This is a genomic window from Hyphomonas sp. (assembly GCF_022844445.1).
Classification (GTDB): Bacteria; Pseudomonadota; Alphaproteobacteria; order Caulobacterales; family Hyphomonadaceae; genus Hyphomonas.
In genome coordinates, this window is record NZ_JALHLS010000013.1 from 56,173 (window position 1) to 101,065 (window position 44,893).

The window sequence follows — 44,893 nt, forward strand, 5'->3', positions numbered from 1 at the left end:
TGCCGGATTTTCAGTCAGTACCCGGACTCTCACGCGCGTTGCGCGGCCTTGATCGTCGACGGCGGTCACCTGGTAGAAACCGGGTTGACGGGGCTGCCAGATGGGCGAGCCGGCATCGTCAAGCTCCGTAGGCGTCCCATCGACAAACCAGCTCAGTGCGCCTTGTCCCCGCCCGGCGAGGACGAAGGGACGGCCTGGCTGACCATTGACGGGGCCGGCCCAGAGTTCAGCGCCTTCAGGCGGAAAGAGAATTTCCGGCGGGCGGTTCGCGGACAGGTTGCGCTGTGCGCCGCGCGCTTTCTTCAACGGCTCGGTGGTCAGACGGGCGCGGGATTCTCCGTCATCACGCAAGTGGTGGGACACGCGGTCGGCCATCTCGAAGAGGACGGGCAGCGCGATGTCGCGGCCGGTGACGCCGGTGCGCGGGGCGCCGTCGGCCCGGCCGATCCAGACGATGAGCACATGCTCGCCGGACACGGCCGCTGCCCAGGCGTCGCGGAAGCCGTAGGAGGTGCCGGTCTTGAAAGCGACCTGCGGCGCATCACGCGTGAGGCGGCCCGGCATGCGGCCGGCAGGCGCGGGCGAACCCTGCAGGATACGGATGATTTCGGCGGCGCTTTCCGGGCTCATCAGGCGGCGGCCCGGATCCTCATAGCTCGCGCGTTCTTCCTCGACGCGCCAGACGAGCGGCTTGGCCACGCCGCCATCGCCGAGCGCGGCGTAGAGGACGGCGAGTTCGCGCGCGGTGAGACCAGCGCCGCCAAGCGCAAGGGCGAGGCCGGCGCTGTGACCCGCATCGCCGCTATAGCGCGGACGAGCGCCGGCCATGGCAAGCTGGGCGGAGAAGCGCTCTGCGCCAACGCGGTCCAGCATGAGCACGGCCGGGATGTTCAGCGAATGCTGAAGCGCGTCGGAGATGCGCACATCGCCGCGAAACATGCGGTCGAAGTTTTCCGGCCTGTAGCCAGCGAACTGGCGCGGCAGGTCCTCGACGCGCGTGTCGGCCGAGGCGATGCCGTCATCGAAGGCAAGCGCATAGATGAAGGGTTTCAGGGTGGAGCCGGGCGAGCGAGCGCGGTTGGTGAGGTCGATCCATCCGCCGGCACGCCCGCGCGAGGCAGAGCCGACGAGGGCGCGCACGGCGCGCGTCGGGATATGGACCACGAGGGCAGAGAGCTGGACGTCCGTGCCTTCCGCCTCGGCGCGGGTCAGCGCGATACGTTCCAGTTCGGCCTGCAGTCCCGCGTCCAGCGTCGAGCGGACATCCTCGCGCGGGCCATTGGCGAGGGCGGCGTCGGCGCCGTGCCAGGCCCGGTCCGGGAAGTCGAGACGTCTCGGAGGAACGGGCAACGCCGCGACTTCCTCGGCTTCGCCTGCCGGGAAGACGCCGTAGCCCGCGAGCTTCAGCGCAACCCAGTCGCGCGCTTTCTTCGCCTGCCCGGGGCGCCGGTCCGGGCGGCGCACTTCGGGAGACTGAGGCAGCGCGATCAGAAGCGCGATTTCGTCCGAGGACAGACGGTCCGCCTCATGGCCGAAATAACTCCAGCTGGCCGCGCGCACGCCTTCAAGGTTGCCGCCATAGGGCGTGAGCGTCAGGTAGAGTTCGAGGATCTCGTCCTTGGTGAAGCGGCGTTCCAGCTGGTTGGCGCGCCAGATTTCCACCAACTTGGAGCCGATATTGCGCGGGCGGGGCTCCAGCATGCGGGCAGTCTGCATGGTGATGGTGGAGCCACCGGAGACGACGCGGCCCGCCGCGGCGCTGTCGACGGCGGCGCGGACGATGCCGACCCAGTCGGTGCCGTGGTGCGCGCGGAAGCGCTTGTCCTCGACGCGGATGAGCGCCTCGATGAAGGCGGGGTCTATGTCGTCCAGCCTGACCGCAAAGCGCCAGCGGCCATCCGGAGCGGCGAAGGCCCGGAGCGGCTTTCCGTGCCGGTCAGTGACCAGCACGGAATTGATGTGCGCCCGGCTGAGCGGCGGCGGGAACAGGAGGTCAAGCGCGAGGACCGACGCCACGAGGACGACGAGCCCGGCGAGGAGACGCTTCGGCCAGGTGATGCCTTTCAGCCTGGCCCTTAACGCGGCCCCGTACACGTTGCCTTCTCCCTACTTGCCGCCGGCTGCGCCCTGGGCGGCGAGGATCGTCACGCGGCCCGGCGCCGAGCGTCCGAAGACTTCCGGACGGTACATGTCCTCGGCCACGACACCCGGCATCGCAAACGATCCCGGCGTGACGGCGCGCACGACATAGGCAAGCGTGACGGGCTGATCAAAGACGTTGATGGCCGCGACGTAGCGATCATCCTGCGCCTGCGAGGACTGGGCCTGCGCGATTTCACCGAGGAAATCGAAGGCCCCTGCCCGCACACGGTCCTGTCCGGTCGACCAGTCATACTCGACGACGCGGGCATCGGCCGGACGCAGCACGGTCTCGATCTCGAAGCCGGCCGGCAACAGGTCTGCCACGATCACGGGGTTGAGGCGGCGCTCCTCCGTGTTGACCGTGAGGGCGACGACGAACTTGTCGCCCTGGCGGACCTGGTCGAGTTTCACCGGCGAGCCCTGCAGCGTGTAGAACTGCTTGGACGCGGTGAGCTTCGACGACACGGCCGGCGGCGGCGCGGAGGGTGCACCGGTGACGAGCACGGTGCGGAAGACCGGCGCCTTGGTGTTCAGCTTGAAGCTGACGCCGTTGGCGGCCTGCGCTTCGGTCAGCATGTACTGGCGCTGATTGTCATTGCCGTTGCCGAGACCGGTGACGCCGACCTGCATGGCTGCCTGGCCCTTTGTGAGGGCGTTGACGGCCTGCAGCATGTAGGACTTCTCCTGCGTGGTCAGGCTGGAGGCATCCGGCACGTCCTTGCCAAGCTTGGTGGCAAGGCGCTCGACGACTTGCGGAAGCTCGGCTTCCGCGGCGAGGGCGAGCATGGCGGCAAGGTCGCGCAGCGGCGTCTGATAATAGTCGCCGTCATTGCGATAGCCGAGCTTGCTTTCTGCTGACTTGAAGGCCGAGGCGGCACGCGCCCGGTCGCCGAGATAGGCAAGGCCTGCCCCGATATGCGCGCGGGCGAGCGGACTGGCGATGTTCTCCAGTTCGCGGTCATGCAGGTAGCGCAGGCGGGAGATGTCCGCCTGTCCTGCCTTGGCCAGCACATAGAGTGCGTAGGCCGAAGAGCGGTACATCATCTGTTGCTGGGTATCAGTGGAATACTGTCCCTCATAGACTTCCGTGTCGTAGCCATAGACCCGCCAGGCATCGCCCGAGGTGATGGTACGCAGCGCACCATAGGCCCGCGTGAGTGCCTCGTCGGGCACCGAATAGCCGGCCTGCTTTGCGCGGTAGATGAAGTCGGTCGCGTAGGCGCCGAGCCAGGGCGTGGCATAGCCATCGCCTTCACGCCACAGGCCGAAGGCACCATCCGCACCCTGACGGTTGAGGACAGTGTTGACGGCGACCTGCACCTTGTCACGCGCATTCTCGCGCGCGCCCTTGGCGCCCATCGCCACCAGCTCTTCGGAATAGAGGAGCGGGACGGCACGGCTGGTAATCTGCTCGGTGCAGCCATACGGGTAGCGGTCGAGCGAAGCATACAGCGTCGCAGGGTCGAGCGGGATCGGTGAGAAGCCAACGGCCACGTCGGCCGAGCCCGGCACATAGCCTTTCAACAGGTCTCGGCTGACCGAGAAAGTCTCTCCCGGCCGCATCAGCTGCGACGTAGAGCGGGCTTCCGGCAGATAGGGTGAGCGGGTCTGGATCTCGTAGCTACGGACCACGGAGTATTTTTCCGGCCCGGTAACTTCAAGACGCAGTGGCGAGATGCCTTCACCTTTCGCCGCGATACGCACCGGCAGGTCCACACGCTGGCTTTTGGCAAGCGTGCGGGCAAGCTGGGTTTGAGGCACGCTCACCTGCTGGCCGCCCGTGACCTTGGCGATGAACTGGCCGGCGGCGAGTTCGACGTTGTCCACAGACGCCGTGATGACAGCTTCGTCGCCAGGGGCAAGGAAGCGCGGCATGACGAGATCCGAAGGCGCCCTGTCGCGCACCTTCATCTTTTTGTCCGCCTTGCCGAGGCCGGTTTTCGACCAGGCGACCGCCATCAGACGCAGCTCGCCGTTGAACTCCGGCAGGGCGAGCGGGATTTTCGCACGGCCATTCTTCACTTCGACGAGGCCCGAGAAGATGACGACCGACTTGGTCGGCACGACGGTCAGGCCCTCGCCGCCGAGCTGGTCACCGCCGACGCGCACTTCGGACGGCAGGCCCATGTTCGGATCGAGCAGGCGGCCATAATCGTCATGCAGTTCGACACCGAGCGCCTTGCGCCCGAAATAGTGGGCCACAGGATCTGGTGACTTGAACTTCGTCAGTTGAAGGATGCCTTCATCGACAGCAGCGAGCGTCAGGTAGACGGGCTCTTTCGGGCCGCCTTCAATGCGCACGTCGACGGTCTGATCCGTCTTGGGACGGGCGACATCCGGCGCGGTGAGCGTCACGTTGAACGTGCGGGACGCCATGTCGACCGGGACGTGGGCGACACCCACGGCGCGGCGCGGCTTGGCATTCAGGAGCGGATCGCGGCCCGAATAGACCGTGACCATGACATAGGCGCCCTCGCCCCACTCGGCCGTAACCGGCAGGGTGATCCGGGTGCCTTTGGCAAAGACCGGAATGTTCTGGACACTGAGCACCTTGTCGGTGGCGACAACCACCTGAGCCTGGCCGTCATAGGGCGGCACGATCGTCAGCTCGGCGTTCTGGCCCGCCTTGGGCGACTTCTCAGCCGCAACAACCTTCACGCGGTCCGGCGCTTCGGTGCCGTCTTCGCTGGTCCAGCCGCCCCAGCCGACATAGAAGCTGGTACTGGCGCCGGCGCTCGCAGACGCGCCCTGCCCCTCGATCACGAGTTCATGGCTGCCCCACTCGAGGCCGGGCGCCTTGATTTCGCCGACACCACCGGCAGGCGTATTGAGCACGCCTTCGTTGACCTTGGTGACCGTGCGCGAGCGGCGCCAGGTCCACTGTTCGCCGTCGCGGTACCAGTCATAGTGATAGTCGATGGCGAGGACTTTCCAGTTGAGGCGCTGGGCCACGGCCTTGCCGTCGGCATTCACTGCCACGACCTGGAACTTCGCTTCGCCGCCTTCTTCAACGCTCGACTCGAAGGACGGCTTGACGCCGACATAGAGCGCTTCGGGGCGGTAAGGGACGCGAATGCTCTCGGCCACGGCGCGGCCGCCGGGCTCCAGCACACTGACAACCGTATTGAGTCGCAGAGGCAGGCCGGAATTCGACCCGGCCGTGCCGGGCGACAGGCGGATCAGCGCCTTGCCCGATCCATCCGTGGTCGTATCGTCGAACTCAAGGATCTGCTCCTCGAAAGTCTGGTCGTGGCGGCCATAGATGAAGCCTTCGAAGGCCTTGAAGGGGGCCGGGTCGGCTTCGAGTCGGGCTTCAGCTTTCACCGTCAAGCCTGCACCCGGCGCGCCATAGAGAAAGCGTGCATCGATCTGGACATCCCGCACGCCGCCGGCTTTCAGCGGACGGGTCTCGTCGGCCTTGACGTCGACTGCGATGCGTTGGGGCACAAAATCCTCGACCGCGAAGCGCACGTCGCCGGCAGGCGAGTCGATGCCGTCGATCTCGATGCTGGCACGCCACTCACCACGCGACGCGCCGCGCGGCAGGTCGAAGCGCGACAGCACTGCGCCAGACTTCGGATCGGTAAAGCGGACCTTCGAGGCGATGAGGCCGTTGGGGCGGTAGATGACGAGGTTGCCATTGCGGCCAGTGACCTGGCGGCCGGCGCGGTCGCGCAGCATGGCGGTCAGTTCAACGCTTTCGCCCGGGCGATAGATGCCGCGGTCGGTGTAGACGTAGGCGTCCACCGGGCCGGGTGTCGTGCGCCCGCCGACTTCCTGTTCGGAGAGGTCGACCGGTGCGCGCGCAAGGTCGAGCGCGGCAAGTTCGCCATTGGCGGCGGTGGCCAGCACAAGGCGCGGCGCCATGTTGCCCTGCCCGTTCATCAGCGGCGCATCAAAGGTGACGCGGCCCTGATCGTTAGGCTTGGCTTCGGCGAGGACAGCGTTGTTTGCCGCCAGCAGTTGCACCGTCGCGTTGCGGACGATCTTGCCATCCTTCAGCGAGCGCAACGTGACATCGAGACCGTTCTCGCCGCGATAGGCGGTGAGCGCGAGATCGGTGAGCAGGATCCAGCGGCCGGACGAGGCCGCGGGGCCTTCGTTGTCGCCAAGCTCGGCGGCATCCGTGATGCTGACGAAATAGGCGCCCGGTTTCATCGGGCCGACGACATCCTGCAGCGGAAAGACCGAAATCACCGGAGCGTTGGGCGTGTTGGCGATATCGATGGTGCCGGTGAAAAGTTCCTCGCCGACATCTTCCGGCGAATCCGGACCCCACATCCAGGACCATTCGCCCTGACGGGTGGTGGTGCCGGCATTGATGTTCTTGAAGACGAGTGCGCGGTCATTGATGCGGCTGACCGTGACGCGGACCTGGTCGACGTTGACGGTTTCGATCGGGAGGCCGTCGGCATTCTCGCGCGGGAGGATCACGCCGGTACCTTTGAAGCCCACGAAAGGCGGACGGTCGGCAAAGTCGATCGGAACGGTTTCGGCCCGCTTCAGCGTACGGCCATCGGCGGCGGGAAGACCGGCGAGGATGGTGGCGGTGCGGGTGGTGCCGAAGGAAAGGCCGCCAACGCAAAGCTCGCGGCCCTCGACGGACAGCGCGGCGCGGAAGGCCGGGCGGAATTCGACGTAGGGCGAATAATCCGTTTTCGGATCAAGCGGGGCGGAGAAAACGAAGCAGGCGAGTGGTTGCTCGGTGTCGGTGTCGATACGATAGCGGAAATAGGAGAACTCGGTTTCGGCCGCTTCGCGGGCCCGCTGGCGCGCTTCCTCACGCTTGCGCGCGGCCGCCTCATCAGCGGGCGAGCGCTCGACAAGGACCGATGCGTCGCTGTCCTGACCCGGATCACGCGCCGTCTGTGAACCGCCACACGCTGCGAGTACGAGCATTGCGGCGGAAACGAGCGCACCAAGAGCCCCCCAACGGCCCTGGACCATGACTGACATTGACGAAACTCCTCCCGAGTATTTCTTCAACCCTTACACACGAACCGGGCGGCGCCATAGGGGCGCGAATCCGGCGGAAGCAAGAATTATCAAGGGGAAGGCGCGCTTTCGGCGGCCAGAATCGCCGCGAGGCCTTCCCGGTAGGTCGGGTAGCGCGGGCGCCAGCCGAGCGCCGCCTTGGCGCGGGCATTCGCAACACGCTTGCATTCGGCATAGAAGCTGGCCGCCATCGGGCTGAGGCGCGCTTCGGCGAAAGGAATGTCCGGTGGCACGGGCACACCGATCAGCTGGGCGGCATGGGCCGTAACATCCTGCGGCGGCGCGGCAAGATCATCGCAAAGATGGAAGACACCGGCCGCGTCCGGACGCTTGAGCAGCGCGAGCAGGCCGCCTGCAATGTCATCGACATGAATGCGGGAGAAGACCTGGCCGGGCTTGATGATGCGCTGGGCGGCGCCGTCTCGCAGCCGGTCGAACGGGGACCGGCCTGGTCCGTAGATGCCCGGCAGGCGCACAAGGCGGGCGCAGCCACCCGTGGCGGCGAGCCACTGGCGTTCGGCGAGGACCCTGGCCTCGGCGCGCGGCGAGGCGGGCGCCACGGCGCTCCACTCGAACGCCCAGCCGCCGTTCAGGTCGCCGTAGACGCCGGTCGTGGAAAGATAGGTGACGGAGTGTGCGGCATGCGCGGCTGCGCCGGCGGCCAGTGCGGCGGGGCAGCCGTCCCGGCCCGGCGGGAGGGTGACCAGCCAGTGCGCGCCCGGCGGCGCGGCAACCGGCCCCTCTCCGGTCCAGACCTGCGCGGCGATGCCTTCGGCCCTCAGCTCCGCCGCCTTGGCCGCCGTACGCACGGTTCCGGCGACTTGCCAGCCGGACGGGCGCAGCTGCGCGGCAAGCTGCAGGGCACTATAGCCAAGCCCGAAAACAAACAGCAGAGATTGCGAGGAAGTCATTTGCCAATGCCGGAGCGCCGTTGCCTAAAGCGCCTGCATAGACGGATCGGAGCCTGCTGCCCATGTCGCTGATTGCCCTTGCCGCCGGAACGGTCCTGATGATGCAGACCGCCGGTGCAGAACTGGCCAAGGCCGAGGAGGCCCGTCTGGAAGCCTGTGTCGAGAAGATCGAGAGCGATCCGGAAAACGCCTACGAAGACGGCCTCGCCTGGTCCTTCGAAGGCAATCGCCCCGGCGCCCGGCAGTGCACCGCGCTGGCCCTGATCGCGCTCGGAAATCTCGAGACCGGTGCCCAGCGGCTGCAGGCCCTTGCCACCGCGCCCGATGGTGGCAGCCTTGAACAGCGCGCGCTCTACCTCTCGCAGGCTGGGCACGCCTGGTTGCAGGCCGGCGCGCCGGAAGCGGCGATCGTGTCCTTCTCCGACGGACTGAAGTTCGCCCCGGGCACGACCGACCTGCTACTGGACCGGGCAACCGCCTACATCATCACCGAGAAATGGGACGAGGCTCTGTCGGACCTTGACTTCGCCCTTGCCAATGCACCCGGCAATCCGACCGGTCATCAGCTGCGTGCCGAAGTTCACCTGAACAAGCGTGCCTATGACCTGGCAATGCGCGACGTGAACGACGCGATGGCGGCCGACCCCAAGAACATCGACACCCTGCTGGTGCGCGGACGCGTCCGCGAAGCGATCCGCATCGCAGAAGAAGACGGCATTCCGCAGTAGCGCCCCTCAGGCGCCGTAGCGGGTTTCCAGCATCGACCAGACTGCGCGCAGGCTGCACGGCGCGCCGCCCTCAGGCCGGCCATATTTTGCCTTGCGCCAGGCCCAGATGTCGAAATGAGCCCAGCTCTTGGCGTCCACGAACTGTTTCAGGAACACCGCCGCCGTGATCGAGCCGCCGAAGCTGCCGCCGGAATTGACGAGGTCGGCGACCGGGCTCTTGAGGTCTGCGAGGTAAGGGTCCCAGAGCGGCATGCGCCAGACCGGGTCGCCGGTTCGCGCCGAGGCAGCGAGAATGTCTGCGGCGAGCTGGTCGTCATCAGTATAGAGCGGCGCGAGATCTGCGCCGAGGGCGACGCGGGCGGCGCCGGTGAGCGTCGCGAAATCAAGGATCAGGTCCGGATTGCCTTCGCAGGCGCGCGCGAGGGCGTCACCCAGAACGAGGCGGCCTTCGGCATCGGTATTGTCGATCTCGACGGTCAGTCCCTTGCGGCTGGATAGAATGTCTCCGGGGCGGAAGGAGCTGCCGGAAATCGCGTTCTCGGCGGCAGACACGTAGAGCATCAAGTGAACTGGCAGGTCAGCGCCCATGATCAGCTCGGCGAGCGCGATGGCATGTGCGGCGCCGCCCATGTCTTTCTTCATGATGCGCATGCCGTCGCCGGCTTTGATGTTGAGGCCGCCGGAATCGAAGGTGATGCCCTTGCCGACGAGGGCGATTTTCGGATGGCTGGACTTGCCCCATTCGAGTTCGAGGAAGCGCGGCGCAACCGCGGCGGCGCGGCCGACGGCGTGCACCATCGGATAGCCTGCGGGCAGCAGGGCTTCGCCGACAGTCGCGCGCAGCTCGGCGCCGAAGCGGTTCGCCAAAGCCGCCATCTCGGTCTGCAGGCCTTCCGGCGTCATGTCGGCGGCGGGCGTGTTGACCATGTCGCGCAGGTGGGCGGCGGCATCGGCTTGGCGGGACAGGCGCTCGCCTTCCTTGCCGCCGGGCACCTTGAGGCGGGGCGGCTTCGTACGCGTGGTCCTGTAGCGTTCGAAACGGTACGCTCCGTCCGCCCAGGCGGCGGCGATGTGTTCGAACGGCTGGCCGCCATCGTCCGCGATCTCGTAGTCGCCTTCCGGCATGCGCGCCGACAGGGCGGCGACGGCCAGAGCGTCCTTGCCGCCGCCGAGGCCGAACAACACGGACTGGATACTTCCGTCATCACCGGGCACCAGCACCACCTGCCCCGCGCCGCCGGTAAAGTCCTGCGCGCTTGCTATGGCCCGCGCCGAAGGGAACGGATCGTCCTGCAACGCCTTGAAGCCGGCTGACGTGAACAGGTGGACGCGGGCCGCGTGTTTCGGCTTGGCGATGAAGCTCTTGTGCATGGGGTATCCTGAAAGAAGTGCCGGTTAAGGACGGGCGCGGCGGCGTTAACCGAACCTTGACCCCGCCCGTCCATTATCCCGGTTCATGCTGCCGATACATACACGGAGCCCGATGATGTCCAGTGCCAAAACGTCTCTGGCTTTGATAGCCTTTGCTCTTGCCGCCGGCGCCTGCGCCTCGACGCCCAAGGCCGACAAGGAAGCCGAACTGGCCATGCAGGCGGCGATGCGCCCCGCCTCGCCCGAGGAACGCGCCGCCGCCAACCGTGCCGATCCGCTGACGCGTGCCAACTTCTGGGCAAAGGAAAGCAACAAGAACGCCGAAGACCTGGAAGTGGCACTGGAATTTGCAAGGGCGCTGCGCGAGATCGGCAGCCACGACCGCGCCATCGATGTGCTGTCACGCACCCTGATCGTACACCCTGACAATCCGGACCTGCTGATGCTTCTGGGCCGAATCCAGATGGCGATTGGAGACGTGCCCACGGCCGGACGCGTATTCCAGCGCGCAACAGAAGTGGCGCCGGAACGCTCGGAAACCTGGGCGGCCCTTGGCACCACCTATGACCGCCAGGGCCAGCACCGGCTTGCCCAGACGTCCTACCTGAAAGCCCTGGAACTGGAGCCGCTGCGCACCACGACGCTGACCAATTACGGCCTGTCGCTGGTTCTTACGGGCGACCTTGCGGGCGCCGAAGCAAAACTGCGTCTGGCCGCCGCCAATCCTGATTCCGGGGCCCGGGTGACGGAAAATCTGGCCCTGGTGCTTGGCCTGCAGGGCAAGTTCGAGGACATGAAGCTGGTCAGCGCAGCTGCGGCGCCGGACCAGGTGGTCGACCAGAACGTGGCGCTCCTGCGCGGCCTGATCAAACCTCCGCGCAGCTGGGACGCGCTGAGTGAAACGGCAAAGCCCGTGCGTGTCGCTGATGCCGAGACGCCCGTGGCTGCGCCCACGGCACCGGTCACTGAGGACGCGCCAAAGCGCACCTTGCGCCAGCGCAACTAGGCAAACCTATTCTGTGTCGAACCGGATGCCCTGCGCGAGCGGGAGGGCGCTGGAATAATTGATCGTGTTAGTGGCGCGGCGCATGTAGCCCTTCCACGCATCCGATCCGGACTCGCGCCCGCCACCGGTTTCCTTTTCGCCGCCGAATGCGCCACCGATCTCGGCGCCCGAAGTGCCGATGTTCACATTGGCGATACCGCAATCTGAACCGGAGGCTGCCACGAACCGCTCGGCCTCACGCAGGTCAGTGGTGAAGATCGACGAGGAAAGGCCTGCCGAGACGGCATTGTTGAGTGTGATGGCTTCACCAAGCTCGGTGTACCGCATCACATAGAGGATCGGCGCAAAGGTTTCCCGCAAGACGGGGCCGGACTGCTCGGGCATAACCACGAGCGCCGGGCGGCGGTACGTGCCGCCACCGAGATCGACCGGCTCGCCGCCCGTGATTTCGCCTCCGGCGGCGGCCGCTTCTGCGAGGGCGGCGGTCATCGCCTCGCCCGCTGCCGCATCGATGAGCGGGCCGACAAGGACGCCCGATGTCAAAGGATTGCCAACCTTGGCAGACGCCCAGGCGGCGCGCAGACGCGGGATCAGCTGGTCGGCGATCGACGCGTGAACGAACAGGCGGCGCATCGTGGTGCAGCGCTGACCGGCCGTGCCGAGCGCCGAGAAGGCAATGGCGCGCACGGCGAGGTCAATATCCGCAGACGGACAGACGATGGCGGCATTGTTCCCCCCGAGTTCGAGGATGGTCTTGCCGAAACGGGCGGCGACAACCGGCGCGACGGCGCGGCCCATGCGCGTGGAGCCGGTGGCCGAGACCACCGCAACGCGCGGGTCTGCCGCAAGCACCGCGCCGATGTCCGGCCCGCCGATGAGGCACGCGGCGAGCCCGTCCGGCGCGTCACCGAAAGCGCGCGCGGCCTGCTCGAACACTTTCATCACAGCCAGCGCGGTGAGCGGGGTTTTCTCCGAAGGCTTCCAGATCACCGGGTTGCCGCAGACAAGCGCCAGCGCCGCGTTCCAGGCCCAGACGGCAACCGGAAAATTGAACGCGGTGATGACCGCCGTCACACCGGCCGGATGCCAGGTTTCCATCATCCGGTGGCCGGGGCGTTCGGAGGCGATCGTGAGACCGTGCAGCTGGCGCGAAAGACCGACGGCAAAATCGCAGATGTCGATCATCTCCTGCACTTCGCCCATCGCCTCGGCCGGGATCTTGCCGGCTTCCAGCGTGACGAGCGTGGCGAGGTCATCCTTCGCGCTGCGCAGCTCTTCGCCGAGCAACCGGACGAGTTCGCCGCGGCGCGGCGCGGGGACATCGCGCCAGACGGCGAAGGCGCGCGCGGCTGCAGCAATCGCAGCGTGGGCGGCGTCCGGGCCGTCGACGGGGAGATGGGTGAGCGTTTCGCCGGTCAGAGGCGTGCGGCAGGCGAGACCGCGCGGAGCGGCTCCCGCCTTGAGGCCGAAACGGGTAAGCGTGGACATGGCAAGTGGCAACAGGTTCATGCGCCGGGTCTAGCGGGGCCCGGCGCGCGGGGAAAGCCCCGCGCGCGGGTTCACGCGTAGTCGCGCTCGACCTGGAGTTCGGTGACCTGAGGGGCCGCTTCGTTCTTGCCCTGCATCTTGTTGTATTTGATGTAGGCCGGGCCGAGCACGACGAGGAACAATACCGGCAGGAAGAACAGGATCATCGGCACAGTCAGCTGGGCCGGGAGCGCGGCTGCCTTTTTCTCGGCGTCCGACATCCGCATCTCACGGTTTTCCTTGGCCATCAGGCGCAAGGCGTCGCCCAGCGGCGTGCCGTAACGCTCAGCCTGGCCGAGGGCCATACAGACGGCTTTCACACCTTCATGGCCTGTGCGGATGGCAAGGTTCTCATAAGCCTGGCGGCGGTCCGGGAGATAGGACAGCTCAGCGACCGTGATGCCGAACTCCTCTGCCAGCTCCGGCGACGCCACGCCGATTTCCTGGCTGACCTTGTTGAAGCCCATTTCGATCGACATGCCGGCCTCGACGCAGATCAGCAGCATGTCGAGCGAGTCCGGAAACGCGCGCATCAGGGATTTCTGCCGCTTCTGGGCGATGTTCGAGATGTAGAGGTTCGGCGCATAGAAGCCGGCTGCTGCGCCAAAGGCGAGTGAGCCATACTTCAGGAACGTGCTGAAGCCGTGGTCGTTCACATAGAAGATGTAGAGGTAGGCAATCAGAGCGCCCACGAAAGGCAAGATCATCCGCGCAAAATAGAAAGCCGAGATCGGGCCCGGTCCGCGAAGGCCGGCCTGGTTCATCAGCTTGACAACGTTCGGATCCTCGAGCGCCTTGGCCAGGTTCAGCTTGGACGAGATGGTGCCGACGACCGAGTCATCCTTGCGGCGCAGGCCTTTTTTCTCGAGCGCGGCGCGGCTCTGCTTGCGCAGGCGTTCGCGCTGGGTGGCGACGGACTTGAGGCGCGTCTCCAGCTTGTTGCCCTGGAGGTAGGGCAACGCAAAGGTCAGGAATGTCCCGAATACGGCGGCGGCGACAAGATAGGCCGCCAGCGTGTCGGGCCTCGTGAAAGAGAGGAGTATTTCGTACATCGCGTCCTGCCCTTACATGTCGAAGTTGATCATGTTGCGCATGACGGTAATGCCGAGGCCCATCATGGCCGTCGCCATGGCGAGGATAACGTGGCCGGTTTCCGTAAGGAACAGTTCCATGATGTAGTCTGGCGTCGTCATGAACACCATGACGCCGACGGCGAAGGGCAACGAGCCGATAATGAAGGCAGAGGCCTTGGCTTCCGAGGACAGCGCCTTGACCTTTTCGCGCATCATCTTGCGTGAACGGATGACTGTCGACAGGTTGCCGAGCGCTTCGGAGAGGTTACCGCCGGCCTTCGACTGGATGGTGAGCACGATGGCGAAGAAGTTCACTTCCTGCAGCGGCATGCGCTTGTAGAGTTGGGCAAGCGCGCGCTCTAGGCCCGAACCCATGGCGAGATTGTCGGCAAAGGTGAGGAACTCCTTGCGCAGCGGCTCGGGGCTTTCCTTTGCGATGATACGGATACATTCGTTGAGCGGAAGGCCGGTTTTCACCCCGCGCACGATCACGTCCAGCGCGTCGGCAAACTGGTTCACCATCTTCTTGTGGCGCCCCTTGATCATCGTGTTGAGCACAAACTGAGGCAAGCCGAACGTGCCGGCAAATCCGGCGGCGGCGCAGAGGATCGGGCGGCTCTTGAAGCTGATGCCGCTGATGACGAGGCCGTCCGCGCCCGACATCCAGACCACGCCGGCACAAACTGCGCCTGTAATCACGGAAATGATCCAGAACATGGGGATCGGGAGCTCAACCCCCGCCTGGGTCAGCTTGGACGCAATATCCTGAGCAGCGGAAATCTTGCGGCGCTCCTTGTCCTGCTTGCGCAGGTTATCGAGCATTTCCTGCGTCTTGGCGCGGCGCTTGGCGGTATCGTCCGCCGCCTTGCCGACCGACTTGGAGACCTGCGGCGACGCGCGCCCTGCCCCGATTTCGCGCGCACGCTTCTTCGCGGCATCGTCCTGCCCCGCGGTGAAGGTGAAACCGATGCCCACGATGGCCACGAAGGCAAGCGCGGCGACGAGGATAATGATCAGGGTGCTGTTCATCAGGCGTTGTTCAGCGAGTCGAGGGCAGCTGCCAGCTCGCGCTCCATGTTGTAGTAGGAAGCTCGTTCCCAGAAGCGCGGACGGCCGATACCCATGCCGCGGTGGCGGCCGATGATCCTGCCGTTATCGTCTTCGCCGTCGATCTCGTATTTCAGGATGTCCTGCAGAACGATGGTATCACCTTCGAGACCGAGAACTTCCGTGATGCCCATGATGCGGCGCGAACCGTCGCGAAGGCGCGAAGCCTGGACAACAACGTCGATAGACCCAACGATCATTTCCCGGATGGTTTTGGCAGGCAGCGAGAAGCCGCCCATCGTGATCATGGATTCGACACGGCTCAGGGCTTCACGCGCTGAGTTGGCGTGCAGCGTGCCCATCGAGCCATCATGGCCCGTGTTCATGGCCTGCAGAAGGTCGAACGCTTCCGGTCCGCGCACCTCGCCCACGATAATCCGCTCGGGACGCATACGCAGACAGTTCTTCACGAGGTCGCGCATCGTGATCTCGCCAGAGCCCTCAATGTTCGGCGGACGCGTTTCGAGACGCACGACATGCGGTTGTTGCAGCTGAAGTTCGGCGGAGTCTTCGCAGGTGATGACGCGCTCACCGGGCTCGATGAACCCCGTGAGACAGTTGAGAAGCGTCGTCTTGCCGGAACCCGTACCGCCCGAGATCAGCACGTTGCAGCGGCTGTGGCCGATGATGCGCAGGACTTCCGCGCCGGCTTCGCTGATCGAGCCAAAGCGGACAAGATCGTGCAGTTTCAGCTTGTCTTTCTTGAACTTACGAATGGTGAGCGTCGGGCCGTCAATGGCGAGCGGCGGCGCAATGACGTTTACGCGCGAGCCATCCAGCAAACGCGCGTCACAGATAGGCGAGCTTTCATCGACGCGGCGGCCGACCTGCGACACGATCCGCTGACAAATGTTCATCAGCTGCGCATTGTCGCGGAAGCGGATATTGGTGCGCTCGATCTTGCCGTTGACCTCGATATAGGTCGTGTCGGCGCCGTTGACCATGATGTCGGCAATATCATCGCGGGCAAGCAGCGGCTCGAGTGGCCCATAACCGAGGACGTCGTTGCAGATATCATCGAGCAGGTATTCCTGCTCTGAAATCGACATCACGACATTCTTGATACTGATGATTTCAACGACAATGTCGCGAATCTCTTCGCGCGCACTTTCGATATCAAGCTGGGCGAGCTGGGAAAGGTCGATCGTGTCGATCAGCGCGTTGAAGATCGTCGTCTTCGTCGCATAGTATTGATCCGAGTGCTGATTGACCTTGCGGACCGGCTCCGGCTTGAATTCAGGCGTCTTGAGTTTCACGGGCGCAGCAGGCGCCGCACCTGGGCCAGCTGCAGCCTTGGGAGCAGCGGGCGTGGCCGCTGCAGCCGGATTGGGCGCGGCCGGCTTCGGCGCCGGCGCAGCCGCCGGCGGCGCGCCTGGAAGCGTTGTGGCGGCAGAACCTGAGCGTTTCCCGAAGGCCATTCTTCTACCCGTTCACTGGAACCCGGCTTACTTGCCCAGAAGTTTCTTGATGAGTGATTTCTCTTGCACCTGGATGACACGGCCGGTCAGCAGGCTGGCCAGCTGGTCGATCGCGATCGAGGATTTTGCTGCCGGCGACGTCTCCGAGATCATCTGGCCATTGTTGGCCGCCATGCCGAAAACCTCCGGCTCGAAAGGCACGATGATGTTCGGCTCGACCCCAATAGCTGCCGCGAAATCCTTCACAGGAATCTCGGGCCGCTTCGGCACGCCGCACATGTTCAGAACGAGGCGCGGCGGGTGGTCGTTGACGCGGTGGCCCTTCAGCTGGTCGATCATGTTCTTGCCATTGCGCAGCGAGGCGAGATCAGGCTGGCAGACGATGATCACTTCGTCCGAGGCAATCAGCGTATTGCGCACCCAGTGGCTCCAGGCATGCGGCAGATCGAGCACCATATAGGGCACGTTACGGCGCACATTCTCGATAACGGTCGCGTAGGACTCGTCCGGAATATCGATGATCTGGTTGATGTTGGCCGGAGCGGTGAACAGGGAGAGGCGCTCGGTGGCCCGCGTCAGCAGGCGCTCGATCACGGCATTGTCGGCGCGTTCCGGCGCCAGCAGCGCATCGGCGATCGTCTGCGGCGTGTCCTGATTGAAGTCGAGCGCCGTCGTGCCGAAGGACAGGTCAAGGTCCACCAGCGTCGTGTTGACATGCGTGTTCTCGGCCAGCGCCCAAGCAAGGTTGTGTGCGATCGTCGAGGCCCCTACCCCGCCCTTGGCGCCGACCACGGAGATCTGCTTGCCGAGGAAGGGCGCGTCGGGATCTGCGAACAGCGCCGAGATCGAACGGATGATGCTGATGGGCTGGAACGGGGGAACCAGATACTCGGATACGCCGCGGGCGACGAGCTGGCGATAAAGTGTGATGTCGTTGACCGCGCCGATGACGAGCACCTTGACGTGATCGTCGCAATGCTCCGCCAAAGTATCTATCTCGTGCAGGACCTGGCTGGCCTGAGCGGAAGATTCCACCATCAGCAGGTTCGGGGTCGAATTGGCGCGCAGGTCGGCAACCGCCGCCGGGATTCCGCCCGGGATGCAGTCGACAGTCGCGCGGCCCATGCGGCGGTCCGCCGCGCAAAGCTGCATCTGGGCGCGGGTTTCTTCACGCTCATAGAAGAGCTTGATCGAGATTGCCGGCAGCATCGCATCACCGCCGGACGTCTCGAGCGGTGCGAACATGAAGGGCGCTGCTGCGAGCGGCTTTGCAGCGAAGTCCGAAACCGGCTGAACCGGCTGGACGGAAGTCTCCGCGAAGGGGTCCTCCAGGGCGGTGTCGTTTGCCCCTGTCAACGCGTCTTCATTGAAAACGTCTTCGAACTCGGTGCCGAAGTCATCTTCAAAGAGTGCCGTTTCCTTACCCATGTGACGCATACTCCTGTTGCCGGACGCGCCGGCTTTAATTCACAACCTGCGAGACCGCGCCGGATTCCTGCGCCGTCCGGGAGGCGGCCGTGGGTACACCCTCGCGGAACTTTTCCATGATGACTTCGCGGCGGCCTGCATCTCCAGCTTCCAGCGGCCGGTTGCCAAGAAGGTCAGCCGGATCCGCGATCATGGCGGCGAGGTTGGTGCGCACCGAGCAGCCGAGGGTCGGCAGGTTGTTGTTCGAGGTGACATCGGAAAAGTCGAGCGACGCCTTCGACAGGCATTCCGGAGCCACGGCCTCGTACGCCTGGTAGGCAAGGATCATCGGCTGCGAATAGGCCTCACCCGCGCCATGCGCGCTGCCTTCGATCTCGTCATAGCGAATACCCTTTTCCCAGGCGATCGTGCGGGCCTCAGCCACTGCCGTGACGGCGAGTTGCGGATTGGCGCTGGCAGCGGGAAGCGACAGGACCAGGGGGCCGTGACCGCGCTGGGCGTAGCTGCCGACAAAGTTCCGGATGCGGGCGCGGTCTGCGTCATTCAGTTCGCTGGCGGACGGGTCAATTGCGACTTCAAGAAACTCGGTATGTTTCGAGACACCTACCTCGTTGCGGCTAAGCGCCGTACCTTCGAGGTAGTCGGAAGTGATCGCCGTAGGCGCTTGGGTTGCACAGGCGCCAAGCGACATCAGGCTCGCGCCAAGAAGCAGGAGCGTGCGTTGTGGTTTCGAGGTAATGGCCATGGATCTGTCCCCTACTCTTCAAGAAAGCCCACGGGGGCTTTGTATTCGTCTGCTTTGACCGGCGCGCCATCGCGCCCGTATGTTTCATTCAGCTTGCCAAAGAAGATGGTCTTGGCGTCCGATGCATTGGCAAAGCCGTCCGCCGGTGTACGCAACTCGGTCTTGCCGGCGGAGTTGACGAGGTAAGGCGTCACGATGATCACCAGTTCGCTTTCTTCGGAGATGAAGTCGCGCGACTGGAACAGCGCACCAAGGATGGGAAGCTTCTTGAGGCCCGGAACCTGGTCGAGGTTCTGGCGATCTTTCGAGCTGATCAGGCCTGCCATCATCATCGACCCGCCGGACGGCAGCTCGATCGTGGATTCGGCGCGGCGCACCGTGAGGCCGGGCAGCGTGACGCCCTCGACATTGATAACGTTGCCGTCTTCATCGACAATAGTCTGACGCTGCCCCTGGAAGGCGCCCTGCGAGGTCAGCTCTGACACTTCGGTCGACACTTTCAACGAGATGCGGCCTTCCGACAGCACGATCGGCGTGAAGCCAAGACCGACACCGTAAGGCTTGAACTCGACCGTGATGCGGCCCTGGTTGTCCTGGCCAACAGGGACAGGGAATTCACCGCCCGCGAGGAATTTCGCGCTCTCGCCGGACATGGCCACCATGTTGGGCTCGGCCAGCGTCTTGACGACCCCGATCCGCTCCAGGGCGTTGATGGCGGCGCCGGCACGCGATTGCAGGGTGCTGCCGTTATAGTTGGTATATTCGACTTCCGCACCGATGCCGCCCAGCGAACGCCCCTGAATCGGGAAGCCGAGAGCGCTCGTGATCTCGCCAGCAGTCGAGAATGGCGGGCTGAGCAGCGCCGATTCGAAATTGCCCCAGCTGGGCATGCCGGACATGTTGATGCCAAGCTGCTTCACCATGTTGCGCTGCATTTCGACGATGCGCACTTCCAGCAGCACCTGATCGGGCGCGAGGATGTTCAGCATGTTGACAATCTTCGGGCCATCATCAGCGCCGGCGGCCGGAAAATAGGCAGCCACAAGCTGGCGAACACTTTCGGACTGGGAGAGGCTGTCGACCGAACCCGTCATCACGATGCTGCCGTTGAGGCTTTCCAGCTTCACGCGCGCTTCCGGAACGTGCCGGCGGATCGTGTCCTCCAGCGACGCCATATCGGTTTCGACAAGCAGCGAAAGGTCAAGCAGCGTGCGCCCTTCGCGGTCGAAGATCAGCGCGCTGGTCTGGCCGTATTTCACGCCGCGAAAGATGATCCGCTGCGACGTCTGGACGACCGCGTCAGCGATTTCCGGATTGGCGATGACGACATCGGAGGCCGGCGCTTCCAGTTCGATGATCACCGACTTGTTGACGCCGACCGTGACACTGCGCGAGTTCGTGCTGTCGCCGGCGGATGTTATCACCGTTCCGGCACCGTTTGGCACCGTCTGGGCTGGCAGCGTCTGCGCCGGCCCGAAGTTCAGGATCGCAGTAAGGGCGAGAACTTTCAGGATACGCATGCTCAGTTGCCCCCCACACCGGCATTGGATGCCTTGCCGTTACGGATAATCTTGAGGCCTGCGCCCGATTCTTCGTTTGCGCCCTGCAGCAGTTCTGTACGCGGATTGCGATCCGTGCCACTCACCGATGTCTCCAGCGGGCGCAGCGCCAGGCTGACTTCCCCCACGCTCATGGACAGGGCGACAAGCTCCGCTTCGGCCGGAGTTACTTCAATCGTCGCCGTGCTGCCGAGGCGCGCGGTCTCGCCCTCTTCGTTGGTAGCAAAGTTCTGGTCGATTGCCAGGACACGGACATTCGAGATGATGGTCGTTGCGATAGTGCGTTCACGAATACCGAAGTCAGGCTCGGCCTGCTGTTCATAGGTAAGGATGAGATCGACGCGGTCGTTCGGAAGGATGAAGCCACCCGAAGCCGATTCGGCAGAGATCTCGATCGAGACAGCGCGCATGTCCGGGCTCATCATGGTGGCCAGCAAGCCCTGCTCACCCTTGATGACGACCTTCTGAGGCAGAACCGGCTCACCCTTGTAGAGGGCTGCTTTCACAATGGCGCCGGTCAGGGTCTCGATTGAAGCAGGCGCCGTCGTCTGGACGTAGTAACCCTCGACGACGTTGGCCTGCGGCCAGGGAGACCATGCAAGATCAGCCGCCGCGATGGTCTCGCCGACCGCGAAATCGCGGGTGACCGTGAGCACTTCCACTTCCGACACTTCCCGCTCTTCGATGAGCGTCCTGTCCCTGGTAACAGTTTCCGTCAGGATTTGCGGCTTGCTCATCTGGAGCACGAGGAAGGCTGCGCCTCCTGCGGCGGCCAACGCCAGAAGTAGGATGATGATACGCATCGGCGACATCAGGCGCCACTCCTTCTACTCGAAGTCATCAGGCCCTGCAGGACGCAGTAAGCCTTCTCATTCAAAGGGAAATTCGCACGCAGCGCCTAAAGGAACGTTAACCGCCAAGGCCGAGAGATTCATAAAATGCGGCGAGCACCGGCGAGGCTGGCCCCGCCAGCAGCGCGCCGGCGGCAATCGCTACGCCATAGGGGACCCCGCCCTTCTCTCCGAACGGGGCGCGCATGAAACCGGGAATCGCGGCGACCGGAATGCTCCGCTTACCCACCAAAAGAATCATGGCGCAGACACCGCCGACCACAGCCATCGCGATAACGAAGGAAAGCGCGGCGCCGGGGCCCATCCAGAGCATCACGGCGGGAATCATCTTGGCATCCCCTCCCCCGAACACGCGGAAGGCGAACAGTCCGATCGCGATCACGAAGGCAAGCGCGCCGGCAAGCAGGTGGCCGCCGAGCATCTCCAGCGGCAGGCCCGACACCAGCGCGGCAGGCAAGAACAGCCCTGCAATCGTGAGGTTCAGCCAGTTGGGGATCGTCAGCCGGTTGACGTCATGCAGCGCGGCAAAAATGCAGAGAGCCAGGAACAGGCCCGAGAGAAGGAAGAGAATCATGACGGCAGCTCCGGGTCAGACTATTGCGGAAAGCTGCCTCAAAAGCCTGAACGAAGCCTTTCCCGGCGCGCTCACACCGGTTCCGGAATCGAAAGAGCCGCCGGGAAATCCCGGCGGCTCCATCGTCAGTAGACTGACTTGGGCCTATTAGGCCATTTCAGCAGCAACCGCGTTGAACGTGGTACCGGCGTTGTTGCCGAGAGCGGTGACACCGCCGATGATGGCAACAGCGATAAGAGCGGCGATCAGGCCGTACTCAATTGCGGTTGCGCCCGACTCGTCTTTCAGAAAACGTGCAAACATTGGAAACTCCCATCATGCGTTTTGACATGTCCCGGCTTGAACTTTTCTTCCGGAACAGGGACACTTCTACACTCGCACAGTTCAGATATAATTGAAGAAATCAGAAAAGTCGTGAAGTCAAATCAGGGTTTCGTTTACCGCGGCTGAAGCAAGCGTGAAGAGCTGGAGATCACCGCCTCGGGCTGATCCTGCAAATCTGCGGCAGCCTATATATAGAGTGAAGATATTCGGCGCCGATGCCGCCCGTGGCCTTACGCCCTCCCTATGCGGAACACCGCGCGAAGCTTGTCGGTTAGGAATCAGTAAACCTAAATCTGGAATATTACGATATCCCTGCCCTGCCGGAGTTCCGCATGAAGACGATCTGCCTGAAAGCTGCTGCGCTTGGCGCTGCCGTGCTCTCCCTCGCCTGCGCGGCTATGGCCGAACCGCTGTTTGTCGAAACCGGCAAGGCAAAGCCGGTCCGGATCAACGGCATCGCCTCCAGCATTGTGATCGGCAACAATAACGTGGCCGATGTCACCGCTCACAATGAGCAATTGCTGTTTGTGACCGGCAAGAGCTATGGCACCACCAACCTCCTCGTCTTCGACAAGGCCGGCCGCGAGATCTACAATGCCGATGTCATGGTGACGACCAGCTCCAGCAATCTGGTAACCATCAACCGGGCCGGTCAGAGCTACACCTATGATTGCTCGCCCAACTGCAAGGCCGTGCTCAGCGCCGGTGACGAACCGGGCCACTTCGCCGCCCTGATCGACCAGCAACTGCAATCCCAGGCGCTCACCGGCGGCGGCGAGTAGTTCCTGCCCTGGGCCAGGATGGCGCCAGATTGATCAAATTTGAAGGTTTGGCTCAACCTCCGGCAAACCGGCACGTGTTAAGTCCAAGGCTCTGACTCATCTGGGGATCGGATCAATGGCCAGCGCTCAGCCTTACAGTCTCGTTGCGCGCCTTCAGTCGCGCTGGCAGAAGTATGCCGAAAACCGGCGCGGCTCGGCGGCCGTCGAGTTCGCCCTGATCGCGGCCCCGTTCTTCTTCCTCATCTTCGGCCTCCTCGAAGTCTGCCTGATATTCATCATGTCGACCGTGATGGAACATGCTGTCGGCGAAGCCGCGCGGCCCTTGCGTACCGGCGAGGCCCAGCAGGCCGGCATGACCGACATCCAGTTCCGCCAGTCGCTTTGCGGCGAGGTTTTCGGCATCCTGGAATGTGATGCCCGCCTGTCGATCGACGTGCGCACTGTGACGAACTTTGGTGCCACTCCAATCGGCGCACCGATCGACGAGGACGGCGAGCTTGATGACCAAGACTTCCGCTTCGAGCCTGGCGGCCCGAGCGAAATCATCGCGGTACGCGCCTTCTACGAGTGGGATCTGATCACACCGGTCATGTCCAAGCCTCTGGCCAACATGTCCGGTGACCGTCACCTGCTGCAGGCCAGCGCCGTTTTCCGCAACGAACCGTTCGGGAGCTGATAAGATGACCCTCTCCGGCCTTCTTTCACCCCTCACCCGTCGCACGCGCTGGCGCGGAATCCAGGGGATCTGCTACAATGAGAAGGGCATCTCCGCCGTCGAGTTCGCCCTGATCGCGCCGCTGATGGTGCTGATTTACTTCGGCTGTATCGAACTCAGCCTTCTGATGCGTGCCGATCGCCGCGTCACCACCACTGCCTCCAGCCTCGGTGACCTCACCGCCCGCCTCATCACCGTCAGCGACGCCGACATGAACGAACTGTTCGATGCTGCGTCGGTTACGATGCAGCCCTACTCGGCCCTGAGTACCCGTATGCGAATCACTTCGGTGGTCGACAACGGCGATGGACAGACCCGTGTCGACTGGTCGGACGGATACCTGATGACGCCCTATTCTCCGAACGCACTGATCTCGGTTCCAGCCGGCCTTGTACAAAGTCCGGGCTCGGTCATCGTTGCCGAAGTGGAATTTGAATACGACAGCACTGTTGGCGTCGTCTTCGACGCCTCGCAGACGTTGACCGACGTGTTCTACCTGCGTCCCCGCCGCGTTACCCAGATCGCCCGCGTCCGCGACACCGATCCGGGCACCGGGTTCAGCCCCAGCAGCTAAGGCGCGTGGCTCTCGGTCGCCGCTGGCTCGCGCTTGACGGTCAGAAGGACGGCGAGACCCGCAAAGAACAGAAGCGCAATGGCTGACATGCCAATGCGCTGGTCGCCGGACCAGCGGGTGAAATACTCTATCATCATCGGCCCGATCCAGACGGTGACTGTGCCTGCAATTGCAAACAGTCCGAAGAATTCCCCGCGCATGTTGAGCGGCGCGACATGGAGCAGCATGGACCGGCTGGACGAGATGTTGGCAGTGGCGAACACTGCAATCAGCGCGCCCTGCGCCAAGTAAATCAGGTCGGACGATCCCGAGAAGAACGGCCAGTCGTTCAGTTTGACGTTCGGCACGAGGCCGAAGAAGGCCGAGTCGCGGGTGATTGACAGGCCGAGGAACAGGATCAGCACGATCGCGGCCAGCTCCAGGATCAGCGCATTTTTCGGGCCGAGGCGCTGGTCCAGCCATCCGCCGAAGATGCCACCCACCACCGCCCAGGCCGAAGCCCAGATGGCGTAGATCGTCAACTCGATGAGTCCCCAGCCTAGAAACAGGCTGACATACACCGCGCCCATCGTGAGCAGCGCAAACATGCCATCCGCGTAGATCGTCCGGGCAATGAGGAACTTGAATGCTTCGCGGTGATGCGCCGCGCGGCGGATCGTGCGGACGACGCCTTTCGCGCCTTCGGTGATCGCCGTGATGGGCGAGGTACCCTTCACACCGGTGTCACGGGCATTGAAGAAGAAGTACCACATGGACGCCAGAAGCCAGACGCCGCAGATCGGGCCGGCGATGCGGAACTGTTCGTACTTGGATGTGTCGATGCCGAAGAAAGGCTCCTTCGCGGGCCAGCCAATTGCGTCCGGCAGGGCAAAGAAGAACACGATACCGACGAACATGACGGTCGCCGCGGCGTTGCCGAGCGCGAGGCCGAGGCCCGACACCGCTGGCAAAGCGGGGGGAGCGGCTGCGTCGGGCAGCATCGAATTGTGCGCCACCTCGCTGTAGCTGTAGCAGACATAGGCGCAGATCAGCAGCGCCATGACCGCGCCGGTCGACAGGCCCGCGGGTCCGGGGATCGCCCACCAGAGCGAGAAGCTGACGAGCGAGATCAGAGAGAGACAGATCAGCAGCAGCGGCTTGCGGCGCAAGCCCCGGTCAAAGGCGGCGCCCAGGAACGGCGCGGTCAGCGCGGCGATGTAACCCGCAGTCTTCGACAGGTTTGCAACCATCGCCTGGCCTTCGGCGCCCGCCGCGCGGCGGGCCTCTTCGGGGCTCAGCCCCTCAAGCCGGCCGCTGGCCAGAATGTCGGCACCCACGATGTCACGCGCGAAATACGGCGCGAACACATAGATGACGATCAGGATGTAATAGGGATTCCGCGCTGCCTCGAACCATGCCCAGGCAAATCCGGTCTTGCCGAGGACCCCGCCTTCGCCGGGCGCTATGCCCCGCGCAGAACCAGCCGGCGTGTCGAGCACTACTTGCGCCATTCGAAATCCTCCCGGCGCAAGTAACCTGCGCTCTCCGCGGCGGAGACTATCCCTTCGCCGTGAAAGAGGAAGCAGTTTTGGCGGTGACCCGGCGTCAGCCTTTGAGCCTGGCCGGAAGTTCTCCGGCATACCGGGTGATGTCCCCTGCCCCGAGGCAGACAACCATCGCGCCGGGACCGGCAAGTACGCGAACCCTGTCCGGCAGACTGGCGAGGCCCGGCAGCGCCTCTGCGCTCTTGTGCCCGTGCCTGCGGATCGAATTGACCAGCGCCTCGCTCGTCACTCCGGCGATCGGCGTCTCGCCCGCCTCATAGACCGGCGCGACAAGTACGTGGTCCGCCGCATCGAAGCAGGTGGAGAATTCCTCGAACAGGTCGTGCAGGCGTGAATACCGGTGCGGCTGGCAGACGGCGATCAGCGTTTGCGTGCCCTGCATGGCGCGCGCGGCTTTCAGTACGGCAGCAATCTCGACCGGGTGGTGACCGTAATCGTCGATCACCTTGACCGGCGGCTGACCGGGCACCGGCGTCCAGTCGCCCACCTGCGTAAACCGGCGCTTCACTCCGCCAAACTTGGCGAGCGCGTTGCGCATCTGCTCGTCCGTCGCCCCGAGTTCGAGGGCGACGGCAATCGCCGCCAGCGTATTCTGCACGTTGTGCTCGCCCGCCATCGGCAAAGTGAAGTCGCTGATCAGTCTCGGGCTGCCGGAGGCGCGCCGGATTTCGACGTCAAAGTGCGAACCATTGAGGTCCGTACGCAGGTTGGTCGCGCGCACATCGGCCTGCAGGTTGAAGCCGTAAGTGATACGGCGCCGGTCGGTGACACGCGCCGCCAGGGCCTGAACTTCAGGATGATCCGTACACAGAACGGCGAAGCCATAGAAGGGCAGATTCTCGACGAAGGTGTCGAACGCTTCACGCAGCCGGTCCATGGTGCCGTAATGATCCATGTGCTCCGGATCGATATTGGTCACGATGGCGCAGGTCGGGTGCAGCTTGGCAAAGGTGCCGTCGCTCTCGTCGCTTTCGACGACCATCCAGTCGCTTTCGCCCGCCTTGTAGTTCGAGCCATAGGCATGGATGATACCGCCATTGATGACGGTCGGGTCAATCCCTGCCCCATCGAGCAGGCAGGCAACCAGTGAGGTCGTCGTCGTCTTGCCGTGCGTGCCCGCAATGCAGACCGTGTATTTCAACCGCGTGATCTCGGCGAGCATGTTGGCGCGCCGGACCACCGGGATGCCCGCAGCCCGTGCCGCCTGCACTTCAAGATTGTCCCGCTTGATCGCCGAGGAGATGATCACGGTGCCTGCACCGGTGACGTTCTCAGGCTTGTGGCCGATGAACACCTTCACGCCGCGCGCGCGCAGCCGCTCCACGTTGGCGCTGTCAGCCACGTCCGAGCCCTGCACCTCATAGCCCATCGTGAGCATCACATCCGCGATGCCGGACATGCCGATACCGCCAATGCCGACAATGTGTGCCGGGCCTACGGAAAAAGGTGTGGGGGCGGTCATTCTGGTCTCGCTCCTAGATGGTCCGGCGCGTCAGCGACATGAAAAGTCCGGCTATGGCAGCCAGCAGCATCGCGCCGATGATCAGTGTCAGCATGCCTTCGCTCAATGTACCGCTCGCATAGGTTTGTTCCGTGCCGGTGTTGAGGGCCTCGGTATGCGAAAAGAAGGACATCCAGAAGATCCCGACCGTGAAGCCCCAGGCTGCGGAAAGCAGGCGTGACGAGCCTTGATACAACGTACGCAGTCCGCCCCAGACCAACGAACCTGCAGCGATGAAGTCGACGATCCAGAACGGCCATGGCTGCCAGTTGCCCCAGTTGCGCATGACCTCGGCAATTGCGAGGAACAGGCCAAAGCCCATCGCCAAAAAAGCAGAATTGCGGATCACAGCTCAGCGACCCTTTCGGCCATGTCGGCAAGTTCTCTTGCGGCGTCCGGCTTGGCGGCAGATTTTGCCGCCGCCGCCCGGGCCTTCAGGTCGTCCGGATCCGAAAGCCGCGCTGCGATCAGGGCGCCCAGCAGTTTCGGTGTAACGTTCGCTTCCAGAAGCATGTCCGCCGCGCCGACTTCGGTGAGCGCCTCGGCATTCGCCGCCTGGTGATCGTCCATGGCAATCGCCAGCGGGATCAGGATGGACGGGCGGCCCACGGCCGCCAGCTCGCTCACCGTACCGGCGCCGGACCGCGCAATCACGAGATGCGCCTCGGCCAACCGGTCTGGCATGTTGGAGAAGAAGGGTGCGAGCTCGCACTCGATCCTGGCAGCGCGGTAGATTGCCTGCACCGCCTCGACCTGCTCTTCCCTCACCTGCTGCACCACCTTGATGCGCGCCATCAGGGGCGGCGGCAATTGCTGTGCAATCGCAAGAGGGACGATCTCGCCGATGATGCGCGAACCCTGGCTACCGCCGGTGACAAAGATGTTGAGCGCATCGTCCATCGGCGGAAAGGGCCGCCCTGCCGCCGCCAGGATCGGGGCGCGCACGGGATTGCCCACCGGCAGGTGCGGCGAACCGGAGGGCAGGAAGTCGAGCCGCGGAAAGCCGCTGGCGACCAGCTTGGCGTGGCGGGCAAACTGGCGGTTCACCCGGCCGAGCACGGCATTCTGTTCATGGATGATGATCGGGATGCCCAGCCGGCGCGCCGCAGCCAGTGCCGGAAAGGCAGGATACCCGCCGAAGCCGGCGACCAGCGCCGGGCGGTGCTGTTTCAGGAGGCGCGAAGCCTTGGCGATCCCGGCATTGATCTTGAGCGCGGCGCCCGGAACCGTCCACGGCTTGCGGAAGTTCGGCGAGGCCGCCTCGATCTCTTCCTTCCAGTCGGCCGGAAACTCAGCTGCGTAGCGCAGGCCGCGCGAATCCGAGATCAACGCGGTTTTCCAGCCGCGCGCGCGCAGCTCGTCCGCGAAGGCGCGGGCAGGAAACATGTGGCCGCCCGTCCCGCCTGCAGCGATGACGACCAGCTTCTCTCGGGGTGGTTTAGCCATACGGCCCGCGGCTCCTCGTGCCTTCTCCGCGCACGAGAGCAAGCGCAAGGCCGAGCGTCAATCCCATCCCGACCATTGCGCTGCCACCATAGGAGATGAAGGGCAGGGTCAGGCCGGTGGGCGGTACGATGGCCAGATTGACACCGATATTCACGGCCGCCTGGATCGCAAACAGGGCAAAAAGGCCGGCCGCGGCGGTGCGCACGAACCCGTCTTCTATGCGTGCGGCGGCCCGGAACCCGCGGATCGAAATCAGGCCATAGATGGCCATGACCGCAACAATGGCCACCAGGCCGAACTCCTCCGCAATCACTGCGAAGATGAAGTCGTTGTGAGCTTCGGGGATCTGAAGCTTGACCTGCCCCTCCCCCGGTCCGGTGCCGAAAAGCCCGCCCCTGCCGATCGCTTCCATCGTCTTCTCGATCTGGAAGGTGTCGACCGAGCTCGGGTTGAGGATCGTGTTCACCCTTACCTTCACATAAGGCAGCAGATTGTAGAGGGCGACCGCGAGCACAGCGCCGCCCGCCCCGAACCCGATGATCCAGCGCTTCGGCAGGCCGCTGACGAAGAACGCGGTGAGAAACGCCATCGACAGGAGCGCTGCGCCGCCGACATCCGGTTGCAGCAGGAAAAGGCCGAGCGTGACGGCGTAGAACATGAACGACACGAAGGCCCAGGGGCCGGCAGGATAGCGTTCGCGCTGGGACAGGAGCCAGCCGCACATAACGATCAGCGTCGGCTTGACCAGTTCAGTGGGCTGGACGGAGAAGGCGCTGAAGCGGAACCAGCTCTGCGCGCCGTTCACCTCGTGGCCGAAGAGGACCGTCGCCACCATGAGGAACAGGGACATGACAAAGATAACGATTGCGCCGCGGCGCGCCCATTTGCGCTCAAGCAGGCTCACGCCCAGCATCAGGCTGATGCCGATGGCGGCATGCAGGGCCTGACGGTAGGTGAAATGGTAGGGGTCTTCATACCCGATCCGCGCCGCAGCGGAGGGGCCGACGGCGAGCGACATCAACAGGCCGATGCCGGCAAGCAGCAGGATGCCTGCAACCAGCCCCCAGTCGAGCGTTCGGCGCCATTCGGTGAACCAGGAAGAATCCGACCGGGGCAGCAGCGGGGCGGCAGCCGTATGCGTCACGCAGACTCCTTCAATGCCGCCGGCGCCATCGACCGGACGAGGCTGCGGAACACATCTCCGCGATGCTCATAGTCCTTGAACTGATCAAAGCTCGCACAGGCAGGCGAGAGCAGTACGACAGGCGCCGGATCGCCGGAGGCCTTGGCATCCCGGAAGGCCTGATCAACCGCGCGGTCCAGCGTGCCGCAGGCCTGCATCGCCACCTTGCCCTGCAGCGAAGCCGCAAAGGCGCCTTCGGCCTGGCCGATGAGATAGGCCTTGGAGATGTTCGGGAACAGTGGCGCGAGCGGGGCGATGCCTTCCGCCTTGGGGACGCCGCCGGCGATCCAGTAGATGTTCTTGAACGCGCGCAGTGCCTGTTCGGCGGCCTGTGCATTCGTTGCCTTGGAGTCGTTGACGAAGCGGACGCCGTCAATGTCGCCGACATTCTCCATCCGGTGTGCGAGGCCGGGGAAGGAACGCAGGCCCGCCATGATCGTCGCGGAATCAAGGCCAAGCGCGCGGCAGGTCGCATAGGCGGCGGCGGCGTTCTGGAAATTGTGGCGCCCTTGCAGAGCGGGGCAGTCTTCCAGCTTGCCGATGAACTCGGCCTTGCCGTTGAGATTGTCGTAGAGCCGTCCCTCGACGGCGCTCACGCCCTTACCCAGCGTATAGGTCGAGGAAATCTGCGTCACGCGCTGCGGCCCGCTGGCCGACAGGCCGATCGCGATCGACTGTGTATAGATGTCGTCGAATCCGACGACCGCTACATCGCGCGGACCCTGATTGTAGAAAATGCGCATCTTCGCGGCCTGGTAGCCATCCATGCCGCCATGCCGGTCGAGATGGTCCGGCGAGAGGTTCAGCATCACAGCGACATTGCAGTGCAGGCTCTTCACAAGGTCGAGCTGGTAGGACGACAATTCCAGCACATAGACAGCGTTCGAGTGCAGTGCGGCGAGGTCGAGCACGCCTGTGCCGATATTACCACCGACGCGCACATCGCGTCCGGCTTCCTTCAGGATGTGGCCGATCAGGGCGGTCGTGGTCGACTTGCCATTGGTGCCGGTGATGCCGACGACCTTAGGGCGGCCACGCTCGGGCAGCGCCTGCACGGCGCGGGCAAACAGTTCCATATCACCGATAACCGGCACACCGGTCATCTCGGCCATCCGCACGAGACGGTGCGGCTGCGGGAACTTGTAGGGAATGCCCGGTGACAGCACGAGCGCGGCAAAGGTCTGCCAGTCGCGCTTGTTGATGTCGGACAGAGCGATGCCTGCCGCTTCGGCCTTGGCGCGCGTCTCCTCGTTGTCATCCCACGCATGGACGCGCGCGCCGCCGGCCTTCAGGGCCTTGGCAGCGCTAAGACCTGTGCGGCCAAGGCCGTACACAGCAACGTCTCGCCCAGCGTATTCGGTGATCGGGATCATCGCGCGGGTTTCACCTCAGCTTCAGCGTAGCGAGGCCCGCGAGGGCAAAGAGAACCGAGAGGATCCAGAAACGGACGACGACGCGCGTCTCCGGCCAGTTCTTTTTCTGGAAGTGGTGGTGCAGCGGCGCCATCAGGAAGATGCGTTTGCCTTCCCCGGTCAGGCGCTTGGTGATCTTGAACCAGCCGATCTGGGTCAGCACCGAGACGGCCTCGATGACAAACAGGCCGCCGATCACGACCAGCGCGAACTCGTGCTTGGTGGCGACGGCGACGACGCCCAGCATACCGCCGAGACCGAGCGAACCGGTATCGCCCATGAAGACTTTCGCCGGATACGCATTGTACCAGAGGAAGCCCATGCCTGCCCCGATCATCGAGCCGAGCACGACCGCCAGCTCACCGGCGCCCGGCGCAAACTGGATGCCGAGATAGTCCGCAAACACGAAGTTGCCGGTGAGATAGGCGATCATTGCATAGGCAGCGGCGGCAAAGGTCATCGGCACGATCGCGAGGCCGTCCAGCCCGTCCGTGAAATTCACGGCATTGGCGGCACCGACGATCACGATCATGCCGAATAGGATGAAGAACCCGCCGAGCGGCAGGAAGTAATTGTTGACGAATGGCACCGCAACGCCGCCGGAGAAATCCGGATCGGCCGGCTCGACCGAAGTTTGCGGGGCGAGCGTCGCGATCCATTCGGCGAGCGGATTGAGCGGCCCCCATTGCGCATGACCTGCCGGCGTGTGAGCGCCGTGCAGACCCATGATGATGGCGCAGGCTAGCGCAGCGATCCCGAAACCAGCCAGCAGGCGCGCCCCGGCCGAGACACCATCGGTCGACTGCTTGGTGACCTTCGCGAGGTCATCAAGGAAACCAAGGAAAGCGTAGGAAAAGGTCACAAACAGCGTGACCCAGACATAGGGGTTCTGAAGGTTGCCCCAGAGCGCGACGCCGACGATCAGGCCAAGCCAGATCAGAAGGCCGCCCATTGTGGGCGTACCTTTCTTCGACATCTGGGCTTCGAGGGAAAGGTCGCGGATCGGCTGCCCCTTGCCCTGGCGGGCACGCAGCGCATTGATGATCACATTGCCAAAGATGACGGTCACGAGGAACGCCGTCACCACTGCCGCACCGGTGCGGAAGGTGATGTAGTTCAGAAGATTGAAAGCACCGCTTGGCGCGGCCAGCCATTCATACAGCATCAGCTTACCCTTGCAGGCCCTTCTGGCCCGCCATCCATCTTGCCCAGACCGGCCGCTGCACTCCATTGGCGCAAGCGGTCCGCTAACCGTCCCATCCCGGAGGCATTCGACCCTTTGATCAAGAGCAGATCGCCGTCCTTCAGGGCTTTTTGCAGCTGATTCCACAACTCATCCGCTGACGGAGCAGATGTCTGTGGGAAACCCGGCGGAAGCGCCTCGGCGAGGCGTTGCATTTCAGGTCCGGCGAGGAATACTCCCTCGACACCGGCCTCGACGATCGGATCAGCCAGCGCGATGTGTTCCTCGATCGATGTGGAGCCGATTTCGCGCATGTCGCCGAGCGCCGCGAGGCGCCGCCCGCCCGTGCGCTGGGCAAGGGACGCGAGCGCCGCGCGCATGCTGGCGGGGTTCGCATTGTAGGCGTCATCGATCAGCGTGAACGTGCCACCTTCCGGCAGTGCCAGCGTCTCGGCGGTGCCGCGGCCCGGCGGCGGGGCGTAGCCGTTCAGCGCTGCTGCGCAATCTTCGACAGAGCGTCCGGTCTGGCTCGCCGCCAGCAGCGCGGCGGCAACGTTCGATGCCCAGTGCTCGCCGACGGCATTGATCGTGACTGTCGCGGTGCGCCCGACGACATCCAGGGTGACGCGGCTCGTGCGTCCATCGGTTTCGTAACCGGTGATGCGCGCGGTGGCGTCCGGCGAGCGGCCGAAGGTCTCAACATTGCCGGTCGGGCAAAGTTCGCGCGCGCGCGCCGAGAGGAAGTCAAGGAACGCGTCTTCCGCCGGCAGTATGATCGTGCCGCCCGCTTCAAGCCCCGCGAAGATATCGGACTTCTCGCGCGCAATCGCCTCGACCGAGCCAAGGCCTTCCAGGTGAGCCGCGGCGATGCAGGTGATGATGCCGATCTGCGGGCGCACCATGTGGCTGCGCGGCGCAATCTCGCCCGGCGTGTTCATGCCGATCTCGAACACCGCGCGCTCAGTCTCTTCCGGCATCCGTGCGAGCGTCAGCGGCACGCCCCAGTGATTGTTGAAACTCTTGGTGTTGGAGTGTGCCGGGCCGAACGCGGCATAGATGCGCGCCAGCATTTCTTTCACCGACGTCTTGCCCGCCGAGCCTGTCACCGCCGTTCGCACCGCGCCGCAGCGGATACGCGCCGCAATCCCGAGCGCGGTCAGCGCCTCGAGCACATCGTCCACCTGCACCGCAGGCCCGCCCGTGACGGGACGCGAGACCAGGGCCCCGGCTGCGCCTGCCTTGAAGGCGGCTTCGACAAAGTCATGCCCGTCGCGCTGATCCTTCAGCGCGACGAAGAGATCGCCCGGCTGCAGGCTGCGCGTGTCGATCGACACGCCGCCCGTGATCGTGAACGGCGCCGTTGCAATGCCGCCAGTTGCCAGTTCGATATCGTCGGATGTCCAAAGGGGGGCGCTCATGCGGTTGCGCCTTTCAGCGCCGCGAGCGCTTCGTCCTGGTCGGAGAATGGCAGGATGCTGCCGCCGATGATCTGTCCCGTCTCGTGGCCCTTGCCGGCAATGACGAGCGTATCGCCTTTTTTCAGCTCACGGATAACCGTGCGGATCGCCTCGCCCCGGTCACCGATCTCGCGCGCGCCTCTGGTACCCCCCAGCACGGCGGCGCGGATCTTCGCGGGGTCTTCAGAGCGCGGATTGTCGTCAGTGACGATCACATCGTCGGCCTGGCGCGAGGCAATCTCGCCCATCAACGGGCGCTTGCGCGCATCGCGGTCGCCGCCGCAGCCGAAGATCACCTTCAGCCGCCCGGCGGTGTGGGGGCGCACGGCGCGCAGCAGCACATCCAGCCCGTCAGGCGTATGCGCATAGTCCACAAATACCGCCGCGCCGGTTTCGGTCTTGCCCACAAACTCAAGGCGGCCCTTGACGGGCTTGAGGTTGGCAAGGCCATCGGCCACCGCCGGGAACTCCATGCCGAGTGCCAGACAAAGCGCGGCTGCGGCCAGCGCGTTGAGCGCCTGGAACTCGCCGATCAGCGGCAGCTCGACCGGCTTCTGCTCCACATCGCGCCAGTAGAGGAAGAGCGACTGGCCGGTCGCTTTCGGCATCAGCTCGTCGATCCAGAGATCTTCCCCGCGCCAGCCGAACGAGACGACCTGCAGGCCGGCCCCGCGCGCGGCAGCCTCGAAATCATCCCTCTGCGGACTATCGGCATTGACGATCGCCGGCACGCCTTTCGGGGCGAGCGAGGTGAACAGGCGCAGCTTGGAATGGAGGTATTCCTCCATTGTGCCGTGATAATCGAGATGGTCCTGCGTGAAGTTCAGGAAGGCCACTGCCGACAGGTCCACGCCGTCGAGGCGGTGCTGTTCAAGGCCGTGGCTGGAGGCCTCCATGGCGCAGTGCGTGACGCCCTGCCCGGCCAGCGCCCTCAGCGTCTCGTGAATGGTGACCGGATCCGGCGTCGTGTGACCGATGTCGACCTTGCCGCTCGGACCGATCGCGCCAAGCGTACCCATGGAGGCCGCCTTGTAGCCGGCGCGGCTCCAGATCTGGCGCGCGAAATCGACGGTCGAGGATTTTCCGTTGGTGCCGGTAACGGCGACCACCTGCGCGGGCTGCGCGCCGTAGAAACGCTTCGCCGCCAGCGCCAGCGCGCGGCGCGGCTCGTCGGCAATCACATGCGGCAGGTCGCCCGCCTCGGCGCTGCCATCCGACAGGATCGCCGCAGCGCCTTTCTGGACGGCCATCGCCGCGAACTTGCTGCCATCCTGCACGCTGCCCTTCAGGGCGGCGAACAGGTATCCGGGCTCAACCTTGCGGCTGTCGGCAGTCATTCCGAGGATCTCGGTCTCGCCGTTCTCGGCGAGCGGGAAGAGGTCCTTCAATTTCACAGGGCACTCCTTTCTGGGGTCCTTGCGGTGAGACCTGGCCGGGCGGGGCGCACATCGTCGAAGCGCGGGGTCACGCCAAACAGCGGCGCCACACGTTCGATGATCCGGCCCGCCACGGGGGCCGCGCTGCCGGACGCCGTTGCACCACGGCCAACCGTGGCCTTGGGATTATCCAGCGTCACGATCAGGGCATATTGCGGGCCATCCTCGGGAAAGATGGCTGCAAAACTCGAGATATTTGCGTTCTTGTCATAGCCGCCGGCGATGGCTTTCTCGCCGGTGCCGGTCTTGCCCGCGACGCGGTAGCCGGCAACTTCGGCCGGCTGGCCGGTGCCGCGGACCACTGATTCCCGCATCATGCGCAGGACGATTTCCGCCGTGATCGCCGACACGAGCGGTGATGGTTCCACCTTCCGCTCCGGGTCAAGGAGCAGCGTGGGCGGCGCCATTTCACCGCCATTGCCGAGCGCGGCGAAGGCGGTGAGGAAAGCGAGCGGCGAGACCGACATACCATGGCCATAGGAGATCGTGGCCGCCGTCACATCATCGATATGCTTCGGCATCAGCGGGCGCTCGCTGCCTGGCAACTCGATGGGCGCGCGGCTCATCAGCCCCGCCGCATCCAGGAAGGCCGTCAGCCGCGGGACACCCAGCTCACGCGCGATGTGCACGGTGCCGATGTTCGAACTTTCGACCATGATTTCTGTCAGGTTCGCCGTCTGGGCAAACTTGTGGGTATCCTTCACCTCGAAGCTGCCGACGAGCACCGGCTTGCTGACATCGAAGCTGTCGTTCGGGCGCACAGCGCCGCGGTCCAGCGCGGCCGCCAGCGTCAGCGGCTTGAAGATCGAGCCGAGTTCATAGACCGCGCCAATCGCGCGGTTGAGGCGCGACGGATCGTTTGCCGGAATGTCTGCGGCGCGGTTCGGATCGAAGGCCGGCCAGCTCGCCATCGCCAGAACTTCGCCGGTATGCGTGTTCATCAGGATCGCCGCGGCGCCTTCCATCTCGTACAGCGCAGCCGCCGCCGCGAGTTCGGATTCGAGCGCTGACTGGGCTTCAATATCGAGCGTCAGCTGCACGGGCGCTTCGCCGCTCGCCAGCGCTGCATCCAGCGTGCGCTCGACGCCGGCGATCCCCTTTCCGTCAACATTCACCTGGCCCAGCACATGCCCGGCCAGCGCGCCGAGCGGGTAGGCGCGGCGCGTTTCCGTACGAAAGCCGAGGCCTTCAAGGCCAAGCGCCATTACGCTTTCGCGCTGGCGCGGCGTCAGACCGCGCTTCACCCAGACGAACTGGCGCGAAGGATCCGACAGTCGCAACTTGAGGTCTTCGAGGCTGAGTTCCGGAAACACCTCTTTCAGACCAATCGACACGTCTTCGGCATCCCAGATGAGACTGGGGTTTGCCCACAGCGAATGGACTTCCACGGTAGCCGCCATCAACTGATTGTTCCGGTCGCGGATTTCACCCCGCAGAGCTTTCGGCGTAACTTCGGCAGCCATCGTCGCTGCGCTGGACTCCGGCGCACCGGACAGCGCCAGGTACCCGCCCCGCCCGGCCATCAGCACGAAGACACCGCAGAGCACGAGCCCTGCGAGCCGCGTCCGGTCGCGCGAGGCTTCGCTCATGGCGCGGCCTCCGGCGTTTCTTCCGCCTGCGGAGCAGCTGCAGGCAAGACACCATCGACCGGCGGGCCGACGACATCATCGAGGTCGTCCTCGTCCGCCATCTGGTCAGCCTTCGGCGGCGCCATGCCCAGCTCCTTGCGGGCGTATTCCTCGATCCAGTCGCGCCGGCTCATATGGGCAAGCTCGGTTTCGAGCACCGCCTTTTCCTTTTGCGCCTGTTCGATCTGCGCCTCGACCGCCATCAGCTCGGCGGCGGTATCGCGCGCGCCGTACTTGGCCCGGTAAAGGCTGAAAACGAGAAGGGCTGCGACCAGCAACCCGAAGAAAAATGCACGCCGGCTCATGTGGAGGCCTCCAGCTCGGTAATCGGCGGCAGGTCCATTCCATCGTCCGCCGGACTGGCGAAGGCGGCCGCATCCGTCCGGCGCGCCGCCCGCAGTCTTGCAGACCGTGCGCGCGGATTGGTTTCCACTTCCTTTTCAGAAGGTTGCAGCGCCTTGTTTGTCATCTGCTCGAAGCTCGGTGGCTTCGGCCTGGCGAGGAGGGGAACATGCCGCGATCCGGCCGGGACCCCGCCTGTTCGCTCACGCAGCCACTGCTTGACCAAGCGGTCTTCCAGCGAGTGGAACGTCACAACGACCAGCCGGCCGCCGGGTTTAAGCACCTGCTCAGCCGCTGCCAGCCCACGGGCCAACTCGCCCAGCTCGTCGTTCACATACATGCGGATCGCCTGGAACGTCTGCGTCGCCGGGTGCATCCGCGCCCCGCGCCGCCCGCCCACGGCCACTTCCACCAGCGCCGCAAGGTCCGCCGTCGTCGAGAAGGGCTGCGAGACGCGCCGCTCCACGATGGACCGGGCAATCCGGCGCGCATTGCGCTCCTCGCCCAGCCGGAAAATGATGTTGGCGAGGTCGCGCTCCGCCATCTGGTTCACGACATCCGCTGCAGAGGGGCCCGACGCGCCCATCCGCATGTCCAGCGGGCCATCCTTCATGAAGGAAAAGCCGCGCTCCGCCTCGTCGATCTGGAAGCTGGAGACACCAATATCCAGCACTACGCCGTCGACCTGAGGGTGCCCCGCCTGCGCCAGCAGCGTGTCCAGATCGCCGAACCGGCCGAGCAGCGGCACCAGGCGAGGGATTTCCGCTGCCAGCGCCTCGGCCCGCATGATCGCATCGAGATCCCGGTCAATGCCGAGCACGGAGCAATTGGCCGCCTTCAGGATCGCGCGCGAATATCCGCCGCCGCCGAACGTGCCGTCCGCGATCACGTCGCCATCTGCCGGCGCCAGCGTTTGCAGCACTTCCGCCAGCATGACGGGCAGGTGGCCGGACGGTGCCGGCGTGCGGGTGCCCGTGCGAGCGACCATCAACCTGCCTCCCCGCGCGAGGCGGCCGCGCGGCGCTTGCGCACTTCGCGGTAGGCTTCATGGAAGGCGCCGAGTGTTTCCGAATCCCGGGCAACGCTGTTCTGACGGGCACGGTGGGCTTCGAACCGGGCCGGGTCCCAGATCTTGAAGCTCTCGATGGCACCGGTGAACCGGATGCGCCCGGAAATGCCGGCCGCCTCGCAGAACTCTTCCGCAGCTTGATCCGCCCGGTATCGTCGATCTTGAGGTCTGCAGAGCCAGCAATCACAGACGTGACGAACGCTTCCCGAACCGGGGATTGCAGGGGCAGCTCCGCCAGGGTCTCGGCATAGAGTTCCATCAGGGCCTCGCCCCCGCCCTCCAGCGCGCCTGAGCCATCCGGCGCTATCCAGATGAAAACGCGGGAGTTTCCACCCAGCGCGGCGCGATAGGGTGCCGGGATCGAAACCCGCCCTTTCGCGTCAATAGCGCCCTCATAGGTGGAATAAAACACCCGCCCGTCCTTGTCTTGATTTGCCTCAACCCCAGCATGGGTAAACCATGTGTGAACATGGACTATCATGGGCAGGTATGGGTCTCAATGGGCGCTCAGGCCGAATCGGGATTTCCACACAAGACCAATAAGGGAACAAAATGTGCCCATCGGCGGAACCCGGTGAATCCCGTGCATGGGATCGCGTGGGAGGCGATAATTTTCCATAACCTTTTCCGGAGCTTGAGCCCGTGTGTTGCGAAGCCGCATCGGTCCCCTCCGAAGCGATGCATCTACCGGAACGGGCAAGGAACCTTACGGAGCTGCAATGTCCGCGCGCCCTCTTTCCCGGCGCCCTGGAGCGGCCTCCGGGGACGGATCATCCGTGGCCGGAAAGTCAGCCGGCGGGCGTGATCCGGCAGCACAAAACCATCCGGCTCCGGAGCATGGGGCGCGCGATCAAGGGGGGAGGATCGCGGCGGCTGGGGAGCCGGATGGCATCTTGTGTCGCAGTCAGGATACCGCTTTCGCCTCATAAGAAAAATTGATTATTCCAGAACTTGCCATAGATGTATCCTATGATCCTTCCCACACTCCGCCAGTTGCAGTTCCTCGTCGCCCTTGGTGAAACGGGCTCCTTCTCCCGCGCCGCAGAAGCCTGCCACGTAACCCAGCCCACGCTCTCGGCCGGCATCAAGGAACTCGAAGACCTGTTCGGGGTCTCGCTCGCGGAACGGGAATCGCGCGGCGCCACATTGACCCATGCCGGCGAGATTGCGGCCGCACGTGCCTCGGCGCTGCTCGCCGACGCGCACGCCCTCGTCCAGTCTGTCACCACGGCCGGCGAACTTTTCTCAGGCCCGTTCCATCTCGGCGCCATCCCGACCATCGCGCCTTTCGTCCTGCCGCAGACCGTCCGGGTACTGACACGCAGATATCCGGACCTGAAGCTCTACCTCACAGAGGACCGCACCAGTCGCCTGGTCGATCAGCTGAAGGCCCGCACGCTCGATGCCGCGTTTATCGCCCTGCCCTATGACGCGCCGGGTATCGAGACGATGGCTCTGCTGGACGACGAGTTCCTGCTCGCCGCACCGACCGGCCACCCCCTCGCTCGCAAGAATGGTCTGTCCCCGGAAGATCTGAAGGGCGAAGACCTACTTCTCCTCGATGATGGCCACTGCCTGCGCGAGCATGCCCTTTCGGTCTGCCGCCTCAAACCCGGGCCGGGGCGCGACCAGGTCTCTGCCACCTCGCTCGGCACATTGGTCAACATGGTCGCCGGCGGCCTCGGTGTCTCGCTGATCCCGCGCCTTGCCGCCGACAACGGCCTCGCCCTCGGCCCCGACGTGGCCGTCCGCGCCTTCGTGACCCCGGTCATCGGCCGCCAGGTTGGGGTTGCCTGGAAAGCCGGCAGCCCGCGCGCCGCCGAGGCCCGCCAGCTCGGCGAACTCGTCCGTGAACACCTGAAGCCCGGCCAGGCTGCACTGAGCGCCGCTGAAGCGCGTCATCGCAGCAACGCGCGAGAATAATCTCTCCCGGGGGCTTACCACTCACCCTGCCTCCGGCATAAGACCCACGGACGCGAGAACGCTTCAGGGGACCGGATCACACATGCAGCTGAACGCCTCCTGGCGAGCGACCCTGGCGGCCAGCTGTGTGCACCTCGTGATGGGCGCAAACCTGCCCTACCTGCCGGTCTGGATGGAAAAGGTCGCCGGCATGTCCGGCGCTGAAATCGCCGGCGCCGCCACGATCGCGATGGCCATCCGCATCATTGCAGGCCCGCTCGCCGCCGGCATCGCGCAGGACCGCGGCCTGCGCCACCCTCTCCACTGCCATGGCGGTCAGCCTTGCCGGATATGCCCTGCTCTTCCCGGACTCGCCGCGCGCTGTCGATTTCCTGCTCTGCATCCTGATCTACAGCGCCCTCAATGTGGCGGGCCCGCTGTTCGAGGCGATCCTCGTCTATGGCACGCGCGAGGGCCGCCCCGACTATGGCCAGGGCCGCGCCATCGTCTCGCTCGCCTTCGTGATCGCAAACCTCGTTGGCGGCGCCATCCTCGGCGCCTTCGGGCCCGACTGGGTACTCGTCTATCTCGTTGCCACCGCCCTGCTCGCGACGATCGCCCCCCTCTTCACCCAGCAGGGCGCACGCCAGGCCATCGCGAAACGCACCGTCATCTCGACCTTCCGGGACGGATTTGCCCTTTATCGGATCGACGGGGTCTTTATCTTCATTATGGCCGCTGCCCTGATCCAGGCGACCCACGGCGCGTACTACGCCTTCGCGTCCAATATCTGGATCGCGCAGGGCATCGGCGGCGGCCATATCGGCGCGCTCTGGGCCACCGGTGTCGGCGCCGAGATCCTGCTGCTGCTCGTGTCCAGCCGCCTGCTGGGCGCCATGACACCCCAGACCCTCTTGTGGATCGGCGGGTTAGGCGCCCTGGTGCGATGGCTGATGGCCGGCTTCGTGCTGCCCGTCGAGGCGGTCTACCTGCAGCAGACGCTGCATGCGGCGACGTTCGCGGTCACCCATATCGCGACCATGCGCTTCCTCCAGGCCTCGCTGCCCGACGACAAGCTGCCCCTCGCCTATGCGGTCAACGGCGCGCTCGTCTTCGGGCCGATCATGGCGGTTACCAGCATTGTGGCGGGCTTCGCCTACGACGCCTTCGCACCGGGCGGCATCGAAGCCCAGTCCCGTCTCTACTGGATCATGCTGCCGGTTGCTGTGGGCGGCCTTGTGCTGACCCACATGGCCCGGCCAGTCGCCGCCCACCCCGCCGCCGCAGACACCTGATCCCGGCAAACCAGGGCCGCCCGCCCCCTTGACGTGTTCGATATATAACATGTTATATATCTTGCGAACCGAACGAGGACCCGGCATGGCGCGCGATGTTTTGGCAGAGATGGGCTATCTCGCCCTCGGCAGCCGTCTGAAAAGGCTGGCCGAGCGCATGCAAGCAGATGCCACCAAGGCCTTCGCGGACCGGGGCGTCCCCGTTCAGGCGACGCATTTCCCGCTGCTCGCCGCGCTGACCACCTATGGCCCGCTCAGCGTGACCGAAGCGGTCGAGGCCGTCGGCATCAGCCAACCCGCGGTCACCCGCATCCATAACAGCCTCCAGAAGCTCGGCCTCACCCGCACCGTGCCGGTCAAGGGCGACAACCGCCAGAAACAGATCCGCCTCACGCCGAAGGGCGAAGCGCTGATCGCGGAACTCAAGCACGACATGTGGCCCTATGTGCGGCGCGCGGCGCAGTCCCTCTGCGAAGGTCCGGATACGGACATCCTCTCCTGGATCACGCGGCTCGAGGAAGGCCTTCAGGCCCGCCCCATCCATGTGCGCATCCAGGACGAGACCGCCGCCGCCAGCGGCCTGCCCGCCCTGCGCCTCGTCGAATACGACGACCGCCTCGCATCCGAGTTTGACGCCATCACGCGCGAATGGGTCACCGACATGTTCACGCTGGAAGCCAATGACATCAAGATCATCGAGAACCCGAAGGAGATGATCCTCGACCGGGGCGGCGAAATCCTGTTTGTCGAAGCGGGCAACCTCGGCATCGTTGGCACCTGCGCGCTGATGCCGGCCGATGGCTCAAGCTTCGAACTTACCAAGATGGGCGTGCGCGCCTCAGCCCGCGGCCTGAAAGCCGGCGAATTCCTGCTCGCGCGCGTCCTCGAACGCGCCCGGCAGATGCCGATCGGCGAGCTTTTCCTGCTGACCAACACGAAATGCGCTGCCGCCGTGCACCTCTATGAAAAGGCCGGCTTCGTCCACGATGCAGACATCATGGAACGCTATGGCAAACGCTATGCGCGCTGCAACGTCGCCATGTCCTTCGACCTGGGGACGCCCCGGAACTAGCCCGCTTCGCGTTCGCCGCGTACTTCGAGTCCGTACTCGCGTACCTTGCGGTAAAGCGTCGAGCGTCCGATGCCGAGACGGCGCGAGACTTCGCTCATGTGGCCATCATAGAATTCAATCGCATACTGAAGAAGGTCGCGTTCGATATCCTGCAGGCTGCGAAGTTCGCCGTCCTTGTCCTTGATCGCCACCGGACCAGAGCCGTCGACCGGACTAGCATCATTGGCGGCCACCGGCAGCGGCGCACGCGCCTCTGCCAGCACGGGCAGGCTGGTGATGTCCGGCATCTGGCCGGAAATCTGCGGAAAATCCTGAGGACGCAGCAGATCGCCGTCGCAGAGCACGACCGCGCGGAACACCGCATTCTCGAGCTGGCGCACGTTACCTGGCCAGTCATGGGCCTGCAGCATCTTCAGTGTCTCGGGCGAGGCACCGGCAACTTTCGCGCCTTCGCTGGCATTGAAGCGGGCGATGAAGTGCTCGACCAGCGCCGCAATATCCTCGCGCCGCTCTTTCAGCGACGGCATGTCCAGCGGGAACACGTTGAGACGGTAGAACAGGTCTTCGCGGAATGTACCGGCCTTCACCTGGCCGGCCAGATCACGGTTTGTCGCCGAGATGATCCGAACGTTGACCTTTGTCGGGCGGCGCGAGCCGACCGCGTCGACCTCGCCTTCCTGCAGCACGCGGAGCAGTTTCACCTGCGCGTCGAGGGGCAGCTCACCCACTTCGTCCAGGAACAGCGTGCCGCCATCAGCCTCAACGAACTTGCCGAGCGACTTGGTTACCGCGCCGGTGAAGGCGCCCTTCTCGTGGCCGAACAGGATCGACTCGACGAGGTTTTCCGGGATGGCGCCGCAGTTCACGGTCACGAAAGGCTTGCCGGCGCGGCTGGAGGCACCCTGGATGCAGCGCGCCATCACTTCTTTACCGACACCGCTCTCGCCGAGGATCAGCACCGGGATGTCGGACGTCGCCGCCCGCTCCGCCATGCGCAGCACGCCGCGCATCGACGGGGCAGAGGCGATCATGTCCTCGAATTTCATGCCGCCCTCGGCCTTGCGCGAGAGGCGTTTCACTTCGCCCGTCAGGCTCTGCATCTTGAGGGCGTTGCGGATACTGACGACCACGCGCTCCGGATTGGCCGGCTTCACGATGAAGTCCACCGCCCCGCGGCGCATCGACTGCACGATCGTGTCGATCCCGCTCGTCGCCGTCAGCATGATCACCGGCAGCTCGGCCCGGCGCTCGGCCAGGCGGTCCAGCGTCTCCAGGCCCGAAAGGCCCGGCATCGTCAGGTCCAGCAGCACCACGTCGATCCCCTCGCGGGCATCGCAGGCCATCGCAATCCCAGCCTCGCCGTCCGGCGCGGTCCGGCAGGCAAAGCCCGCCTTCTCAACAGCCGCCTGCAACAGGCGGCGCTGCGTCGGATCATCGTCGATCACGAGAATTGTCTTGGCCATCATACTACCCTTCCGGTTCATCCGTGCACGGAAACGCCGGCAGGCGCTCCGTCTCACATCGTTACGCCCCGTTCTGACACAGAGGGGTGGAATTACGGTTTGCCGGAAGCATCAAATTTCACCGATCTTCCCGCCGACCCGCCCGACTTGCATCCTGTAGCCATCAAAGGGCGGCCAGCCGCTTGTCGAGCGGGGTCATTTCGACCCTTTCCCAACGCTTTGTTAAATATTGCGGCGCATCTGTGTGGTTAATCCGGATGGGGCACCCCGACCTATGGCCGACACCGAGCACCGCGCGCCTTGCGACCCCTCCGGGGTCCTCGGCGCCGCGCAGGCGCACATCGGCGAAGACCTGCTCACCGATCTGCTTGCCGAAAGCCTCCCGGCCCTGCGCGCCTATGCCCGCAAGCTCTGCGGCGACCCGACGCTCGCCGACGACTGCGTGCAGGACGCCTGCGTACGCGCGCTCTCCGCCGCCGCGAGCTTCGACACAACCCGGCCTTTCCGCCCCTGGATCTTCCGTGTCCTGCGCAATGAATGGCTGCAGCGCCTGCGCCGCGAGCGCCGCATGACAACCATGCCCGGCGATGAGATGCAGGACATGCTGGTCGACCGCCACACGCCCGAGGACGCCGCCGAGAGCGCCAGCCTCCTCGCCCAGATCGCCCGCCTGCCACCCGACATGGCCGACGCGATCCACCTCGTCCTCCGACTCGGCCTCTCCTATGAGGAAGCCGCCGAAGCCTGCCAGTGCGCCCCCGGTACCATGAAAAGTCGCGTCAGCCGCGCCCGCGCCCTCTTGATCGAACGCCTCGACACGCCGCCAGCCCAAAAGGCCGCGTAGGGCGGGACAAGGCTCGCGACCCACTCGATAACGTCCGCAAACGCTCGTCGGACCGGGCCGCGGTCAGGAGGGACAGCGAGCGTAGCGGCTTCCTGCTGGTAACTGCCTGACGCGGAGCCTCATGCACATTGCAACAAGTCTAGCGCCGCCGAGTCCGGACCAGGATCACATCCCCTGTACGCTCGCCCTCCACCGGCAGGTAAAGGACAAGGCTTTCCAGGAAGAGCTCCTGGTCTCCGGCCTTGAACACGCCGCTGAGGCGCTCGCCGGCGAGCCCGTCGTCGTC

General features: G+C 64.7%; 38 protein-coding genes and 1 pseudogene (1 of these 39 cut by a window edge). 10 read left to right on the plus strand and 29 right to left on the minus strand.

The features are described from left to right. From pbpC to Q0C17_RS14045, 3 genes are all read right to left on the minus strand, one after another. Positions 1-2,094 carry the 5' portion of a penicillin-binding protein 1C gene (gene pbpC, locus Q0C17_RS14035; protein ID WP_291207603.1) on the minus strand. Its footprint begins 3 nt before the window's first position, so only the first 2,094 of its 2,097 coding nucleotides appear in the window; the start codon lies at positions 2,092-2,094; its stop codon lies beyond the left edge, outside the window. A gap of 12 nt (positions 2,095-2,106) precedes the next feature. Beyond that, positions 2,107-7,098, minus strand: coding sequence for an alpha-2-macroglobulin (locus Q0C17_RS14040; RefSeq protein ID WP_291207605.1), 4,992 nt, complete (start codon positions 7,096-7,098; stop codon positions 2,107-2,109). Positions 7,099-7,187: 89 nt separating this feature from the next. After that, entirely contained in the window at positions 7,188-8,048 is an 861-nt protein-coding gene (locus Q0C17_RS14045) for an SDR family oxidoreductase (RefSeq protein WP_291207607.1), read from the minus strand. Between the two features lie 62 nt (positions 8,049-8,110). On the opposite strand from Q0C17_RS14045, the gene Q0C17_RS14050 reads away from it, so the two are divergent. Then, on the plus strand, positions 8,111-8,776 hold the full coding sequence (locus Q0C17_RS14050; protein ID WP_291207609.1) for a hypothetical protein: 666 nt from the start codon (positions 8,111-8,113) through the stop codon (positions 8,774-8,776). A 6-nt stretch (positions 8,777-8,782) separates the two neighbouring features. On the opposite strand, the gene Q0C17_RS14055 is transcribed toward Q0C17_RS14050, so the two are convergent. Continuing rightward, positions 8,783-10,147: a M17 family metallopeptidase gene (locus Q0C17_RS14055; RefSeq protein ID WP_291207611.1), complete on the minus strand. Its 1,365-nt coding sequence runs from the start codon at positions 10,145-10,147 to the stop codon at positions 8,783-8,785. Positions 10,148-10,262: 115 nt separating this feature from the next. On the opposite strand from Q0C17_RS14055, the gene Q0C17_RS14060 reads away from it, so the two are divergent. Next, positions 10,263-11,153 (plus strand): tetratricopeptide repeat protein, encoded by an 891-nt coding sequence (locus tag Q0C17_RS14060; protein WP_291207614.1) that lies wholly within the window; start codon positions 10,263-10,265, stop codon positions 11,151-11,153. Between the two features lie 6 nt (positions 11,154-11,159). On the opposite strand, the gene Q0C17_RS14065 is transcribed toward Q0C17_RS14060, so the two are convergent. From Q0C17_RS14065 to Q0C17_RS14105, 9 genes are all read right to left on the minus strand, one after another. Then, positions 11,160-12,641: an aldehyde dehydrogenase family protein gene (locus tag Q0C17_RS14065; RefSeq protein WP_366914829.1), complete on the minus strand. Its 1,482-nt coding sequence runs from the start codon at positions 12,639-12,641 to the stop codon at positions 11,160-11,162. A gap of 71 nt (positions 12,642-12,712) precedes the next feature. Further along, positions 12,713-13,732: a type II secretion system F family protein gene (locus Q0C17_RS14070; RefSeq protein ID WP_291207619.1), complete on the minus strand. Its 1,020-nt coding sequence runs from the start codon at positions 13,730-13,732 to the stop codon at positions 12,713-12,715. A gap of 12 nt (positions 13,733-13,744) precedes the next feature. Then, positions 13,745-14,782 (minus strand): type II secretion system F family protein, encoded by a 1,038-nt coding sequence (locus Q0C17_RS14075; RefSeq protein ID WP_291207621.1) that lies wholly within the window; start codon positions 14,780-14,782, stop codon positions 13,745-13,747. Further along, positions 14,782-16,278: a CpaF family protein gene (locus Q0C17_RS14080; RefSeq protein WP_291207623.1), complete on the minus strand. Its 1,497-nt coding sequence runs from the start codon at positions 16,276-16,278 to the stop codon at positions 14,782-14,784. The genes Q0C17_RS14075 and Q0C17_RS14080 overlap by 1 nt, the downstream gene beginning before the upstream one ends. A 27-nt stretch (positions 16,279-16,305) precedes the next feature. After that, positions 16,306-17,706, minus strand: a complete 1,401-nt coding sequence (locus Q0C17_RS14085; RefSeq protein ID WP_291207625.1) for an AAA family ATPase — start codon at positions 17,704-17,706, stop codon at positions 16,306-16,308. Positions 17,707-17,740: 34 nt separating this feature from the next. Continuing rightward, on the minus strand, positions 17,741-18,451 hold the full coding sequence (locus Q0C17_RS14090; protein WP_291207627.1) for a CpaD family pilus assembly lipoprotein: 711 nt from the start codon (positions 18,449-18,451) through the stop codon (positions 17,741-17,743). An 11-nt stretch (positions 18,452-18,462) separates the two neighbouring features. Continuing rightward, complete coding sequence (locus Q0C17_RS14095) at positions 18,463-19,971, minus strand: type II and III secretion system protein family protein (protein WP_291207629.1); 1,509 nt, start codon at positions 19,969-19,971, stop codon at positions 18,463-18,465. Positions 19,972-19,973: 2 nt separating this feature from the next. Next, positions 19,974-20,822 (minus strand): Flp pilus assembly protein CpaB, encoded by an 849-nt coding sequence (gene cpaB, locus Q0C17_RS14100; protein ID WP_291207631.1) that lies wholly within the window; start codon positions 20,820-20,822, stop codon positions 19,974-19,976. A 97-nt stretch (positions 20,823-20,919) separates the two neighbouring features. Then, entirely contained in the window at positions 20,920-21,435 is a 516-nt protein-coding gene (locus tag Q0C17_RS14105) for a prepilin peptidase (RefSeq protein WP_291207632.1), read from the minus strand. On the opposite strand from Q0C17_RS14105, the gene Q0C17_RS14110 reads away from it, so the two are divergent. Next, positions 21,434-21,586 carry a hypothetical protein gene (locus Q0C17_RS14110; protein WP_291207635.1) on the plus strand — a complete coding sequence of 51 codons (153 nt, stop codon included), beginning with the start codon at positions 21,434-21,436 and terminating at the stop codon, positions 21,584-21,586. The two genes, Q0C17_RS14105 and Q0C17_RS14110, sit on opposite strands and share 2 nt — an antisense overlap. Here Q0C17_RS14110 and Q0C17_RS14115 read toward each other — a convergent pair. Further along, positions 21,583-21,738 (minus strand): Flp family type IVb pilin, encoded by a 156-nt coding sequence (locus Q0C17_RS14115; RefSeq protein WP_291207637.1) that lies wholly within the window; start codon positions 21,736-21,738, stop codon positions 21,583-21,585. The two genes, Q0C17_RS14110 and Q0C17_RS14115, sit on opposite strands and share 4 nt — an antisense overlap. 353 nt (positions 21,739-22,091) lie before the next feature. Between Q0C17_RS14115 and Q0C17_RS14120 the strand changes: the two genes are divergently transcribed. The 3 genes from Q0C17_RS14120 to Q0C17_RS14130 all read left to right on the plus strand — a co-directional run bounded on the left by Q0C17_RS14120 (position 22,092) and on the right by Q0C17_RS14130 (position 23,830). Further along, positions 22,092-22,541 (plus strand): pilus assembly protein N-terminal domain-containing protein, encoded by a 450-nt coding sequence (locus Q0C17_RS14120; RefSeq protein ID WP_291207639.1) that lies wholly within the window; start codon positions 22,092-22,094, stop codon positions 22,539-22,541. 115 nt (positions 22,542-22,656) lie between these two features. Beyond that, complete coding sequence (locus Q0C17_RS14125) at positions 22,657-23,217, plus strand: TadE/TadG family type IV pilus assembly protein (protein ID WP_291207641.1); 561 nt, start codon at positions 22,657-22,659, stop codon at positions 23,215-23,217. Between the two features lie 4 nt (positions 23,218-23,221). Next, positions 23,222-23,830 (plus strand): TadE/TadG family type IV pilus assembly protein, encoded by a 609-nt coding sequence (locus tag Q0C17_RS14130; protein ID WP_291207643.1) that lies wholly within the window; start codon positions 23,222-23,224, stop codon positions 23,828-23,830. Here the strand turns inward: Q0C17_RS14130 and Q0C17_RS14135 are convergent. From Q0C17_RS14135 to Q0C17_RS18200, 13 genes and pseudogenes are all read right to left on the minus strand, one after another. Further along, a complete protein-coding gene (locus Q0C17_RS14135) occupies positions 23,827-25,320 on the minus strand; it encodes an MFS transporter (protein ID WP_291207645.1) in 1,494 nt (497 codons plus the stop codon). The genes Q0C17_RS14130 and Q0C17_RS14135 overlap by 4 nt on opposite strands. Positions 25,321-25,414: 94 nt before the next feature. Then, positions 25,415-26,836 (minus strand): UDP-N-acetylmuramate--L-alanine ligase, encoded by a 1,422-nt coding sequence (gene murC, locus Q0C17_RS14140; RefSeq protein WP_291207647.1) that lies wholly within the window; start codon positions 26,834-26,836, stop codon positions 25,415-25,417. A 13-nt stretch (positions 26,837-26,849) separates the two neighbouring features. Beyond that, a complete protein-coding gene (locus Q0C17_RS14145) occupies positions 26,850-27,224 on the minus strand; it encodes a hypothetical protein (protein WP_291207649.1) in 375 nt (124 codons plus the stop codon). Beyond that, the gene (gene murG, locus Q0C17_RS14150; RefSeq protein WP_291207651.1) at positions 27,221-28,321 is read right to left on the minus strand and encodes an undecaprenyldiphospho-muramoylpentapeptide beta-N-acetylglucosaminyltransferase; all 1,101 of its coding nucleotides are present in this window, start codon (positions 28,319-28,321) and stop codon (positions 27,221-27,223) included. The genes Q0C17_RS14145 and murG overlap by 4 nt, the downstream gene beginning before the upstream one ends. Further along, on the minus strand, positions 28,314-29,465 hold the full coding sequence (locus tag Q0C17_RS14155; protein ID WP_291207653.1) for a putative peptidoglycan glycosyltransferase FtsW: 1,152 nt from the start codon (positions 29,463-29,465) through the stop codon (positions 28,314-28,316). Before Q0C17_RS14155 ends, murG begins: the two co-directional genes overlap by 8 nt. Beyond that, entirely contained in the window at positions 29,462-30,877 is a 1,416-nt protein-coding gene (gene murD, locus Q0C17_RS14160) for a UDP-N-acetylmuramoyl-L-alanine--D-glutamate ligase (protein WP_291207655.1), read from the minus strand. The genes Q0C17_RS14155 and murD overlap by 4 nt, the downstream gene beginning before the upstream one ends. 10 nt (positions 30,878-30,887) lie before the next feature. Next, positions 30,888-32,081, minus strand: coding sequence for a phospho-N-acetylmuramoyl-pentapeptide-transferase (gene mraY, locus Q0C17_RS14165; RefSeq protein WP_291207658.1), 1,194 nt, complete (start codon positions 32,079-32,081; stop codon positions 30,888-30,890). Then, entirely contained in the window at positions 32,081-33,517 is a 1,437-nt protein-coding gene (gene murF / locus Q0C17_RS14170) for a UDP-N-acetylmuramoyl-tripeptide--D-alanyl-D-alanine ligase (protein ID WP_291207659.1), read from the minus strand. Before murF ends, mraY begins: the two co-directional genes overlap by 1 nt. Beyond that, a complete protein-coding gene (locus tag Q0C17_RS14175) occupies positions 33,514-34,950 on the minus strand; it encodes a UDP-N-acetylmuramoyl-L-alanyl-D-glutamate--2,6-diaminopimelate ligase (RefSeq protein WP_291207661.1) in 1,437 nt (478 codons plus the stop codon). Before Q0C17_RS14175 ends, murF begins: the two co-directional genes overlap by 4 nt. After that, the gene (locus Q0C17_RS14180; protein ID WP_291207663.1) at positions 34,947-36,581 is read right to left on the minus strand and encodes a penicillin-binding protein 2; all 1,635 of its coding nucleotides are present in this window, start codon (positions 36,579-36,581) and stop codon (positions 34,947-34,949) included. Before Q0C17_RS14180 ends, Q0C17_RS14175 begins: the two co-directional genes overlap by 4 nt. Continuing rightward, entirely contained in the window at positions 36,578-36,925 is a 348-nt protein-coding gene (gene ftsL / locus Q0C17_RS14185) for a cell division protein FtsL (protein WP_291207665.1), read from the minus strand. The genes Q0C17_RS14180 and ftsL overlap by 4 nt, the downstream gene beginning before the upstream one ends. Continuing rightward, positions 36,922-37,950 (minus strand): 16S rRNA (cytosine(1402)-N(4))-methyltransferase RsmH, encoded by a 1,029-nt coding sequence (gene rsmH, locus Q0C17_RS14190; protein ID WP_291207667.1) that lies wholly within the window; start codon positions 37,948-37,950, stop codon positions 36,922-36,924. The genes ftsL and rsmH overlap by 4 nt, the downstream gene beginning before the upstream one ends. A gap of 403 nt (positions 37,951-38,353) precedes the next feature. Beyond that, positions 38,354-38,512: pseudogene (locus Q0C17_RS18200) on the minus strand (MraZ N-terminal domain-containing protein); the annotation flags it as partial. Between the two features lie 488 nt (positions 38,513-39,000). Here Q0C17_RS18200 and Q0C17_RS14195 point away from each other — a divergent pair. Continuing rightward, on the plus strand, positions 39,001-39,954 hold the full coding sequence (locus tag Q0C17_RS14195; protein WP_291207669.1) for a hydrogen peroxide-inducible genes activator: 954 nt from the start codon (positions 39,001-39,003) through the stop codon (positions 39,952-39,954). A 76-nt stretch (positions 39,955-40,030) separates the two neighbouring features. Here the strand turns inward: Q0C17_RS14195 and Q0C17_RS14200 are convergent, their stop codons facing one another. Then, the gene (locus Q0C17_RS14200; RefSeq protein ID WP_291207671.1) at positions 40,031-40,264 is read right to left on the minus strand and encodes a hypothetical protein; all 234 of its coding nucleotides are present in this window, start codon (positions 40,262-40,264) and stop codon (positions 40,031-40,033) included. Here Q0C17_RS14200 and Q0C17_RS14205 point away from each other — a divergent pair. Together Q0C17_RS14205 and Q0C17_RS14210 are read left to right on the plus strand one after the other, a co-directional pair. Continuing rightward, on the plus strand, positions 40,263-41,228 hold the full coding sequence (locus Q0C17_RS14205; protein ID WP_291207673.1) for an MFS transporter: 966 nt from the start codon (positions 40,263-40,265) through the stop codon (positions 41,226-41,228). The two genes, Q0C17_RS14200 and Q0C17_RS14205, sit on opposite strands and share 2 nt — an antisense overlap. 85 nt (positions 41,229-41,313) lie before the next feature. After that, positions 41,314-42,300 carry a GNAT family N-acetyltransferase gene (locus Q0C17_RS14210; protein ID WP_291207676.1) on the plus strand — a complete coding sequence of 329 codons (987 nt, stop codon included), beginning with the start codon at positions 41,314-41,316 and terminating at the stop codon, positions 42,298-42,300. Here Q0C17_RS14210 and Q0C17_RS14215 read toward each other — a convergent pair. Beyond that, entirely contained in the window at positions 42,297-43,763 is a 1,467-nt protein-coding gene (locus Q0C17_RS14215) for a sigma-54 dependent transcriptional regulator (RefSeq protein ID WP_291207679.1), read from the minus strand. The genes Q0C17_RS14210 and Q0C17_RS14215 overlap by 4 nt on opposite strands. A gap of 274 nt (positions 43,764-44,037) precedes the next feature. On the opposite strand from Q0C17_RS14215, the gene Q0C17_RS14220 reads away from it, so the two are divergent. Beyond that, a complete protein-coding gene (locus Q0C17_RS14220; protein WP_291207682.1) occupies positions 44,038-44,607 on the plus strand; it encodes a sigma-70 family RNA polymerase sigma factor in 570 nt (189 codons plus the stop codon). The last annotated feature ends 286 nt before the right edge of the window (positions 44,608-44,893 follow it).

Coding starts and splice junctions, on each gene's coding strand:
- Q0C17_RS14040 (WP_291207605.1), bottom strand. CDS start 7,098: ATGTCAGTCATGGTCCAGGGCCGTTGGGGGGCTCTTGGTGCGCTCGTT.
- Q0C17_RS14045 (WP_291207607.1), bottom strand. CDS start 8,048: ATGACTTCCTCGCAATCTCTGCTGTTTGTTTTCGGGCTTGGCTATAGT.
- Q0C17_RS14050 (WP_291207609.1), top strand. CDS start 8,111: ATGTCGCTGATTGCCCTTGCCGCCGGAACGGTCCTGATGATGCAGACC.
- Q0C17_RS14055 (WP_291207611.1), bottom strand. CDS start 10,147: ATGCACAAGAGCTTCATCGCCAAGCCGAAACACGCGGCCCGCGTCCAC.
- Q0C17_RS14060 (WP_291207614.1), top strand. CDS start 10,263: ATGTCCAGTGCCAAAACGTCTCTGGCTTTGATAGCCTTTGCTCTTGCC.
- Q0C17_RS14065 (WP_366914829.1), bottom strand. CDS start 12,641: ATGTCCACGCTTACCCGTTTCGGCCTCAAGGCGGGAGCCGCTCCGCGC.
- Q0C17_RS14070 (WP_291207619.1), bottom strand. CDS start 13,732: ATGTACGAAATACTCCTCTCTTTCACGAGGCCCGACACGCTGGCGGCC.
- Q0C17_RS14075 (WP_291207621.1), bottom strand. CDS start 14,782: ATGAACAGCACCCTGATCATTATCCTCGTCGCCGCGCTTGCCTTCGTG.
- Q0C17_RS14080 (WP_291207623.1), bottom strand. CDS start 16,278: ATGGCCTTCGGGAAACGCTCAGGTTCTGCCGCCACAACGCTTCCAGGC.
- Q0C17_RS14085 (WP_291207625.1), bottom strand. CDS start 17,706: ATGGGTAAGGAAACGGCACTCTTTGAAGATGACTTCGGCACCGAGTTC.
- Q0C17_RS14090 (WP_291207627.1), bottom strand. CDS start 18,451: ATGGCCATTACCTCGAAACCACAACGCACGCTCCTGCTTCTTGGCGCG.
- Q0C17_RS14095 (WP_291207629.1), bottom strand. CDS start 19,971: ATGCGTATCCTGAAAGTTCTCGCCCTTACTGCGATCCTGAACTTCGGG.
- cpaB (WP_291207631.1), bottom strand. CDS start 20,822: ATGTCGCCGATGCGTATCATCATCCTACTTCTGGCGTTGGCCGCCGCA.
- Q0C17_RS14110 (WP_291207635.1), top strand. CDS start 21,434: ATGACGGCAGCTCCGGGTCAGACTATTGCGGAAAGCTGCCTCAAAAGC.
- Q0C17_RS14105 (WP_291207632.1), bottom strand. CDS start 21,435: ATGATTCTCTTCCTTCTCTCGGGCCTGTTCCTGGCTCTCTGCATTTTT.
- Q0C17_RS14115 (WP_291207637.1), bottom strand. CDS start 21,738: ATGTTTGCACGTTTTCTGAAAGACGAGTCGGGCGCAACCGCAATTGAG.
- Q0C17_RS14120 (WP_291207639.1), top strand. CDS start 22,092: ATGAAGACGATCTGCCTGAAAGCTGCTGCGCTTGGCGCTGCCGTGCTC.
- Q0C17_RS14125 (WP_291207641.1), top strand. CDS start 22,657: ATGGCCAGCGCTCAGCCTTACAGTCTCGTTGCGCGCCTTCAGTCGCGC.
- Q0C17_RS14130 (WP_291207643.1), top strand. CDS start 23,222: ATGACCCTCTCCGGCCTTCTTTCACCCCTCACCCGTCGCACGCGCTGG.
- Q0C17_RS14135 (WP_291207645.1), bottom strand. CDS start 25,320: ATGGCGCAAGTAGTGCTCGACACGCCGGCTGGTTCTGCGCGGGGCATA.
- murC (WP_291207647.1), bottom strand. CDS start 26,836: ATGACCGCCCCCACACCTTTTTCCGTAGGCCCGGCACACATTGTCGGC.
- murG (WP_291207651.1), bottom strand. CDS start 28,321: ATGGCTAAACCACCCCGAGAGAAGCTGGTCGTCATCGCTGCAGGCGGG.
- murD (WP_291207655.1), bottom strand. CDS start 30,877: ATGATCCCGATCACCGAATACGCTGGGCGAGACGTTGCTGTGTACGGC.
- mraY (WP_291207658.1), bottom strand. CDS start 32,081: ATGCTGTATGAATGGCTGGCCGCGCCAAGCGGTGCTTTCAATCTTCTG.
- murF (WP_291207659.1), bottom strand. CDS start 33,517: ATGAGCGCCCCCCTTTGGACATCCGACGATATCGAACTGGCAACTGGC.
- Q0C17_RS14180 (WP_291207663.1), bottom strand. CDS start 36,581: ATGAGCGAAGCCTCGCGCGACCGGACGCGGCTCGCAGGGCTCGTGCTC.
- ftsL (WP_291207665.1), bottom strand. CDS start 36,925: ATGAGCCGGCGTGCATTTTTCTTCGGGTTGCTGGTCGCAGCCCTTCTC.
- rsmH (WP_291207667.1), bottom strand. CDS start 37,950: ATGGTCGCTCGCACGGGCACCCGCACGCCGGCACCGTCCGGCCACCTG.
- Q0C17_RS14195 (WP_291207669.1), top strand. CDS start 39,001: ATGATCCTTCCCACACTCCGCCAGTTGCAGTTCCTCGTCGCCCTTGGT.
- Q0C17_RS14205 (WP_291207673.1), top strand. CDS start 40,263: ATGGCGGTCAGCCTTGCCGGATATGCCCTGCTCTTCCCGGACTCGCCG.
- Q0C17_RS14200 (WP_291207671.1), bottom strand. CDS start 40,264: ATGGCAGTGGAGAGGGTGGCGCAGGCCGCGGTCCTGCGCGATGCCGGC.
- Q0C17_RS14210 (WP_291207676.1), top strand. CDS start 41,314: ATGGCGCGCGATGTTTTGGCAGAGATGGGCTATCTCGCCCTCGGCAGC.
- Q0C17_RS14215 (WP_291207679.1), bottom strand. CDS start 43,763: ATGGCCAAGACAATTCTCGTGATCGACGATGATCCGACGCAGCGCCGC.
- Q0C17_RS14220 (WP_291207682.1), top strand. CDS start 44,038: ATGGCCGACACCGAGCACCGCGCGCCTTGCGACCCCTCCGGGGTCCTC.